The organism is Methylophilus sp. E2MeOHC9, from assembly GCF_058744375.1.
Genome location: NZ_CP196024.1, coordinates 2,989,872 through 3,047,542 on the forward strand (window position 1 = coordinate 2,989,872; position 57,671 = coordinate 3,047,542).

General features: G+C 52.6%; 47 protein-coding genes (2 of these 47 cut by a window edge). 6 read left to right on the forward strand and 41 right to left on the reverse strand.

The window, feature by feature from the left end; translation table 11 throughout:
• The 15 genes from ACSSVF_RS14245 to ACSSVF_RS14315 all read right to left on the reverse strand — a co-directional run.
• On the reverse strand, nt 1-873 hold the 5' end (the start) of the coding sequence (locus ACSSVF_RS14245) for a TonB-dependent siderophore receptor (RefSeq protein WP_492404348.1). Its footprint begins 1,617 nt before the window's first position; only the first 873 of its 2,490 coding nucleotides appear in the window; the start codon lies at nt 871-873; its stop codon lies off the left edge, out of view.
• A gap of 90 nt (nt 874-963) precedes the next feature.
• The gene (locus tag ACSSVF_RS14250; RefSeq protein ID WP_492404350.1) at nt 964-1,932 is read right to left on the reverse strand and encodes a FecR family protein; all 969 of its coding nucleotides are present in this window, start codon (nt 1,930-1,932) and stop codon (nt 964-966) included.
• On the reverse strand, nt 1,929-2,456 hold the full coding sequence (locus ACSSVF_RS14255) for a sigma-70 family RNA polymerase sigma factor (RefSeq protein WP_492404352.1): 528 nt from the start codon (nt 2,454-2,456) through the stop codon (nt 1,929-1,931). The genes ACSSVF_RS14250 and ACSSVF_RS14255 overlap by 4 nt, the downstream gene beginning before the upstream one ends.
• Nucleotides 2,457-2,611: 155 nt before the next feature.
• Nucleotides 2,612-4,006 (reverse strand): efflux transporter outer membrane subunit, encoded by a 1,395-nt coding sequence (locus ACSSVF_RS14260; protein WP_492404354.1) that lies wholly within the window; start codon nt 4,004-4,006, stop codon nt 2,612-2,614.
• Nucleotides 3,999-5,960: a MacB family efflux pump subunit gene (locus ACSSVF_RS14265; protein WP_492404355.1), complete on the reverse strand. Its 1,962-nt coding sequence runs from the start codon at nt 5,958-5,960 to the stop codon at nt 3,999-4,001. Before ACSSVF_RS14265 ends, ACSSVF_RS14260 begins: the two co-directional genes overlap by 8 nt.
• A complete protein-coding gene (locus ACSSVF_RS14270; RefSeq protein WP_492404357.1) occupies nt 5,957-7,123 on the reverse strand; it encodes an efflux RND transporter periplasmic adaptor subunit in 1,167 nt (388 codons plus the stop codon). The genes ACSSVF_RS14265 and ACSSVF_RS14270 overlap by 4 nt, the downstream gene beginning before the upstream one ends.
• On the reverse strand, nt 7,124-7,741 hold the full coding sequence (locus tag ACSSVF_RS14275; protein ID WP_492404358.1) for a hypothetical protein: 618 nt from the start codon (nt 7,739-7,741) through the stop codon (nt 7,124-7,126).
• A 240-nt stretch (nt 7,742-7,981) separates the two neighbouring features.
• Nucleotides 7,982-10,438, reverse strand: coding sequence for a TonB-dependent siderophore receptor (locus ACSSVF_RS14280; protein ID WP_492404360.1), 2,457 nt, complete (start codon nt 10,436-10,438; stop codon nt 7,982-7,984).
• Nucleotides 10,439-10,538: 100 nt separating this feature from the next.
• A complete protein-coding gene (locus ACSSVF_RS14285; protein WP_492404361.1) occupies nt 10,539-11,519 on the reverse strand; it encodes a FecR domain-containing protein in 981 nt (326 codons plus the stop codon).
• On the reverse strand, nt 11,516-12,067 hold the full coding sequence (locus ACSSVF_RS14290) for a sigma-70 family RNA polymerase sigma factor (RefSeq protein ID WP_492404363.1): 552 nt from the start codon (nt 12,065-12,067) through the stop codon (nt 11,516-11,518). The genes ACSSVF_RS14285 and ACSSVF_RS14290 overlap by 4 nt, the downstream gene beginning before the upstream one ends.
• 37 nt (nt 12,068-12,104) lie before the next feature.
• Nucleotides 12,105-12,260 carry a hypothetical protein gene (locus tag ACSSVF_RS14295; RefSeq protein WP_492404364.1) on the reverse strand — a complete coding sequence of 52 codons (156 nt, stop codon included), beginning with the start codon at nt 12,258-12,260 and terminating at the stop codon, nt 12,105-12,107.
• Nucleotides 12,261-12,281: 21 nt separating this feature from the next.
• Nucleotides 12,282-13,418, reverse strand: a complete 1,137-nt coding sequence (locus ACSSVF_RS14300) for a TonB-dependent siderophore receptor (protein ID WP_492406362.1) — start codon at nt 13,416-13,418, stop codon at nt 12,282-12,284.
• Nucleotides 13,307-14,680 (reverse strand): TonB-dependent siderophore receptor, encoded by a 1,374-nt coding sequence (locus ACSSVF_RS14305; RefSeq protein WP_492404365.1) that lies wholly within the window; start codon nt 14,678-14,680, stop codon nt 13,307-13,309. The genes ACSSVF_RS14300 and ACSSVF_RS14305 overlap by 112 nt, the downstream gene beginning before the upstream one ends.
• Nucleotides 14,681-14,779: 99 nt before the next feature.
• Complete coding sequence (locus ACSSVF_RS14310) at nt 14,780-15,748, reverse strand: FecR family protein (protein WP_492404366.1); 969 nt, start codon at nt 15,746-15,748, stop codon at nt 14,780-14,782.
• Between the two features lie 4 nt (nt 15,749-15,752).
• Nucleotides 15,753-16,280 (reverse strand): sigma-70 family RNA polymerase sigma factor, encoded by a 528-nt coding sequence (locus ACSSVF_RS14315; RefSeq protein WP_492404367.1) that lies wholly within the window; start codon nt 16,278-16,280, stop codon nt 15,753-15,755.
• A gap of 92 nt (nt 16,281-16,372) precedes the next feature.
• Here ACSSVF_RS14315 and ACSSVF_RS14320 point away from each other — a divergent pair, with 92 nt between their 5' ends.
• Both ACSSVF_RS14320 and ACSSVF_RS14325 read left to right on the forward strand, forming a co-directional pair.
• Nucleotides 16,373-16,999: a pyridoxamine 5'-phosphate oxidase family protein gene (locus ACSSVF_RS14320; protein ID WP_492404369.1), complete on the forward strand. Its 627-nt coding sequence runs from the start codon at nt 16,373-16,375 to the stop codon at nt 16,997-16,999.
• 126 nt (nt 17,000-17,125) lie between these two features.
• Nucleotides 17,126-18,385, forward strand: coding sequence for an OmpP1/FadL family transporter (locus ACSSVF_RS14325; protein WP_492404370.1), 1,260 nt, complete (start codon nt 17,126-17,128; stop codon nt 18,383-18,385).
• Nucleotides 18,386-18,507: 122 nt separating this feature from the next.
• On the opposite strand, the gene ACSSVF_RS14330 is transcribed toward ACSSVF_RS14325, so the two are convergent.
• The 6 genes from ACSSVF_RS14330 to ACSSVF_RS14355 all read right to left on the reverse strand — a co-directional run bounded on the left by ACSSVF_RS14330 (nt 18,508) and on the right by ACSSVF_RS14355 (nt 27,468).
• Nucleotides 18,508-19,767, reverse strand: a complete 1,260-nt coding sequence (locus tag ACSSVF_RS14330) for a PepSY-associated TM helix domain-containing protein (RefSeq protein ID WP_492404372.1) — start codon at nt 19,765-19,767, stop codon at nt 18,508-18,510.
• Between the two features lie 9 nt (nt 19,768-19,776).
• Nucleotides 19,777-22,227: a TonB-dependent siderophore receptor gene (locus ACSSVF_RS14335; protein ID WP_492404374.1), complete on the reverse strand. Its 2,451-nt coding sequence runs from the start codon at nt 22,225-22,227 to the stop codon at nt 19,777-19,779.
• Nucleotides 22,228-22,324: 97 nt separating this feature from the next.
• Entirely contained in the window at nt 22,325-23,299 is a 975-nt protein-coding gene (locus ACSSVF_RS14340) for a FecR domain-containing protein (RefSeq protein WP_492404376.1), read from the reverse strand.
• Nucleotides 23,296-23,823, reverse strand: a complete 528-nt coding sequence (locus tag ACSSVF_RS14345) for a sigma-70 family RNA polymerase sigma factor (RefSeq protein WP_492404377.1) — start codon at nt 23,821-23,823, stop codon at nt 23,296-23,298. Before ACSSVF_RS14345 ends, ACSSVF_RS14340 begins: the two co-directional genes overlap by 4 nt.
• Before the next feature lie 138 nt (nt 23,824-23,961).
• Nucleotides 23,962-25,182, reverse strand: a complete 1,221-nt coding sequence (locus ACSSVF_RS14350) for a PepSY-associated TM helix domain-containing protein (RefSeq protein ID WP_492404379.1) — start codon at nt 25,180-25,182, stop codon at nt 23,962-23,964.
• 51 nt (nt 25,183-25,233) lie between these two features.
• Nucleotides 25,234-27,468: a TonB-dependent receptor gene (locus tag ACSSVF_RS14355; protein WP_492404381.1), complete on the reverse strand. Its 2,235-nt coding sequence runs from the start codon at nt 27,466-27,468 to the stop codon at nt 25,234-25,236.
• Between the two features lie 230 nt (nt 27,469-27,698).
• Here ACSSVF_RS14355 and ACSSVF_RS14360 point away from each other — a divergent pair, with 230 nt between their 5' ends.
• From ACSSVF_RS14360 to ACSSVF_RS14370, 3 genes are all read left to right on the forward strand, one after another.
• The gene (locus ACSSVF_RS14360) at nt 27,699-28,205 is read left to right on the forward strand and encodes a sigma-70 family RNA polymerase sigma factor (protein ID WP_492404383.1); all 507 of its coding nucleotides are present in this window, start codon (nt 27,699-27,701) and stop codon (nt 28,203-28,205) included.
• Nucleotides 28,206-28,208: 3 nt separating this feature from the next.
• A complete protein-coding gene (locus ACSSVF_RS14365) occupies nt 28,209-29,162 on the forward strand; it encodes a FecR domain-containing protein (protein ID WP_492404385.1) in 954 nt (317 codons plus the stop codon).
• A gap of 102 nt (nt 29,163-29,264) precedes the next feature.
• Nucleotides 29,265-31,706 (forward strand): TonB-dependent siderophore receptor, encoded by a 2,442-nt coding sequence (locus ACSSVF_RS14370; protein ID WP_492404387.1) that lies wholly within the window; start codon nt 29,265-29,267, stop codon nt 31,704-31,706.
• A 66-nt stretch (nt 31,707-31,772) separates the two neighbouring features.
• Here ACSSVF_RS14370 and ACSSVF_RS14375 read toward each other — a convergent pair whose 3' ends face one another.
• The 3 genes from ACSSVF_RS14375 to metE all read right to left on the reverse strand — a co-directional run bounded on the left by ACSSVF_RS14375 (nt 31,773) and on the right by metE (nt 35,615).
• On the reverse strand, nt 31,773-32,618 hold the full coding sequence (locus ACSSVF_RS14375) for a FecR family protein (RefSeq protein WP_492404388.1): 846 nt from the start codon (nt 32,616-32,618) through the stop codon (nt 31,773-31,775).
• Nucleotides 32,615-33,127, reverse strand: coding sequence for an RNA polymerase sigma factor (locus tag ACSSVF_RS14380; RefSeq protein ID WP_492404389.1), 513 nt, complete (start codon nt 33,125-33,127; stop codon nt 32,615-32,617). The genes ACSSVF_RS14375 and ACSSVF_RS14380 overlap by 4 nt, the downstream gene beginning before the upstream one ends.
• 196 nt (nt 33,128-33,323) lie before the next feature.
• Complete coding sequence (gene metE, locus ACSSVF_RS14385; RefSeq protein ID WP_492404390.1) at nt 33,324-35,615, reverse strand: 5-methyltetrahydropteroyltriglutamate--homocysteine S-methyltransferase; 2,292 nt, start codon at nt 35,613-35,615, stop codon at nt 33,324-33,326.
• 107 nt (nt 35,616-35,722) lie between these two features.
• Here metE and ACSSVF_RS14390 point away from each other — a divergent pair, with 107 nt between their 5' ends.
• A complete protein-coding gene (locus ACSSVF_RS14390; protein WP_492404392.1) occupies nt 35,723-36,619 on the forward strand; it encodes a LysR family transcriptional regulator in 897 nt (298 codons plus the stop codon).
• 40 nt (nt 36,620-36,659) lie between these two features.
• Here the strand turns inward: ACSSVF_RS14390 and ACSSVF_RS14395 are convergent, their stop codons facing one another.
• From ACSSVF_RS14395 to ACSSVF_RS14475, 17 genes are all read right to left on the reverse strand, one after another.
• Entirely contained in the window at nt 36,660-36,992 is a 333-nt protein-coding gene (locus ACSSVF_RS14395) for a hypothetical protein (protein WP_492404394.1), read from the reverse strand.
• 1 nt (nt 36,993) lies between these two features.
• Nucleotides 36,994-37,797 (reverse strand): DUF3325 domain-containing protein, encoded by an 804-nt coding sequence (locus tag ACSSVF_RS14400; RefSeq protein WP_492404396.1) that lies wholly within the window; start codon nt 37,795-37,797, stop codon nt 36,994-36,996.
• Nucleotides 37,794-38,108, reverse strand: coding sequence for a DUF3649 domain-containing protein (locus ACSSVF_RS14405; RefSeq protein ID WP_492404398.1), 315 nt, complete (start codon nt 38,106-38,108; stop codon nt 37,794-37,796). The genes ACSSVF_RS14400 and ACSSVF_RS14405 overlap by 4 nt, the downstream gene beginning before the upstream one ends.
• Entirely contained in the window at nt 38,105-39,724 is a 1,620-nt protein-coding gene (locus ACSSVF_RS14410) for a PepSY-associated TM helix domain-containing protein (protein WP_492404399.1), read from the reverse strand. The genes ACSSVF_RS14405 and ACSSVF_RS14410 overlap by 4 nt, the downstream gene beginning before the upstream one ends.
• A 292-nt stretch (nt 39,725-40,016) precedes the next feature.
• On the reverse strand, nt 40,017-42,431 hold the full coding sequence (locus tag ACSSVF_RS14415) for a TonB-dependent siderophore receptor (protein WP_492404401.1): 2,415 nt from the start codon (nt 42,429-42,431) through the stop codon (nt 40,017-40,019).
• Nucleotides 42,432-42,533: 102 nt separating this feature from the next.
• A complete protein-coding gene (locus ACSSVF_RS14420) occupies nt 42,534-43,397 on the reverse strand; it encodes a FecR family protein (protein WP_492404403.1) in 864 nt (287 codons plus the stop codon).
• Nucleotides 43,394-43,957 (reverse strand): RNA polymerase sigma factor, encoded by a 564-nt coding sequence (locus ACSSVF_RS14425; protein ID WP_492404405.1) that lies wholly within the window; start codon nt 43,955-43,957, stop codon nt 43,394-43,396. The genes ACSSVF_RS14420 and ACSSVF_RS14425 overlap by 4 nt, the downstream gene beginning before the upstream one ends.
• Nucleotides 43,958-44,186: 229 nt before the next feature.
• On the reverse strand, nt 44,187-45,530 hold the full coding sequence (gene hflX / locus ACSSVF_RS14430; RefSeq protein WP_492404406.1) for a GTPase HflX: 1,344 nt from the start codon (nt 45,528-45,530) through the stop codon (nt 44,187-44,189).
• Between the two features lie 225 nt (nt 45,531-45,755).
• Complete coding sequence (locus ACSSVF_RS14435) at nt 45,756-45,932, reverse strand: hypothetical protein (protein WP_492404408.1); 177 nt, start codon at nt 45,930-45,932, stop codon at nt 45,756-45,758.
• On the reverse strand, nt 45,932-47,074 hold the full coding sequence (locus ACSSVF_RS14440; protein WP_492404409.1) for a PepSY-associated TM helix domain-containing protein: 1,143 nt from the start codon (nt 47,072-47,074) through the stop codon (nt 45,932-45,934). The genes ACSSVF_RS14435 and ACSSVF_RS14440 overlap by 1 nt, the downstream gene beginning before the upstream one ends.
• Nucleotides 47,075-47,110: 36 nt before the next feature.
• Nucleotides 47,111-49,552 carry a TonB-dependent siderophore receptor gene (locus ACSSVF_RS14445; RefSeq protein ID WP_492404411.1) on the reverse strand — a complete coding sequence of 814 codons (2,442 nt, stop codon included), beginning with the start codon at nt 49,550-49,552 and terminating at the stop codon, nt 47,111-47,113.
• A 97-nt stretch (nt 49,553-49,649) separates the two neighbouring features.
• A complete protein-coding gene (locus tag ACSSVF_RS14450; RefSeq protein WP_492404413.1) occupies nt 49,650-50,612 on the reverse strand; it encodes a FecR domain-containing protein in 963 nt (320 codons plus the stop codon).
• The gene (locus ACSSVF_RS14455; RefSeq protein WP_492404415.1) at nt 50,609-51,106 is read right to left on the reverse strand and encodes a sigma-70 family RNA polymerase sigma factor; all 498 of its coding nucleotides are present in this window, start codon (nt 51,104-51,106) and stop codon (nt 50,609-50,611) included. The genes ACSSVF_RS14450 and ACSSVF_RS14455 overlap by 4 nt, the downstream gene beginning before the upstream one ends.
• A 219-nt stretch (nt 51,107-51,325) precedes the next feature.
• Nucleotides 51,326-52,852 carry a tetratricopeptide repeat protein gene (locus ACSSVF_RS14460; RefSeq protein ID WP_492404416.1) on the reverse strand — a complete coding sequence of 509 codons (1,527 nt, stop codon included), beginning with the start codon at nt 52,850-52,852 and terminating at the stop codon, nt 51,326-51,328.
• A gap of 151 nt (nt 52,853-53,003) precedes the next feature.
• Nucleotides 53,004-54,386, reverse strand: a complete 1,383-nt coding sequence (locus ACSSVF_RS14465; RefSeq protein WP_492404418.1) for an efflux transporter outer membrane subunit — start codon at nt 54,384-54,386, stop codon at nt 53,004-53,006.
• Nucleotides 54,383-57,484, reverse strand: coding sequence for a multidrug efflux RND transporter permease subunit (locus ACSSVF_RS14470; protein WP_492404420.1), 3,102 nt, complete (start codon nt 57,482-57,484; stop codon nt 54,383-54,385). The genes ACSSVF_RS14465 and ACSSVF_RS14470 overlap by 4 nt, the downstream gene beginning before the upstream one ends.
• Before the next feature lie 25 nt (nt 57,485-57,509).
• A protein-coding gene (locus ACSSVF_RS14475; RefSeq protein ID WP_492404421.1) for an efflux RND transporter periplasmic adaptor subunit crosses the window boundary here: on the reverse strand, nt 57,510-57,671 show its end. Its footprint extends 1,008 nt past the window's final position; 162 of the gene's 1,170 nt are visible here — the last part of the coding sequence; its start codon lies off the right edge, out of view; it ends in the stop codon at nt 57,510-57,512.

A 57,671-nucleotide genomic window follows, 5' to 3' on the forward strand; every position in this document is an offset into this window, starting at 1 on the left:
CCAGCTGCCTGCACGCCCGGTCACCTGTAACTTGTGTTCAGCCAGAGGCCGCTTGCGCACCATGTTCACCGTGCCACCCGGATCACCATTGCCGATCAACAAACCAGGTGCGCCACGCAAGACTTCGATGCGGTCAAAGATCGCAGTATCCGGCGCAATGCCAATGCCACCGTAATAGCCGACCGGCACGCCATCGATCATGAAATTATCCAGCGCAAAGCCGCGCGAATAATAGACCGTGTGGCCATAGTTGCGGAACTCTTTGGTCACGCCGGTGACCTGGCTGAGTACGTTATCCAGCGTGGTCAGGTTCTGGTCATCCATACGCTGCCGCGTCATCACGCTGACAGATTGCGGTAGCTCTTTCAATGACTGCACGCCCTTGCCTATCGTCACTGCGCGGGCCGCATAAGATTTGGTGCCTTCACTGGCAGCTGCGACTTCGCGGATCTTATCAGCTGTCACCTTGACCTCAGGCAAAGTAGACTGGCTGGCATCCTCACGGGGAGCAGGCGCCTTGCGTAAGGCATAACCAGCCGCTGTTTTGTCGGCGCTGTAGCCAGTATCCGCCAGCAGTTTGGCAAAGCCTTCATCGATGCCATAACTCCCTTTAAGACCGGCACTGCGCAGATGCTGGATATCGCTGGCATCCAGTGAGATGGACACCCCGGATTGCTGCGCGAACCGGGTGAGTGTTGTGGCCAGGGGACCGGCAGGAATATCGTAGCTTTTGCCAGCGGCAGCAGGCTCTGCATAAGCAGTCATGGGGCTGGTTGCCAGAATGGGCAGGCAGACCAGCTGCAAGGCAAGTACGACAGGGGCCAGCTTGAAGCCGGGCAGGCATCCCTGGCGTTTTTGGTTCAACGATTGCATATTATTTTTACTCCCTTAGTGAACAGTTACTATCACCAAGACAACCGGCAAGCAAAAACCGGAACCGGAAAGTAAACATTTAATGCATTTTTATGGTTTTAGATTGACGGACACCATCCACGGCGTGAACCGTTGCAGCTCGATCGGGAAACTCTCAGCCAATAATGCCAATGCCCGCTCGGGTTCATCCAGCGGCAAAACGGCACTGACCTGATATTGAGACAACGCCGTGGCGTCATAGCGCAGATAACCTTTATGGTGGCGTGCCAGCGTTGCCAGCACATCGGGTAATGGCTGGTTTTGCACCACCAGCTGATGCAGTTTCCAGGCATCATCAATACTGCCAGGATCGATCGCATGCAAAGTGCCGACCTTATGCGCAGTAAAGCTGAGCCCTTCACCTTGTGTGACCACGGGTTGCGCGGCACCTTGTGCTGCTGCCTTGACCTTGACCCTGGATTCAAGCATCAGGACTTCGGTTGACTGTGCATGACGACTCACCACAAAGCGGGTGCCCAGGGCAGTGATGCTGCCATGTTCGGTTTTTACGGTAAATGGACGGCTGGCGTCTTTCGCCACGTCTACCAGTATCTCACCCTGGATGAGGGTTATTGTGCGGCGATGGGCTGAAAAATCCACATCAACGGCAGTATGCCCGTTGAGTGTCAGCTGGCTGTGATCAGACAGCGTTGATGACTGCCATTCGGCAGTCGCAGTATGCATATCAGCCAACCAGTAAGCGAGTGGATACTGTGCAAGTATCAGCCTGGCTGGCAGTGCCAATACCAGCAAGAGTGCTACCACGCCGGCACCCCGTTTGAGCTGCTTGCGGCGTTTTTCCTGCTGGATACCAGCCTGTATCGCCTGGTGAGCTAAGCCGGATTGCGGACGCAATCCTTCCAGCCTGGCAATCATTTCCTGCATATGGCTGATAGTGATGCCATGGACAGGGTCAAGCGCCAGCCATTGCTGGAAAGCTGTTTCAACGGCCGGGTCCTGCGCATTTTCTTCCAGCCGCAACAACCACTCAGCGGCCTGCTCTGCAATCGGCGCCGTCATAAGGTACTCCCTGACTCACCAAGTACCGTGTGGCAATGCACCAACACACTGATCAGGTACTTCTGCACCATCCTGGTGGATACCTGCAAGCTCTCGGCAATCTCTGCGTGCGACATTCCATCCAGATAGCGCATGAGGAAAGCTTCACGCGGCTTGTGCGCCAGGCCTTGCAGCATAAGGCTGATATGTTCCAGCGCCTCGACAGCCGCCGCCACTTGCTCCGCAGAAGGCGCATAGGTTTCGCCCATCGCGATGACACCAGCAAGATAGCTTTCTTCAATCACGCGGCGCCTGGCCTGGTTCAACAGCAGATGTTTGGCTGTGGTCGTGAGATAGGCACGTGGCTCACGCATGGTGAGCAAAGCGTCCCTGGACACCAGGATACGGGTGAAAGTATCTTGCATGAGGTCAGCGGCGGCATGCGGGCAGCCTAGTTTTCTTCTTAACCAGGAAAGTAACCAGCCATGATGTTCGCTGTATAGATGATGCAGGGTTTGTTGCAGTGCACGCTCGTTTGCCGGCATGTGGGGGCAGATTCCAGAAAGCTACAAATGATAATGATTCTCATTTTATCATAAGAAGCGTCTGGCATTGATGATGTGTCATCGCGTTTACCACGATAATTTTTGTTCAGCCCCCATCATAATCGTCTATCACGGACAGCCATCGCACTTACACTTCAGGAATCTGGACGTGCCCAGCCACCGCCGAGGGCACGATAGAGGTCAATCGAAGCCTGTAAGCGCTGTTGCCGGATCTGTACATTGACATCCTGCGCTGTGAATAACGTACGCTGGGTATCCAGCAAGGTCAGCATGGTTTCAGCCCCGGCCTGGTAGCGGGACTGGGCGAAGCTGAATGCGCGTTCAGCATTTTCCAGTGCTTCGGCCTGGGCCACCGCCTGTTGCTCCAGGCCACGGATACGGTTCAGCGCCGCCTCTACATCGGCAAACGCAGCGATAATCGTCTGCCGATAATTGGCCAGCAGCTCTTCCCTGCGCGCCATGGCCACGTCCCGCTGGGCAGCCAGCCTTCCCGCATTAAAAATAGGTGCGGCCAACCCGGCAGCCAGGCTGTAAAGCGGGTTATCCAGCACATTGCTTAAATGATCACCGCGGCTCAACACACCACCACTCAGGGTAATGCTGGGCAGCATGACCGCACGTGCCACCTGGATATCTGCCTGTGCAGCCAGCAATGCTGCCTCGGCACTGGCGATATCCGGCCTGCGCACCAGCAGACCGGCGGGCAAACTGGCATTGGCCGGCGGCACCTTCACTTCTGCCAGCAAGCTATTGCCAAACTGCACCTCAGCCAGTGGCTGGGAGAGCAAAGCGGCAAGGATCGCTTCGGTATTTCCTTGCTGTTGTTTGAGCAATGCTAGGGTACGGCGTTGAGAAGCCACCAGCCCTTGCTGCTGTGCCAGCGCCAGCTGATTGACCGCACCCGCACGATAGCGCGATTGCACCAAACCAAGCACTTTTTCGGCATTTTCAAGATTTTGTTGCGCGATCAATACCCGCTCACGCAGGCCGGTCAGCTCCATCCAGGTATTGGCCACACTGGCGCTGATAGATAAACGGATGCTGTCACGGTCAAACACGGTCGCATCGACCCTGGCCAGCGCACCCTGGTAGGCCGAACGGTTCTTGCCCCAGAAATCGATCTCGTAACTCGCCACCAGGGCAGCAGAGTAGTTGCTTAAAGCAGACGCATCGCTACTGCCTCCCAGCCTGCGCTGACGCCCGGCACTGGCGGTAGCTGCCACTTCAGGCAACAATGGCGCGCCTGCCACTACGGCCAGCTTCTGCGCTTGTGACACGCGCGCGACTGCTGCGGCAATATCGTAATTGGCCGTTTGCGCGCGTTGTACCAGAGCATCCAGCGCTGTATTTCCAAATGCCTGCCACCAGTCCCGTTCTATCTTTGCATCAGCGGCATCCGCCTGGTGCCGCCACTGTACAGGCACCACGGCCAGGCCATCATCCGCATTCAGTTGCAAAGGCTTTAACTGGCTACATGCCGCGAGCAGCACCGCCAGGGGAATCAATACAGTCAGTTTCATATCACTCATTGGCAAGCGCCACCACAGGGTCCAGGCTAGCAGCCTTGCGGGCCGGCATAAAACCGAATACCAGGCCGGTCACGACTGAACAGAAAAAAGCACCCAATATGGCAGTCAGTGAAAAAATCACTGGCATGCCGAACAACACCAATGTGATGCCTATGGATAAACCGATGACGACGCCTGTGACACCGCCCACCGTGGTCACCAGCACCGCCTCGGTCAAAAATTGTTGCAGGATGTCACGCTGGCGTGCGCCAGTCGCCATGCGGATGCCGATCTCACGCGTGCGCTCACGCACCGTCATCAGCATGACATTCATCACCCCTATGCCACCGACTACCAGTGACACAACTGCGATCAGGGCGAGCATAAAGCCCATACTGTCCTGTGTTTTGGCTTGTGCCGCGATCCAGGCAGCCGCGTTCTCGATTTGAAAATCACGCACGCCATGACGGCTGAAAAGCAAGCTTTCCACACGCTCTGCCACTGCATCTATCACCGCCATATCTTTGACTTCCAGCGTAACATAGCTAGGCTCACGTTCACCAAACACGCGCAGGCTCGCCGTTGAATAGGGGATAATGACCAGATCGTCATCGCTTTGATCACCAGTCACCGCGCCTTTGGAAGCCAGCACGCCTATCACCTGAAACGGCACATTGCCTATCAGTATGGTTTCACCGATCGGGTTTTCGATATCCGGCATCAGGTTCTGTACCAGACGCTGCCCCATCACCGCGACCGTGGCCATGCGTGCATCATCTTCTTCCGTGAAAAAAGAGCCTTTGATCACCGGCCATGACAACATGCGCGACATGGCAGCACGTGATCCTTTAATGCGCGTTTGTGCATCTTCATTGCCAAACCGCACCACTTTACTGCCGGAAAAATTCGGTAGCACATAACTGATCTGCGGCATATCACCCAATGCCTCAATATCGGTCGCACTGATGCCGCGCCCCGGAATCCGTGAGCTTTCGCGTTTGGGATAGACATAGATGTGGTTGGTGCCAAACGCGCCCAACTCAGCGACTACACGCTCTTTGGTGCCCATGCCTACGGCCAGCATGACGATCACCGAAGCGACACCGATAATAATGCCTAGCAGCGTCAGCCCGGTACGGAAGCGATTGACCCACATCACGCGCCAGGCCGCGCGACAGGCTTCCAATATGTCGCCGCGCCACTGAATGCCGCTATCCCCGGCGGCAAAGGTCAGTGCAGGAATTTTCTTGGTTTCAGTCGTATCTTCTGCCGTTGTGCTGGCAAAACCTGTATCACTGATGACATGCCCATCACGGATCTCAATCACACGCCGGGCGCGTGCAGCCACATCGCGGTCATGCGTGATCAGGATAATAGTATGCCCTGCATCTGCCAGCTCATTCAGCAGGCCCATGACCTCTTCACCACTGCGGGAATCCAGCGCGCCTGTAGGCTCATCGGCCAGAATAATATGCCCGCCATTCATCAGGGCACGGGCGATGGAGACACGTTGCTGCTGGCCGCCAGATAATTGCTGCGGCCGGTATTGCAAGCGTTCTTCCAGCCCTAGCCGGGTCAGCAAGGCCTTGGCACGCTCGGCACGTGCAGATTCGGTCATGCCGGCATACAGGGCAGGCATTTCCACATTTTCCTGCGCAGTCTCAGTGGTGATCAGGTGATACCCCTGGAACACAAAGCCAAAAGCCTCGCGTCGCAGCCAGGCCAGCTCATCCGAGTCCATCTGCGCAACATCGCGCCCGGAAAAACGGTAATGCCCGCTGCTGGGTTTATCCAGGCAACCGAGGATATTCATCAGCGTGGATTTACCGGAACCAGACGCACCGACGATGGCGACAAATTCACCGGCGTGGATATCCAGGGAAATACCGTGCAATATCTCTACGCGCGGCTGGTCTACACCGCCGTAATGCTTGCGGATATCACGCAAGGAGATCAGTGGCTGGGCGATATTCAAAACTTGAACTTCCAGGGGCTGGCTTGTGGTTGCTTGTCCGCAATGATCAACTGTTCGTCTTCTGCCAGGCCGGAAACGACCTCGGCACGCAAACGTGTCCGCACGCCAGTCTGCACTTCATGCCAGTCTACTTTGCCTGCTTTGTTCAGCACCCGTACTTTGAATTGCCCCGGCTTACCCTCTACTGCAGTCATGGCATTGGTAGGCGCAAGGATCACTTGTTTAGCCTGCGCCACCACAAATGAAACCTGCGCGGTCATCTGTGGCATCAGCTCGCCATCCGCGTTATCCACATCAAACAGTACAGTATACAAAACGACTTTGTTGCTGGCTGTCGCCTGACTGGTGGAACTGCTGCTAGTCTCGGGCTTGGGCGGCGCTGGCAACACCTGCCGCACCGTACCGTTCCAGCGGCGTACATCGCCGCCCAGGGTTTTAAAGTAGACCGCCATGCCAGGCTTCACATAACGCACATCAGCCTCGGAGACATCTGTCCACACTGTCATGGACGACAGATCAGCAATACGCAACAAGGTAGGCGTCTGGTAAGTCGCATTCAGCGTCTGGCCGGTTTTCGCCTCTATCGATACTACCGTTCCTGACATGGGCGCATAAATCCGCGTAAACCCTAGCAGCGCCTCGTTCCCTTGCAGGGTTGATTGTGTTTGCACAATCTGCGCCTTGAGGTTTTTGATACGCGCGGCAGCCGTCTTCATGGTCGCTTCCGCCTGCTGCACGTCCTCGGCACGCGTCGAGCCATCTACATGCATGCGTTGCTGCCTGGCCTCTTGTTGCAGGGCAAACGCATATTGCGCCTCTTGCTCTTCCAGTTGCGCTTGCAGCCCGGCCAGCGCCGCCCGCCCGGCATCCACTGTCGCCTGCGGCACGCGCGGGTCTATCTCTGCCAGCAGTTTGCCTTTTTCTACCGCATCCCCAGGCTGCACATGCAAGGCCAGTATCTGGCCCGATACCTGCGCGCCGACATCGACATAGCTGCGCGGTTGCAACGTGCCGATGGCGGTCACGTTATGCTCGATATCCCCGCGCTGGACCACTTCTGTTTCGAACGGCGACTCGGCCCTGGCCTGCCACCAGCGCCAGGTAAAGACCAGCAGGATGATCAACACCAGCAATGCTGGCCACTTGTAGCGACGGAATGTCATTTATGGCAAAACCTCAAAACTCAATGTGGCTGTATGGCGCACATCTTCATATTTCTTACCCTGATAAGTGGCACTGCCGTTCACGCGTGCAGTCACCTCCAGTACATACAAGCCGGGGAATAGTGGCTTTAAAGTCACCGCCCCGTCTTCGGCCGGTTTAAGCGAGCGTATCCAGCCTTCACTGGTACTCACATTGACTTGCGAGGCAGCCACGGCATTGCCTTTCCAGACCAGTTTAAATACGTTGCCATGCGGCTCCGTGGGCACCAGCTCAAGATCATTGACTGCCTTGGTCTCGCTGCGTCCCAGTTTGGCCTGGTAAAAATTCAATACATCCCCCTGGCTGACCACCTGTGCAGTGAACCTGACATCGCCTTCTGCCGGTGCGATCAAAAAATGATTTTTTTCTTTTTGCAATGGCAGCGCTTTTCCATCCGCCACAAACGCGCGGCTGCTACTGAGTGCGGCAACATCAGTCTGGATATTCGCTTCATGCATGCCAACAAAAGCATGCGTACCTTCCTGCCCTGGTTCCAGCCAGACATAATCAGCCTTGGTGACCAGGCTAGCCATCAGGCACATAGCCAGCACACTGGTTTTGAATATTGCGGTGTTCATCTGAAATATCTCCTTGCGATCTTATTATTATCAAAAAATTGACGCTCTTATTGGTAATGACACGCGAGAATGGAAAAGGGGCACCTCTCAGCGCAAAAAAATGATGCTTCAGTGCATGTTGACCCTGGCCATGACCCTGCTTGCCATCCAACGCAAAAAAACAGGGCGATGGCATCTATCACCATCGCCCGTGAATGCCCGCCTGAAAAAGCGAGTAAATATGCTTGTGCAGATGCCGGGTTAGAACTGGTACCTGACGTTAGCCATCATCTTGCGCGGCTCTGCAAAAGTGGTGTAATTGAGGCTATCGACCGTGGCATAGTAGCGGCGGTCAAACAGGTTGTTGACGATCAGGTTCAACTCTGTTTTCTTGTTGATCTGGTATTTGGCAGATAAACCGACCACTGTCAGCCCGCTACGCTTGATGTCATAGTCGGTGGCATCATGGTTGTAAATCTGGCTATAGGTGCGGATATTACCTCCCAGACTCCAGTCTGTGCTCGGGATGCGATAGTAACTGACCAGGCTCAGGCTGTGCTTGGGCAGCGTCGTCATGTAGCGGTTGCCTTTTTGCTCGCCGTTGGCAAACTCACTATAGACATAGGTATACCCGGCAGACATATTCCAGCCCTCGGCGACTTCACCATTCAGGCTGAGGTCAAGGCCTTCGCTCACGATCTTGTCTGCCGCCTTGTAACAGCTGCCCTGGCAAATATTGCTCGGGTCAAAAGGGACGGATGTATCCACCCTGGCAAGATTGGTTTGCTCCAGCCTGAACAGGGCAGCAGACACATTCAACCGCTTGTTCAGCAACTCGCCCTTGATGCCCGCTTCGTAATTTCTCCCGACGACAGGGTCTACCCGGCCACCACTCGCATTCCTAAAATCCTGCGGCTTGAAAATATCGGTATAACTGGTATAGAGCGAATATTGCTCATCAAGATCATAGACCAGCCCCGCATACGGTGTGACCACACCACTTTCGGTCTGTTTCGCAGTGCCTGCCAGATCGGTATAGCTATACCAGCTGACACGCGAGCCCAAAATCATTTTAAGTGAGTCGCTCAGATTAAACCGTCCAACAGCAAACATGCCGTGCTGACGCGTCACATCATCACTACCGTAGGTGCCACCAGGCGCAGGTGTCACTATGCTGGCTGGGTCAAACGTATAAGCATTGGGAATGGTGGCGGCCAGCATATAATCTGTGCCCTTGGTTTCAGAACGCAACTTGGAGCCATTCATGCCCACGGTAAGTTCGTGGGTGCGCCCGAACAATGTCGCAGGTCCGGAAGCGTACACATCCAGCGCATCAGATTGCAAATCGCGTGTCAGCCTGGTGTTTTGGAAAAGACTCAGTCCGACACCTGTCGCCGGGTCGAGCCGGCCACTCAGCCAGCTGTCTTTTGATTGGGAAACATCGGTCATGCCCCGCATATAGGTGGCTTTCAAGCGCCAGTCATCAAACAGCTTTTGCTCGATGCCCACCGTATAAAGTGTGTAGCCTTTATCGTTATGGCTATCAGGGTTACCAAAGAAGGATGAGCGATTAAGACCAGCATCCCTGCCATTTGCTGCATAAGGCACCCCCAGGTGGTTGCGTCCCAGGTCTTTCTGGTATTGCACACTGGCAGTCAGCAACGTTGTGGGTGTGATATCGGCTTCCAGCACGCCGTAGATGCCTTGCTTGTTATTAAAGGCATGATCAATAAAAGAATTACCGTCATCCACGACCGCGACCAGCCGTCCACGCAGATTGCCGGACTCAGTGAATGCCCCTGACACATCGCCCACCAGCCGGCGCTGATCCCATGAACCTAGCTGCACTTCGGCACGCGCCTGGAATTCATGCGTGGGACGTTTGCGGACCAGGTTGATAGTACCCCCGGGAGAGCCCGCGCCATTCAGTAAACCGGTGGCGCCTTGCAACACTTCCACCCTATCCAGAAATGCATTATCGATCAGCGGGTTACGGTTAGAGTCACTGATCCCGGTTGGGTTAAGCATGCCGTCATACTGTGATTGCATGACAAAGCCGCGGCTGTAATAGTCATTGCCGTTCGCGCCCCGTTCATAAACAAACACGCCGCTGGCTGTCTTCAGCGCATCATCCACGGATGTCATGCCGAAATCATCCATTTGCTTACGGGTGACTACCGCAACGGTCTGCGGTGTTTCTCGTGGCGACAATGCCAGTTTGGTTGCCGTGCTTGTGTATTTTGCCTGGTAGGACCTGCTACCTTCTGTAATGCCATCGCGTTCGACACGGTCAGCCACTTTTACTTCAGGCAAGGTATCCACTGAAGACTTCTGCCCTTGACCGGCAGGGGCAGCTTTGAGCGTAAAGCGCCCGGGCTGCACATCAATAGCCTGCAAGCCACTGCCTTGCAGCAATACGTCAAAACCTTGTTTTGTCGTGTAATGGCCTTTTAAGCCTTTGGTCGTGAGGTTTTTTGCCTGCTCGGCTTCAAATGACAACACCACACCAGCCTCACTGGCAAAGTGGCCCAATGCACTATCCAGTGGCCCAGCCGGGATATCATAACTACGCGTCGCTTCGTTTTCAGCAGCTACGGCAAATGACCATGTGGCCGATAACGGCAGCATAACCATGCCCACGCTGGTCGCCAGCAGTGCATGCAATACACGTTGCTGTATATAAGCACGCGGGCTGCGGGTTGATTTTTTGATACGCATTTCGTCTCCCTGTTGAATGAATGTTTTCATCACATAGGTCGGACGAGAAATAAAAAGGGACAATGCAAAAATGATTTTTTTACGGTTTTCGTAAAAAAACTTATACAGCTGGGCGCAAATTGACCCAGTAACGGGTGAAATACTCGACACGGACTTGCGGCAATGCGGTCTGAATGGCTGCTAGGGCCACCTCCGGGCGGTCCAGCGGAAAAACGCCTGAAATCCGCTGCTCAGCCAGTTGTGGATCACAACGTAAAACGCCAGGGCGGTAACGGCTTAGTTCAGTGACCAGATCAGCCAGGCGCCAATCGGTAATGATCAGCATACCCCGCAGCCAACTGGCTTCCTGCCCGTTCAATGCTTGTCGCGTCACATCCCCTTGTGCATGTAGTGTCACCTGTTGGCCGGCAACTACACGGAACACTGGATGCCCGGTAGCCTGAGTCACTTCGACAGCATGCTGCCTGACACCTAACCAGGTAGACGCTGTTTGTTGCCGCACCAGAAACTGGGTGCCCATGGGCTGCAGATCCGCCTGTGCCGTGCGTACGATCAATGGTCGCCCTTGCGGATCAGCATGTCCGGTTTCAATATAAATTTCACCTCTGACTAGATGCAGCATGCGAGCCTGTGCATCAAAAGAAACATTGACCACGCTATCGGTGTTAAGCACCAGCAGGGTGCCATCCTCCAGTAGCCATTCGCGTCGTTCACCTGTTGCGGTACTGTAATCGGCCAGCATGGGTTGCCATGGCTGCGTTTGCCAGCCTACCCAGGCCAGCGGAGTGACCAGGCCAAATGCGCCCAGGCTTTTCAGCAGGGTGCGCCTGCGCGCATGCATGGCCTCATTACCGGCCTGCAATACCTGGCGTGTCACAGGCGCAGGGGCCAGCTGCATCTGCTGTTGTAAATGTTCTATACGGGACCAGGCCCATTGCTGCTCCCAGCCTTGTGCCAGCCAGCGCTGCCAGGCGGCACTTTGCTCTGGCGGCACCTCGCCTGCACAAAGCTGGCTATACCAGCCAGCCGCTTCACGCAGTACCCGGCGGGCAATATCAGGATGGGGGACCGGGGGTGTCATACCAGGGAAAATAACAGGCAATGTTCAATGGCTTTTGCCATGTATTTTTTGACTGAACTGACAGATAGCTGCATCTGCGCGGCGATTTCCGCATAGGTCAGTCCATCCAGCTGCGATAGCAGGAAAATCTGGCGCGCTTTGGTGCCCAGGGCATCCAGCATGGCATCGATCTCGCACAGGGTTTCAATCAGGATAGTGCGCTGTTCAGGAGAGATATGTACCGATTCCGGCATGGCTGCCAGCGCTTCGAGATAAGCGCGTTCCAGTGCAGCGCGACGAAAATAATCCATCATTACCCGGCGGGCAACGGTGGTGAGATAGGCGCGAGGCTCCACGATATGACTGGCATTACGCGCAGCCAATACGCGCAAAAAAGTATCCTGCGCCAGGTCTGCTGCACTTTCAGTACAACTTAACTGCCGCCGCAACCAGCTTTTTAACCAGGACTGATGATTTAAATAGAGCGTTTCTATTGATTGCTGCAGGACAATCTCGCTTGCTGACATACCGACTAAACCGTTTAAACCATTAATGATAATGATTCTCATTTTATCACATGGATGACAAAATGATATTGATCAATCTTTAAAAACGCGCATGTGTCATGGCGACGCTAAACACAGGCCAGCCATCGTCAGGAATAGATTTGATATTAGAAAGCAGATCAGGCAACCTGCCGGATGCTTGTGGATCGAACACCTGCCATCTCCCGGCATAAATCAAACCGCCGGGAGATTTCATATTGGCAATGAAAACAGTGCGTTAAAAACTGCCGCGCAAGGTCAGCATGACGCTACGTGGTTCACCGAAATAAGTCTGGCGCGACCAGCCATCCAGGCGCGAGTAATATTTCTTATCGAACAGATTATTACCAGTAAGGCTCAGGTCCCATTTCGGGTCGATACGGTAGCTGACTTGTGCCGATGCCAGCGTATAGCTGCCCTGCTCCCATTTATTGGTGCCATCATAGGCATAGACGCCGCTGCTCATATCCAGCCCGCCGCCAATCGCCCACAGGTCAGACAGACGGTATTTGTTCCATAGTTTAAAACTATGCTTTGGCGTAGCGGTAGCGAACACCAGCCCCTGCAAGCCATCTTCTGCCTTCAGGTATTTGGTATCGAGATAAGCGTAACCGGCGAACAATTCCCACTGCTCAGTCAGGCGGCCGCTGATTTCAGCTTCGGCGCCCTGGCTGCGGACTTCTCCTACCGAAATTGAATACAGCGGGTTATTCGGGTCTGTCATGGCACGGTTCTCGTCATCAATACGGAACAAGGCGGCATGCATATTCAGTTTGCCCCCATCGAGCTCGCCCTTGACACCCACCTCATACTGTTTGCCGGTACGCGGTTTCAGCATTTTGTTATCTGCACCCAGGCTATATTGCTGGGGCTGGAAGATATCGCTGTAGCTGGCATACACTGCATAGGTTTGATTCAGGTTTTGTACCAAACCGACATACGGCGTGAACTGGTTAGTGAATTCATCGCTGCCATCCGGGTTGCCTTTGACGGTTGTTTTCCAGTTGCTGAGACGCCCGCCTAAGATCAAGCGGGTATTTTCCAGCAGTTGCAAGCGGGTCTGGCCGTACAAGCCGGTTTGCCGGGTTTGATACTCATCTGCCGGGTCATAAACAAAGTCTGGCTTGGCGATGTTGTGTGTTGGTGTAAAGATATTTTGTGTCGCGCCAAATACCTGAGCATAAGCGGTACTCGAGTTGAATACCCGCGTATTAAACCCCACCAGCACATGATGCTGTTTATCAAAGGCATTAAATGGCTGGCTCAGGTAAGCATCCAGGCCGTAATCGCTGGTTTTACCTTTGCTACCGAGCAGGATACGGTCAAAGTTGCCCGAGCCATCAATGTACGAATCGCCAAAAGCACTGGTCTCCAGGCCAAATCGACGTTCAATGGCACTGGCCCGCAGTTTAAACTCACCGCCCTATCAAGATGATGTTCCAGCTCGACAAAATACTGGTTGTTGTTTTCGTGCTTGTTATCCCAGCCTGAGCCAATAAAGGTCGCCCGATTGATGTCGGCTGTCCGACCATCGGCATAGGTAGGCAAACCGAAGGTGGGGCGCGAATCCATACTGGTAATGGTTGCGCCAACTGACAGGGTTGTTCTGGCAGTCAGGTCAACCTCCAGCGTGCCGTACAGCAGTGGCTTGCGCATGTAGTCAGAATCCACAAATGAATGTTTATCCTGGTACATCGCCACCACGCGGCCACGTACTTTACCTTCGCTATCCAGCGCGCCGGTGACATCCAGCTCGCCACGGTAATTATCCCAACAACCCGCTTGCATGCGCGTTTTCACCGCAGTGTCCGCCAGCGCACGTTTTCTCACCAGGTTGACTGTACCACCAGGCTCACCGGTACCTTGCAGCAAGGCCGCCGCACCACGCAACACTTCAATGCGATCATATGTGGTCAAGTCCTGCGAGCTGGTACCCCAGGCGCCCTGGCTGTCTTGTACCGGAATGCCATCAATCTGTATGGTATCCAGGCCGTAACCGCGCATGGAAATACCGGCCGTGTTACTGCCATAGTTCACCACAGTGATGCCGGTGGTCTGTTGCATGGCCTCGGCAACCGTGGTCAGGTTCTGGTCTTCGATCCGTTGCCGGGTGATCACAGAGATCGATTGCGGGATATCGCGCAGGCGTTGCTCACCTTTGCCTATGGTCACGACGTTAGAGGTATAAGACTGACTGCCTTCGGTCGTCGCGGTCTTCTCCTGCTTGTCTTTCACCAGCACCTCAGGCAACACATCGGTTTGCGAGGACAGATTGCCTACTGGCAATTTCTTGAGCGTGTAACCACCATCTGCTGCCAGCGTGGCTTGCAGGCTGGCAGGTTGTAGTAATGAGTCAAAGCCTTGCTTGAGTGTGTATTTGCCTTTGAGCCCTTCGCTCACCTTGCCAGCCGTGAGCGCCGGATCAAACGAGAGCACCACACCGGCAGTCTGCGCAAATTTGTTCAGCACCTGCGTGAGCGAGCCGGCCGCAATATCATAGGCCTGTGCACTGTCAGCCTGGCTGCCAGTGTCGGCATAGGCTGTTTGTGATGCATTTAGTAAAGTCAAAGAAGTACATGCCAGCAACAGCTGCAAGGCAACCACCACCGGCTTTTGTTTGAAATGAAACCACTGCATAGAAATAAAAACTCCCTGATGAATTGTTGTGTGTACTACTCATGACGCACAACACAGGGCGTGAGACAGTGGCAAGGCCATATTTTTTAATTTGCCCGCTTATGGCGCGGGTTTAATCAAGGTTAACCAGGGTGTGTACTGCGTGATCGCAATCGGTGTGGTATCGGCCAACAGATTGAGGGTGTGTGCCGTATCATCCAGCGCGAATACGCCAGAGACATGTACATGTGCTAACGCAGCGGACTCAAAATAAAGATGGCCTTGGTGATAGCGCTGTAACTCGCCCAGCAGGACCGGGACAGGCATATCATCTGCCACCAGTTTGGAATGCGTCCATGCCATTTCATTCTGTATATCAGCAACGCGTTTGCGCAACGGCATGCTGCGTTGCAATTGCACAGACTCGCCGGGCACTAGAGTCACACATGCAGACTGCACCGCACACGCCTCTACACTGGACTCGATCACCATCACGCGGGTGACTTGTTGCTGGCGCTGGACTGTATATTGCGTGCCCAATGCGCGCGCAGTGCCTTCCGCTGTTTCAACGATGAATGGATGCTGTTTATCCTTGGCCACCTGTACCATGATCTTGCCTTGCAGTAGCTCAATACGGCGCTGGCCATGGCTGAAATGGATATTCACCGCACTCTGGGTATCCAGTGTCAGCTGGCTATGATCCGGCAGCTCAATCGTGCGCTGTTCACCTGCGCCCATACGATAATCTGCCAGCATCACGCGCGCAGGCAAACTATTCGTCAGCATCCCGCCAACCGCAAGCACCGCTAATAAAGACAGTACCGTGGCAGCCGTTTTGATCCGCTTGCGTTTTGCTGGCTTGAGTACGGCAGTGAGTGCCTGTTTGCTAGCGCTTTCCTGCACCTCATCAAAATGGGTCCAGAGTTTTTCCATTTGCGCAAAAGCGGTGGCATGACGGCTATCTGATGCCATCCATTGTGCAAACGCGATACGATCAGCTTCACTGACATCCTCCGCATGTAACTGCGTGTGCCATTCCGCTGCCTGCATAATCATGTCGGAGTAAAAAGAAGGCGCCGTATGTTGCATCTGCTCAGGCATCCTCACCATAAAAAATATGATGGCAATGCACCATGGCCCTGGCGATATATTGTTTGACCATGCTCACGGAAACGCCAAGTATCTGGCTGATCTCAGGATAAGTGAGATGTTCAAGGCGGCTAAGCATAAAAGCCTGCCTGGGCTTATCCGGCATGCTTTCCAGCATGGCCGCGATCAAGGTCAGGGTTTCAATGACTTCAAGATGATCTTCGGGCGAAATCGCATAATTATCTACTTGCGTCAGAGCCAGCGCTTCAAGATACGCGCGCTCAATTTTTTGCCGGCGTGCTCTGTCTATCATCAGGCGTGTCGCGGTGGTCGTCAGGTAGGCGCGCGGTGTCTGCAATGCCGCCAGGTCAGTGCGCGAAAGCGATAGCAGGCGGAAAAAGGTATCCTGCACCAGATCGGCAGCCTGCTCGCCACAGCCCAGTTTTCTTCGCAGCCAGTGTTGCAGCCAGCTGCGATGATCGCTGTAAAGGCTATGTAGCGTTTGCTCCATGACACGCTCGTTTGTTGACATACTTAAAATCAGACTTTACGTCTCAGATGATAATAATTCTCATTTTAACATGTACAATTCATTTGCATAGCCTCCCCTTTTATGGACAACGCATGACGCTTTCATATACCGCAATCACCTCCATAGCAGCGCTACGCCAGATTTATGATGAGCCAGCAAAAGCGATTCGCGACAAGGCATTATCGACACTGGACAAACATAGCCGGCATTTTATTTCGCTGTCGCCTTTTTGCTGCATCAGTTCGCAAGGACAGGAAGGATTAGGCGATGTTTCACCGCGCGGCGGAGAACCCGGTTGGGTGCACGTACTGGATGAAACGCATATTGCCTTCCCGGACCGGCCCGGCAATAACCGCCTGGATACCCTGGTGAATATCCTGAACTCTCCTGGCATAGGCATGCTGTTCTTCCTGCCCGGCATTCACGAAATGCTGCGACTGAACGGCATTGCCAGCATCACGGTGGATGATGTTTTGATGCAGCGCTTTACATACGATGGCAAACCGCCGCGCGCAGTGATCGTCGTCGAAGTGAAAGAGGTTTACATGCACTGCTCCAAAGCGCTGCGTCGCTCAGACATGTGGAACCCTGAAAAGCAGCTCGGCAAAAAAGACTTTCCATCGCTGGGGCAAATCGCCAGGGATCAATACAAACTCTTGGTACCCGCCAAGCTGATTGATCTGGCATTGAACCAGGATGCCAAGAAAAACCTGTATTGACCAGGCATCTGTCAGAAAATCTTTATTGCTTTGGTATAAATACAGTGTAATCACCGCTCTGTTATCGCAACGCAGCGTTAAGCGACTGTGCGAAAATAATATTTATCGCAATAATTGAAGTTCGCAATGACTCCGCACGCCACTTTACGCCTGATAACGGGCCTGACCATGACTATCGTCAGTCATGCTGCATACGCTACCAACGGCATCAACCTGATCGGTTTTGGTGCCGAATCCAGCCTGATGGCCGGTGCCGACGTGGCGGTGGCGCGTGATACCAGCGCGCTGAACACCAATCCGGCCGGGCTGACGCAGATCAAGGCGCCGCTGCTGGACATGTTCGGCTCGATATTGCGCACGACTGACCTGGTGCACAAAGACGCCCTGAACGAAGAACATGCATCCAACCGTTACACGCCGCTTGGCGGTGGTGGCTATGCGCGGCCTTTGGAAAATTCATCCTGCACGGCAGGCATAGGCTTTTTCGCCCAAGGTGGCGCGGGTGGTGTGTTCGATAAGCTGCGTACGCCATTTGGCAATCGCGACGATCTTTCTTCACTGTTCGGTATCGCCAAGGTCATCCCCGGCATCGGCTGTGAGGTGAGCGACAAGCTTTCCCTGGGAGCCAGCCTGAACATCGTTTATGCCAGCATAGAGCAGGATTTTTTCGCCAATACTTCAGTCGGCAATGCCTTTGCCGGTTACAAGCTGGAGGACGCCTCAGCGCTTCGCACCGGTTTCAAACTTGGGATGCAATATCGCGTTACTCCCACAGTGACCTTGGCTGCGACCTATACCGAAAAGACCGAACTACCACTGACCGGCGGCACATTGGTGGCCGATTTCACAGGGGCAGGATTGGGTAAGGTGAAGTATTCGGATGCGTCCGTCAAAGGCTTCGCATTGCCACGTGAAGTCGCTGTGGGTTTGGCATTTAAGCCAGCGGATGCCTGGCTGCTTTCATTCAAACTAAACTGGCTGAACTGGGATGATGCGATCAATGACGTGAAGCTGCGCGCTACTAAGCCGAATAATCTGGCGGCGCCTGCGGTATATGGTGCTCCATCTGCTGCCGATTGGAAAAATCAATGGGTGATCGCCACTGGCGTTGCTTACAACTGGGATGACCGCACGACGATTTATGCTGGTCACAACTATGGTAAAAACCCGATTCCGCGTGAGAACTCCAGTCCTCTATTGGCAGGCATTCTGGAACATCATCTGACCTTTGGCGCCGCGCACAAAATCAACCAGCAATGGCTGGTGACTGGCGGCGTTGAATGGATGCTACCAGTAAAAGAAAAATACAACAGTGCATTGCTAGGCGACTCGGAAATCCGCAATGAGGCGATCGTGCTGCACTTTATGATGAGCCGCCGCTGGTAGTTTTAAACTACGTATGAAATGACAAAGCCACCCGAACTAGCTGTATCACTTCATTTGATTTTTGGATCAGTCCACCTCAACCTATTCCCCCTGACCATCAAGACAAATCACATGTGATTTGTTCACCGGGTGGACTTTAGAGAATCCTGCTCAAGCAATTTGCGTCGTGATTGAACAAAACTGCGTACCTGCTGTTTTTTCCACCATAGTACCGCGCCTGTGATGCTGAGTATTGCCACAACGATGCCGACAATCACAATGACCACGCGATAAGCCAGACCAAAAACCGCCCCGGTATGCAACACCCTTAGCCATTGGCTAATCATGTCTCCCGACAGGCCATGCCCTGGGTAATCTTCGCGCAAAACCTTGCCGGTCACACCATCAATCCAGAGATGAGTTGTAGCGCCATGATCGCCGTGATCAAGCGTAGTGCGCGTGCGATACAGGTAAGCCCCTACGACAGGGCGATACCATAAACTGTCTTCTGCCTGTATGGAAAACCCATGCTGCACCGAGGCAAGCTGTAACGCCTGCTTTGCTTGCCGATATGCCGCTCGCCACCCTAATTGCGGTTGATCAACCGGATTGGCAAGCGGATGCAGCAGTGGTGAGTTTCTAGGGCGTTCATCAAATACCAGCATAGTCGACATCACTGGTTTATATATTTGCTCGCCAAGGTTAAACATGACGCTAGACCAGGCAAATAACAGCAAGACCATCCAGCACCACAATCCCAGACTGCGATGAATATCGAAGTTGAGGCGATGAATAGAGGACGTGAATTTGACTAGCCAGGCGGTACGCCATCGCCACAACCATGGTCGTCGTGCAGGGAACGTCAATGCCAATCCGACAAAACAGTCCAGGGTCCAGATCAAGGCAATGATACCCATCAACACCTGTCCATATGGATGTGGCAAAGCAAATGCCATATGCAGCCGCAAAATAAAAGGCATGATGTTTTCACAATGAAACTGCCCTTTGCTGACCAGCACCCCCCACTCACGCGCACCCAGCAACGCGCCTGTATATGGGTTCATGAACACCTGGTTGACCTCCGGAGGAATCGGCTGGCCGGTCTTGGGATCAGTCCCTGGACTCAGGTAAAACATCTGTGATTTACCTGAGCGGGGAAAACTCATATGCTGCACCTTGGCTTGAGGATACAGGCTTTCTATTTTCTCTCTAATCAAGAATGGATCTATGAAAGGCTGGGCGGTATCACCTGCTGGCGGCAAAACGACAAACCATGCCGGATTAAGCAAGGCCTCCACCTCTTCGTGAAAGGCCAATATGGACCCGGTCAGCCCTGCCACCGCAAGAAACACTGCGGTGCCCAGCCCCGCCCATCGGTGAATGATCACCAGCAGATGACGCATGACTGCGCTTTACCAGCGGTAAGATGCAGATACGTTGATGGTACGGCCAGCTGCATAATTACAGCCGGTGACACCTGTCAGGCATACAGAAGGAATATATTCCCGGTCTGCCAGATTAAAGGCGTTCATGGTATAGCGCCATGACCCGAGATCATAACTGACGCGGGCATCAAACAGCGTGTAGTCTGGGACAGCAAGAATGCTGTTGGCTGCATTACCGGGCTTTTCTGCCACATACCGCACCCCGCCGCCAACCAGCAAACCGGGTAATCCCCAGCCATCCAGTTTGTAATCCAGCCAGGCCGATGCCGCGTGGTAGGGAATGCCGGATAAACGGCTATCGACTTCTGCGGCAATATTGCTTTTGGTGATACGCGCATCGGTATAGTTATAGGCAGCAATCAGGTTAACACTCTCGCCTATCCTGGTTTTGGCTTCCAGTTCCAGGCCACGTGAACGCGCCTCACCGGTCTGGATCGAAAAGGTACTGTCTGTGGGATCAGGGGTGAGCACGTTTTTCCTGGTCAACTCGTATACAGCCGCCGTTAGCATGGTATTGCTTCCGGGTGGCTGGTAGCGCACGCCAACCTCATACTGCTTACCTTCGGTCGGCTTGAAACGTGCTTCAAGACGGTCGCGCCCGCTGGTTGGCTCGAACGATTCGCTATAGCTGAAATAAGGAGCTAAACCATTGTCCGCCAGGTATACCAGCCCGGCGCGTGCCGTAAACGCCCGTTCCTTCTCATTTGTATTATCTGCCGGAGAATGCAGGCTTAATGACTCCAGGCGCACCTCATCCTGCCGCCCTCCTAACAACACCACCCATTTGTCAGCAATTTTCATCTGATCCTGCAGATAGAACCCTGTGCGCTCCTGATTGGTACGAAACTGCCTCCAGCGTTGCGTATCAAATGCCGCGCCATAAACCGGGTTATAGACATCAATGGCAGCCAGGTTGCCCCGCTCACGGTCACTGGCATGTTTAGACTTGGTGTAATCCACCCCGCCCAATAGCGTGTGCTCTATAAAACCTGTTTGCAGTTTGTATTCCAGATTGGTATCGGTGGTGAAGATAGAGGTATCGTCTTCAAAAAAGCGTGCCTGTCGATTCAGGCGGCGCTGGGCAGCATCTGCCCAACCGCCCATCAGGAAATACTCGAAATCGAGCTCGGAATGATAAGAGCGTACACCGTGACGCACTTTTAACCGGTCAGAGAAGGCATGCTCAAACAAATAACCAATCGTAGTCGTGGTGTTGTCGTAGGTATCATGATCCGGCTCACCCAGATAACGGCCACGAGAAATCTTGCCATTGGGATTCGTCTGCAAAGTACCCGCTACCGGTAAAGTACCAGGGTCACTGTTACGCATGCGCTGATAGCTGGCAAGCAGTGTCAATGAGGTATGATCGGTTGGGCGCCAGGTCAATGCCGGGGCAATGTAAATCCTGTCATCCTGGCCATGATCGATATAAGTATCACTTTTGCGTACCAATGAAGTCAGGCGATATAACAAGGTCTCGTCATCATTCAGACTACCAGTGAAATCAGCAGACAACTGTTTACGGTCGAAACTGCCGACCTCTGCATTGACCTCCCGCAAAGGGGTCGCCTGGGGACGCTTGGATACTGTATTGATAATGCCGCCCGGGGCAGCCGCCCCATACAACACAGAAGATGGCCCCTTGAGGACTTCTATACGCTCAAGACCATAAGGCTCCTGCTTACCGTTATAGATGTTGCTCATAAACCGCATGCCATCACGATAATAGCTGCCGAATTCAGAATCTGCCTGAAATCCCCGCAAGTAAAAAGAATCTGCAATGGCCGGGTTCATGGCGACAGTCCCCGATGCCAATCCAGAGGTATACCCCAGTGCATCCTGCAATGACTGGGCATTTAAATTTCGCATCTGGTCGGCAGTGACCACTGAAATAGACTGCGGCGTCTCGATGATAGGCGTATCTGTCTTGGTCGCAGTGGCACTGCGTTTGGCAACATAGCCTTTGACCGGACTAGTAGCCGTCTCTGCCTCTGATTCGCTATGGCCCACCACAGCGACTTCTTTCATGGTTTGCACATCAGCGTGGCCTTTAGTGACCGGAAGGGCTTTCTGCAAGGAGAACACCCCTTTGCTGGTCTCAACCGCCTGCAAACCAGTCCCAGTCAGCAACACTTCAAAACCTTGCTGTATCGTGTAATCACCGTTTAACGGGCTACTTTTTTTGCCATCCACCAAGGCGGGCGGCAATGTAATACTAATGCCAGACAGGCTGGCAAACTCGCTTAAAGCCTGCTCGAGAGGGCCAGATTTGATCTGGTAACTGGCGGTAGCAGGCTTGGCCTGGTCTGCAGCCAGTGCCGTGGGCATAAGTGTTATTGATGTACTGCCAAGTGCCATTAACAGTAATGCGGTGTGTACTGCTTTGCGCAGATGGTCACCATGAGTGTGTTGCTGCATGAGTTTCCCTTTTATTGGTATGTAAGCGATGAGAAATACATCTCCCTTAACTCACTTCACACGCCAGTTTTAAAAAAGGGACAAAAAAGAATTATTTTTATGAGTATCTATTCGCGGCAGCCTCAGGCACATCTAAGACTACCCAGTAACTGGTACGATACCTTACACTCACCGGCAGGATAGTAGGCAGGCTGGCAAGTAAATCATCAGTATTCGCCAGTTGAAAAACACCTGATACTTTCAGGCCAGCCACTTCAGGCGCGCAGCGTATGAAGCCGTGCCGATAACGCGCCAGCTCGGTGGCAAATTCCGCCAGCGGCATTTCGCGTACATGCAGCATGCCACGAGTCCAGCTATCCAGGCTGGGGTTAGCTACAACAGGCGCCGCAATGTCATCATCATCAAAATGCGTTTTCCAGCCTGCGTCCACTACACGTCGGCGCCCATTCCCGGTGATGATCTCCACTGCACCTTCCAGCACGGTCAGCCGGATATGCTCTGCCGTTTGCCTGACCGCAAAACGTGTTCCCAGTGGCCGTAATAGCCCAAAGCGCGTGGCTATGATCAACGGTCTTTTCAATGGGTCTGCATGACCGGTTTGTACCATGATCTCACCTGCCTCAAGGATAATCAGCCGTTGTTCTGTATTAGAAGAGGTATTTACACCGCTGGCGGTATTCAGAATGATGACTGTACCGTCTGCGAGTTGCACTTTCTGCTGCTCGCCGGTTCGCGTACTGTACTCTGCGCGCCATACCCGGGCGGCTTCACTCTCCCAACCTTGCCATGCGACGGAACCGGCAACACCGGTGGAGACCAATGCAGCAAGAGCTTTGATGGCACGACGTCGGCCCATTTGCTGACTGCGTTGCAGCGTGGCATAGGCCAGATTAGCGGGCAGGCCACCCATTTTCTGGCTTACCTCGACCGCACGCTGCCAGGCGACCTCATGTACCTGATCTGCTTCGCGCCATGTATTGCAGGCCAATTGATCGGCATAAGTCACAGCCGGGTCTTGCAGGCGAAAAAACCACTCTGCCGCCTGTAATGCGGTTTTTTCAGGGATGCTCATGGCATCACCATGATGCATCGCGCCAATGCTTGCACCATATACCGTTTGACGGAACGCTCACTGACATTGAGTTGGGTGGCGATCTCCATATAAGTCATGCCCTCAAGCTGCGCCAGCAAAAAGGCGGAGCGCACTTTGGATGGCAAGCCATCCAGCATCATGTCAATCTGTTGCAGTGTTTCCAGAATCACCAGCCGGTGTTCGGTGGATGGAGTATAAGCTTCAGGCATCAGCAGCAGCGAATCAAGGTAAGCCTGTTCGAGGGCACGCCGACGGTAAAGATTAGCCATCAGGCGTTTGGCAATGACGGTGAGATAGGCACGCGGCTCCTGTAGTTGCCAGCCGCTATTTTTTTCAGCGATATGTTCAGGGGCATGCAGAATGCGAATGAAAGTGTCTTGCGCGATATCGGCAGCATCGGCGGCATGGCCCAGCTTTCTCAACAGCCAGTTCTGCAACCAATGGTTGTGATGTCGGTAAAGTTGCTCTACGGCTTGTTGTGATGCGTACTCGTTTGCTGACATGCTGGCTAAACTTGCAAATGATAATAGTTCTCATTTTATCATGTACGGTCAGTTTACATAAGCCATTACATCCATCACCTATCAAGCCGCCGAGAAATCCTGCATAGCCTAGCAAAAAAGAGGCCGTCTCTGAGATGATTACCTGTTTTTAAGCTGGCGAACCAGCCTGCGCGAGCGGCGTTTTTTCAGCCAGACAAGCACGCCGGTAACCGTTAAATCCACCACACCTAAGCCCATGGCGCTGACAAATAGCTGCATAGGCAGTCCCCAGACTTTAGCGGTATGTAACGCGAGCAACCATTGCGTGATGGTATCGCCTGCCGCCTCACCAGTGGGCAAATACACAGCTAACTGTTGCCCGTTATTAGCATTAAACATCACGGCAGTATTAGACGACTGTTCAGACACATCGCGGCTGGAATTCACGATATACGTATAAGTGCCTTTACCGGCGTCATAGTAAATCTTGGCTTCATGATAGATGCTGAATGCATGTACAACACTGATGTTCTGCATAAGCGCTCGACCTGTCATGAGTGCAACGTTTGTATCCAGCGTGGGCTTGATTAAAGGCTTGGGCAACCTGGGGATGTCTTCTCCAAAATGTTGTTTATCGAACACAGCACCCATGATCGGATAGTAGACATCACGCAGGTTAAAAGCCACGCTGGACCAGGCAAACACCAGCAGCATGGCCCACAGCCACAAGCCACCAGCGCGGTGCAAGTCAAAATTCACTTTGGCTGGCCCGCCCTGCCAGCGGACTTTCCAGGCTTTCCACCAACGTGTTAACCAGAAATGACTTTTTGATTGCGGTCGGACGTTCCTTCTGCGCGGGCTGGAAGGGAAAGTTAAACAGGCGCCGATAAAACAATCCAGTGTCCAGATCAATGCCACTATCCCTAGTATCCATCGGCCGGTTTTGTCTAATGCCAGCGAGAAATGCAAGCGGTATAAAAAGGGCAATAAATTAATACTGCCTTGTGAAATATCGCCCCATTTACGTTCGGCCAGCACTTGCCCGGTATACGGATCGACAAAAATCTCATCATTCAACAATCCGTTTTTGTTACCGGGTCGCGGTTGCAAATAGAATGAAACGGACTCTCCAACTTCGTGGTGCAGGTTGATACGGTTAAACATCGCATCCGGATATTTTGGCTGCAGGATGTGAGCCAGTTCGACTGCGCTGATTGCTGCCTGATGCGGATGTGGCTGAACCAGCCGGAATTCAGGATGCATCGCTTTTTCAAGTTCATCATAAAAAGCGATGCACGTGCCTGTCACGCCCGCCAGTATCAGAAACAGGGCCAGGACAAGCCCTGTATACCGATGGATCAGCACAAAAAATTGACGCATTAAATCACTGCATTCAATACCGGGTTTGCTGCTACTTTTTTACAGTATCGATTAAAACGTCGCGGCGACACTGAACAGCACACTGCGTCCAGGTTGGAACAACGGTGTCACGGTGTTAAAGCCCTGGTAGGTCGCGCGGTCTGCGTAGGTGTCATCAAACAAATTGCGTACATCTATGCGCCATTTGGTTTTGACTGCCCAGCCTGGCTGGTATTCGGCATAAATGTTAAATACTTCATACGATGGGAAATCCAGGGTGCCATTGCTGACTTTCTTGTATTTCTGGGCAAACTCCGCATCGCCACCCAACGTGAGATTCAGAGATGGGAAATGATGCCCAACCGTCAGGTATAGAATCTCACCGACGGGTGTGGCCAGGTAATTACCCGCATCGCTATCGGTATTGGCACCGTCTATGGTGACATCGATATCCGCCAGGCGCGCACGCGCAAAGCTTTGTTCCCATTGATAAGCCAGGCCGAGTTCATAGCCGCGTGTGCGCACATCGCGCGCCAAGTTAGCGCTACCGGGAGCAAATCTGGCGACACGGGCGTCGTCTATATTTGTTTCAAAGACTTTGGCATCGGCAGTAAAGCCGTAAAAGCGGCTTTGCAAACCCACAAAATAGTTATCTGCTTTCGTGGCTGTTGGACCGCGCCCGTAGTTCCACAACGGGTTCATGATAAAGTTTTCCGCCATCTGGCTACCGCTAAACACTTCTGAATAGCCCGCCTTCAACGTTAACAGCTCAGGGATGACGGATAACTCACCGGAAGCGTTGGAGCTAAAACCGGAGTGTTCCCAGCTTTCACCTGTGGTCCCTGTCAACTCATGACGGTCATTACGGGTACCAAAAGAGAGCTGCAAAGGCTGCCACGGGTTGATTCGCGCCTGCACATAAACGCCGTTATTGCTGGCCTTTTCCTCTGGTCGCAATGTCGGATCCCTGTACTTTGCCTGGTCGCGGTAGAAATCTACACCCGCAACGATATTGCCGATATCCAGGGGGAATTTGTTCTCAAACTTGCCATTAAAGCTGGCGGTTTCACCGGTGCCATCGTAAAGCTCTTCGCCAAAACGCGTGATGATAGGCACGGTGATTTCAGTTTTGCTGTAGGCGAGCACGGCAGTCGGGTTCCACCAGTGATCGGGATTCACCTGTGTATATCGCAATACCGTATTGTCGCGGATCATTTCATAATCACGCACACGCGGTTCTGTGGCTGGCCTGTCTGAAATAAAGCCGATATTGCCACGGAATGGCCGTACCGCATTGTCACGCACACGCTCATGGCTTAACTGCAAGCGATGGCCACCTTCGGCTTCCGCACCGATCTTGAAGAAGCCGCTGACCAGATCGGTCGCAGTGCCATCAACCCTGTCACCATTGCCCGCTTCAAAGCGGTTACCGTTGGCAACGGTTAAATAGGCCAAGCCATCCAGTTGCTCTGTAGCACCATAGCCTGCCAGTGTTTGGCTGAACACATCGCCATTGGTGTTGTAACTGGAGCGGATATAAGCGCCCATGCCAGGAGAGGTGAGGAAGTCACGCGCATTTTTGGTTTCATAGGCGATCGAACCCGCAATCGCCCCTGCGCCGGCATCCGCAGGTGCAACACCCGCGTTCACGCTCACGGCTTTCATGAATAATGGATCGATCAAGGTCGTGCCGTTATGGTGGAAAACCTTATTGTTCTGGCGACTGCCATCAATCGTCACCGCCAGATTGGTTTCCTCGATACCATTCACGTAGACTTTTTGCGACATGGGCGTTGCCCCGCCGACTTTCACCGAAGGCTGGCCATTGAAGATGCCACGCACATCACTCGGGTTATTCCGTGCCAGCGCAGCTTCATCAATAATCAAGGTGCCAGCTTCTTTGACTGGCAACGCTTTTTCACCTTTGGCAGTGACTGCCACTTCCGGCAATGTGTCTGCATGGCTTTGTGACTGCATGGATGACTTTTTAACCACGGTATAGCCTTGCGCGGTATCACCTTGCAACACCAGGCCGCTGTTCTTCAACAGCGCATTTAATGCTTCACGGGTATTTAAATTACCTTTTACCGCAGGGGCAGCGATGTTTTCAGTCAGGTCGGTGGAGAATAAAATGCGCTCGCCGGATTGCTTGGCCAGGCTGTTTAACGCTTTGTCCAAAGGTTGCGCGGGAATATCAAAGTCTGCCGCCTGCACTAGCCATGCCTGGCTGAGCATGACTGCCAGCAGGCTGGTGCGCTTGAGGGTTGCTGAGAAATTGTGCTTAGTCTGCTTAGTGCGAAATTGCATTAAAACTCCCATATTTAAGATATTGAAATCAGTCTGATATGGGTATGTCGTTTGAGCAGTAAGAAATGTTGAGGTACCCTTTGATATTTTTTACATCAAACACCGGAAAGTCAAAAATCCATGTTGAGAGCCCAGTATTTTCAATGCTTTTCTGCAATTGAATCGCTCAATATACAAAACTGCAGACAGCCTTTATAATTGATAATGATTATTATTCATAAATTATAACTATGTCTGCTTCACCTGCCGCTAATCATGTATTTCACAAGCTTTACAGTGACCACCATCGCTGGTTGCTAGGCTGGTTAAGGGGAAGAGTCAAGGAAAGCGAACAAGCGGCAGATCTGGCGCAAGATACTTTTTTAAATATCCTGCATGCCGATAACGTGAAGGAAATTCGTCAGCCCAGACCTTTTCTTGCCACAATTGCGCGACGCCTGGTTTCAAACTATCACAGAAGAAAGCTGATTGAAGTAGCCTATCTGGGGGTATTGGCCGGCTTACCAGAAAGCGTCGCCCCTTCGCTGGAAGAGCATGCAATGGCGTTAGAACTGTTACAGCAAATCGACCATGCATTGAGTGGATTACCGTACCGTGTCAAACAAGCGTTCTTGCTCGCACATCTTGAAGAACTCTCTTATGCAGAAATCGCCGGCATATTGAAAGTCTCCACCAGTTCAGTCAAACAATATATCAGCCGGGCTAACCAGCAATGCTTTTTTTCCATGGCTGAATAACGTATGCCTACCCCTCCATTTTCTGAAGATGTGGCGAAAGCGGCTTCCGAATGGCTGACACGCTGTATGGATGAAAAATTCGCGGCCACCGATGCAGATCGCTTACAGCAATGGTTGAGCGAAAACCCGGAGCATGCCCGCGCCTGGCAACATATCCATCGCATAAGCGCCTCGTGGCATCGTCTGCATGGAAAAACGGCATATCAAACCTTATCAACGCTGCATAAGCCTTCCAGACGCACGGCATTAAAAGCATTGCTTGGTTTTGGTGTTGTAGCGGGGGGTGGTTTACTCGCCAGCGACACAGACGCATGGCGACTGCAAATGGCAGACTACACCACCGCCACCGGTGAAATGAAAGAAATGACGCTGGCAGATGGAACGCAGATTGCTTTGAATACCCGGACTGCAGTGGATGTGCACTTTACAGACCAGGCCCGGATTCTGCACCTGCATATCGGTGAAATCATGGTGACGACCGGACATCGCCCCAGCGAGCAGCGCCCACTTCATGTATACACAGCGCATGGCAGCATTTCCCCGATGGGCACCAGGTTTAATGTCTATCACACTGCCCACAAAACAGCAGTGAGCGTATTGGAAGGTGCAGTCAGGGTAGTGACCAAACAAGGTCATACCCGTGTTGTGCACGCTGGCGAACACACATCTTTCTCTACTGACCAGATACAAATGACTAGCCCGGTACCTGCCCAGGTTAGCGCCTGGCAAAAGGGGCTGTTATTTGCAAACAATATGCGGCTGGCTGACCTGGCCCAAGAACTGGCACGTTACCGGACAGGCTTTATTGATTGTGATGCAGCGGCATCTGAATTGCGAATCTCAGGTGTTTTCACGATTGCCGACACCTCACAGGCATTGGCTGCACTACCAAACTCCTTGCCCGTCAAACTTGTCTATTACACGCGCTACTGGGTGCGCATCATGGCTGCAAACTGAGCGATGAAAATAGTTACAAAAATTTACAATCTACAGACTGCCCGATGTTAATTTTCACGTGACCTCTACTGGTAATTCATTCAATCACCGTTAGGGATCATCATGTATCACCCCCAATATAAGCAAAAAACATTGCAGCTGGCTTTGATGCTGGCATTTAATACCGGACTGACTTTTTCAGCCTTTGCTGCAGACGCAACCCAGGCATCTCAGCCAGTGACCAGGCAGTATCATATTCCTGCAGGCGAGCTTGCCACTAGCTTGCAGATCGTAGCCAGCGAATCAGGGTTGACCTTGACTTTCACGCCTGAACAAACGGCGGGCAAGCAATCCCGGCCATTGCAGGGTAGCTACACTGCAGAACAGGCCTTTGAAATATTGCTTGAAGGCTCAGGACTGGCTGCCAAAAAGAACCAATCCCAGCAATACTCGTTAATCAAGGCGCCGGCACCAGCTGTAGCACCGGCCAATAACAGCCGCAATAGCCATGAACCGCAAACACTGCCTGATGTACAGGTATCGGATAAGACCGAAACATCAAGCACTGTTCAATTGCAACAAGAAGGCAAAGCAGCGAAGGGATACAAAGTGGATAGTATTTCTTCAGTGGGCGTGCTGGCTAAAATGAAACTACAAGACACGCCATTCGCCATCAGTGTGATGCCGCAGGAGTTAATTCAGAATATCCAGGCGCAATCGCCAGATGATATCTATAAACTCAATCCCTCGACACGAACGACTACACCTCAAATCACCGGGTTCAGTCCCAATGTCAATATTCGTGGCTTTAATGGTTACAATACCGCTGAAAATGGCCTGCGTCGCCCATACAACCACGCCGCGACCATGGAGGACAAAGAACGCGTAGAGATACTTAATGGCCTCTCCGGTTTTCTGTATGGTGCCGCCAGCCCCGGTGGCATGGTTAACTTTGTGTATAAACGGCCGACTATCGCGCGTTTAAACAATGTCAGTGTGGGTAATTATGGCGGTGACCAGTATTACGTGCATGGTGATTTTGGCGGGCGTATTGATGAAGAGGGTAACGCAGGTTATCGCCTTAACATCGTCAAACAGAATGGCGGCACCGCCATTGATCATCAAGGCATACAACGCGAACTGGTCAGTGGCGCGATTGACTGGCAGGTGACTGACAAACTGCTGCTTGAACTGAATGCCATCTACAACCATTATCAGACAGAAGCGCCTTCTGCGTACTGGTTTGTCGCGCCGGGGGTCTCCCGCCCGTCAGCGCCAGATGCCGATAGACTATGGGCGCAAAAATGGGGAAGTGATGAGTTTCACAATATCAAACTGTTGAGCAAGATTCACTATCAGCTAAACGATAATGTCAGTTTGCGTGGCGCTTACATGCGGGATTATATTGACCGTAAAGGATCTGCCGGCGTTTATAACTACCCGTCCTCAGCAACGGCTTATACTCAACTGGCACTCGCTGGTGATGATTCTAGTGATGTGTTCAACGCCGGCCAGCTATTCGCCGATATTCACTTTGACACCTGGAATGTCGCGCACAAGGTAACCACCGGCTACTACATGAATTCAGATCTGTTTCGCGGATCTAATTACGACAGCGGATCCTTCAATTTTGGCCCATTCTCGTTTGACCGCCCAAGCTATGTGGCCAAGCCGGCATTCGCAGCAGATACCTCAGGCAACTTTACCAAAGGCCGGGATATCAACGAGAACTTTGTCATTGGTGACTTGATCACCTTTAACGATCAATGGTCTGTACTTGCAGGCGTCAATCGCAGCCGCCTGTTATCCTATAGCTATAGTGACCCGGGTGTGCAATCTTCGTCTTACGACCAGAGCCGCACCTCCCCAGTCACCTCGCTGCTATACAAGCCAGCACCATGGCTGACATCCTATTTGAGCTACATCGAAGGCCTGGAGTCTGGTGGTCGTGCGCCCAATGACGTGAGCTATATAAACCGTAACCAAACGATGTCACCTATGGTCAGCCGCCAGCAGGAGTTTGGCATTAAAGCCAGCGTTGGCAATCTGCTACTTACTTCAGCCATTTTTGAAATTGAGAAAGCATATCAATATACAGAGATTACCGGGGCAGGTAATCTGTATCGTCAAGATGGCCGGCAAAATCATAAAGGCATTGAATTTGGCGCGACAGGAAAACTGACAGATCAATGGACCATCATCACCGGGTTGACCTTGCTAGACCCAACCATCAAAAAATCAGCGTTAGATGGCAAAGAACCTATCAATGTCGCAAAACAGCTGGCCAAGATATATAGCGAATATACCTTAGATGAGATGCCTGACCTGACCCTGACAGCGGGTGTGTATTTCACTGGCAAGCAATATGCCGATGATGCCAACACCGACCGCCTGCCCTCAGTAGTGACGGCCGATATAGGCGCGCGCTACAAAACCATGCTATCTAACCACCCACTCACATTACGCCTGAATATCAACAATATGTTTGATAAAAGCTACTGGTTGAATTCGTACTACATAGGCGCTCCACGAACCGTTGCCTTCTCGGCAAACCTGCAATTCTAAAAGCTGGTTGCTGATCAGATTTCATCCGTCCATCATGCGCTTTCGACGGATGAAATCCTCAAGTTTTTAGTGGTGTCGAATCACAATGGTGTCGTCACTTTGCCTTGCGACGCGCAGCGGCATGATCTCTGGCAAGGTATCAATCAATGCATCAATGGCATTGATATCGTATTCACCAGACAAGCGGTATTGCGCCACGCGAGCATCGGCGATCTTTATTTGCCCGCGGTGATAACGTTGTAACTCTTGGACAACATCGGCCAACGGGGTGCCATCAAACACCAGGCGCCCCTGTTGCCAGGCAATATTGGCCGAGGTACAACGGCTTTCAGAAATCGTCCCGGCTTGTGTAGTCACCGAAATATCTTTGGTCAGGATGCGCTGTGCATGGGTAGTGCGCACTTCTACACTGCCTTCCACCACAGTCACCACCGCGCCTTGTGCCGTGTTGCGCACATTAAAGATCGTGCCGATATCCCTGATCTGGGTCTGGTTGGCATATACGGTAAACGGCCGCCAGCCATGATCTACCGTGAACAAGGCTTCACCCTGTTTTAAATACAGGCGCCGCGAATACAGGTGTTGCTCGACCACCAGCACACTATTGGTATTCAACGCGACATGACTACCGTCTTTCAGGGTATAGCGCGCTTGCTGGCCAACCAGCGTACGCATCTCTTCACTCTGCCAGACCGGATCTATCAGCCAGCTGAGCGCTAATGTGAGTGACAAGGCCATGCCGGTGCCGACTTTTTTCAGCAGACGTTGCCGTTTAGTTTGCTGTTTGGCTTCCTGCAACAATGCTTCGCGGGAGGGAAAGTGTTCGCGCAATGCTTCTTTATATGGATTCAACGCATCTTGCGCAGCAGAAGCGTTGGGCAATGCGGCCAATTCACGCGCAGTAGCTTTCATGCGGCTTGTCCCCAGCTCAGATTGATAGCCGCCATGGCCTTGCTGAAATGCTGCGTCACCATATTGCGCGAAATACCGAGTTCATCGGCGATTTCCTGCTGCGGCATATCATGCAGTTTATGTAACAGAAACACTTGCCTTTGCCGTGATGGCAAGGCCTCAATCATGCGTTTCAGCGCTTCCAGCCGCTGCACAAAATGCAGTACCCGTTCGCCATCGATATGATGTGCATCCACGGCTGTTTCCTGCAGGGTGTTCAGGTGTGCCTGCTGGGTCTGGTACTGGCGGTAGCGGTCAATCGCGCGGTTTCGTGAAAGCTTGCGCAAAAACGCCATCGGCGTATGTACCTGGCTCACTGGCGGGCGCTCCATCAATTCTATGCAGACATCATGCACCACATCCTGCGCGAAATGATGGTCGCCAAAGCGGCGTTTCACATAGCTCACCAGTTCGTCATAGTGATAAACCAGGGTGACTACGAGTTTGGAATGTTCAGGATGAAGCAACACGGTAAATAGGCAGGGATGAAATAAACGGCTATCTTAGCGCCCTCATCACAAAATTACAAATGAAAATCATTCTCAAATAGGTGAGGAACGAAAATTTCATAGGGTGTGAGTTTTAAGCGAAAAAACGCTGGCACCCCTTTTCAGGATGCCAGCGCAATCGCACTTGCAGCTGCTTTTTAAGTAAACAATGCAGGATTTATGCTGTTGCCCGCAATGTTTTCGCTGCCGCCACCATATTGGTTAGCGCTGGCAACACTTCTGCCCACTGGCGGGTTTTCAGGCCGCAATCCGGGTTCACCCACAAACGCTCAGCCGGCACGCGCTCAGCCGCCAGTTGCATCAACTTGACCATATAGGCCTGGTTGGGGATATTCGGCGAGTGAATGTCATACACACCCGGGCCGATCTCGTTTGGATACTTGAAAGTCTTGAACGCATCCAGCAACTCCATATCCGAACGGGATGTTTCAATGGTGATCACATCGGCATCCATGGCGGCAATCGACTGGATGATATCGTTGAATTCCGAATAGCACATATGGGTGTGGATCTGTGTTTCATCAGCCACGCCATTGGCGGTGATACGGAACGATTCCACCGCCCAGTCCAGATACGCCTGCCATTGCGTTTTGCGCAGCGGAAGGCCTTCGCGCAGTGCTGCTTCGTCGATCTGGATGACGCTGATGCCGGCTTTTTCCAGGTCCAGCACTTCCTGGCGTATCGCCAGCGCTAACTGGTAGCATGAAACAGAGCGCGGCTGGTCATCACGTACAAATGACCAGTTCAGTATCGTCACCGGGCCGGTCAACATGCCTTTCATCGGCTTGCTGGTCAGGGATTGCGCATATTTGCTCCATTGCACAGTCATGGCTTTGGGGCGGCTGATATCGCCAAACAAGATCGGCGGTTTCACGCAACGCGAACCATAAGACTGCACCCAGCCAAACTGGCTGAACGCATAGCCATCCAGCTGCTCGCCAAAATACTCCACCATGTCATTACGCTCGGCTTCACCATGCACCAGCACATCCAGACCCAGCGCTTCCTGCTCTTTCACGCTACGCGCGATTTCGGCTTCCATGGCTGTTTTATAGCCAGCCGCATCCAGGCGGCCCGCCTTGAATTCACTGCGGGCATGACGGATATCAGCGGTCTGCGGGAAAGAGCCTATGGTGGTGGTCGGGTATTTAGGCAGCTTGAGCAATGCTGCCTGTTTGCTCGCACGCACACCATAGGCATGCTGGCGCTGGCCCAATTGCGGTGTCAGTGTTTCTAGCGCGGCTTTTACCTGCGGATTATTCACGCGTTGTGAAGTACGGCGTGCTTCGATCGCTGCATGGTTACTTGCCAACTGCTCTTTTACAGCGTCACGGCCTTGATTGAGGGCGATAGCCAGAATACGTAATTCTTCCAGTTTCTGGGTGGCGAATGCCAGCCAGGATTTAATCTCGCCATCCAGCGTTTGCTCACTATCCAAATCCACTGGCACATGCAGCAACGAGCAGGATGGCGCGATCCATAAACGATCGCCCAGGCGCTCTGCGATCGGTTCCAGCCAGTCTAAAGTAGCGTTTAAATCCGTTTTCCAGATATTGCGGCCATTGATCACCCCCACAGAAAGCACTTTGTGCGCAGGCAGCATGCCTATCAGCGGCACGATCTCACTACGGGCGTTAATGGCATCCACATGCAAACCAGCCACTGGAAGATTGGCGGCCAGGTACTGGTTATCCGCCAGTTGTCCAAAGTAAGTGGCGACCAGCAGTTTCACGCGGCTGCTCTTCAATTGATGATAGGCCAGGTTAAACGCATGCTGCCATTCGGCATCCAGTTCTGTCACTAAAATAGGTTCGTCGATCTGCACCCATTCCACGCCTTGTGTGGCCAAGGTTTCCAGTAACTCTGTATAAACCTGCAACAGTTGCGGCAATAAGGCTAACTGATTCGAATCATCTTTGGTTTTACCAATTGCGAGGTAAGTCACCGGCCCGACAATGACAGGTTTGGCCTTGACGTTTTGCTCTTTGGCTTCAGCCAGTTGTTCCAGCAGGCGGGTCGCATCCAGTGTGAATCGTGTTTCAGCGGTGAACTCAGGCACGATGTAGTGATAGTTGGTATCAAACCATTTGGTCATTTCACCGGCGGCCACACCACCGCAACACTGGGCGTGGTCTTCGCCAGACTGAACAGAACGGCCACGCGCGACACGGAAATAGTTATCCAGCACATCGCCATGAAAATCCTGCACCCGCGTTGGCAAATTGCCCAGGGTAAAGCTCATGTCCAGCACCTGGTCATAAAACGCAAAGTCTGCCACCGGCGTTAAATCAAGGCCAGCTTGTAAAGCCCAGTTGCCCTGGCGTAAATGTTTACCGGTCTGCTTTAACGCTTCTAATGAAGACTGTCCTTTCCAGTAAGCCTCTAAAGCAAATTTCAATTCGCGTTTTGCGCCTATGCGCGGAAATCCAAGATTGTGTGTGGTGACCATGCTTGCCTCGTCATTAATCGTTTCAGAACACGCATTCTAGAAAACACCAAACATGAAGTATAATGGTATTATTTCAACTATCGATTAATTTTATTCATATACAAGCTATGATAGAACGTATTCATTTAGCGATTATCCGAGAGGTTGAACGGCAAGGCTCACTCACTGCCGCCGCAGAGAAATTGTTCCTGACGCAGTCAGCATTGAGTCATTCCATGAAAAAGCTTGAGCAGCAACTGGGCACGGATATCTGGCTACGTGAGGGCCGCAGTTTGCGCCTGACCCAGGCCGGGCAATATATGCTGGCCGTCGCCAACCGGCTGTTGCCACAGTTATCACTGGCGGAAGAGCGCTTGCGCCAGTTTGCCCAGGGCGAGCGTGGTACCTTGCGTATAGGCATGGAGTGCCACCCCTGCTACCAGTGGCTACTGAAAGTAGTCTCACCTTACCTGGCAGACTGGCCGGATGTGGATGTAGACGTGAAACAGAAGTTCCAGTTTGGCGGCATAGGGGCATTGTTTGGCTACGAAATTGATATGCTGGTCACGCCTGACCCGCTGTATAAACCCGGGCTGGTGTTTCAACCGGTGTTTGATTATGAGCAAGTACTGGTGGTGAATAATCAGCACGCATTAGCAAAATCGGCCTATGTCGTGCCAGAACAGTTAAGCAACGAAACGCTGATCACTTACCCGGTCGAGATAGACCGGCTGGATATTTACAACCAGTTTCTGCAACCGGCCGGCATTAGCCCGCACGTGCACAAACCGATAGAAACCACTGACATCATGCTGCAAATGGTCGCCAGTGGTCGTGGTGTCGCGGCTTTACCGCGCTGGCTGGTTGAGGAATATCAAAGCCGGTTTGATGTGACGCCGGTACAACTGGGCAAACAAGGTATTGCCAAACAGATTTACCTGGGCATACGCGAAACAGATGTGCAGATTGATTATGTGCAGGCGTTTATTCAGCTGGCGAAGACGAATGCCACACACTCAGCATGACTGACGTGCATTCGCTGCCATATCCAAAAAGGAAAAGATATTAAATCCCTTTGATATCTTTCCAGTCCAGCTCGATCACCTGGCCGGGGCCGGCATCGATCAGGATATAAAACGGACCCGGCGGACGTGGAAAGCGGATACGGGAATGGTCATCCAGTTTGCCGGAAAACAATGTTTTTTCATCATAACTGATGGCCTCCACCAGGGCATCCAGCAGCGGATGGCCATCCGATTCGCCGCCTTCGCAGACGATACTCTTGGCCTCGACCCAGCATTTGCCAATCGGGATATGGACGCCATGTGCCTGCACGGGCAAGCACACCATCAGCGCGGATAACAGTCCTATACCGGCATACAGCGAAACAGGCCGCATATTATTTTTTCTCCTGAATAAACTTCGCCGTGGCGGGAGACAAGCGCTCAATCGCAAACGCCTGCTGGTAAACCTCGCCCGCCTTGCTCTCTACGGTGAGCCAGAACTGGTCTTCCAGCGTGGCTGCCGGAGGAATGTAAATGGCCACTTCACGCGTCCATCTTGCACCATGGAAGGCAAGCCCTGCCGCACGCAGCGAGCGCGGCTTGCGGATCTTGAGATAAGCAGCACGGATCTCGCTGTCGCACGCTTCGCAAAAGCGCAGGTGAAACTCCTTGACCGGTGTATTGCCAGCAAAAAACTCGGGGCCTTCCTGATTTTCTTCGGCAATCACAAAGGTCCAGGGGCCGATCTGTCCATGCATGGCATCCGCACGCAACACCGCCTGTTCGGACATTTTCCAGGCATTGAACACCACCCAGGCTGGCAGACCGATCAATGCCAGAATCAATAAACCGCGTGTGACTGTGGACAACGGCCGATCAGGGAATGGCGGTAACGGTTTTTCTTTGCGGACAGCGTGCTTGGGCTGTAACGGCCACCACGGCAGCAGAAACACCAGCAACATGCCGGTGGCAGTCAACGAACCTAACAGCAATACCGGGCCGATATTCCAGTGCCAGCCTGCCACGCCGAACCCCAGCGCGATCGCCAGCAACACCCAGCCGAGGCAATAGAGCGTCTTTCGCTGAGTAACATTGAGCATGCGTCCGGTCAGTTCGCGGCTATGTTTTTCCATACTCATCGCCAGCGCGGCAAACCCGGCCAGGGCAAACAGGAACACACTTGCATAATGCATCATCATAACGCGGCTCCCGGCATCAGCCACCAGCATAACAACCACAATGGCAGCGCAGTCACCAAGAGTCCCAGCCAGGCCCGGGTAGCCGTGCTGGTCGCAAATACCCAGAACACCACTGCCGCATAAAGGGCAAAACTCAGCATGGTGGCCGCCAGTGTCGCTTCTGAGCGGGATACGGGCAACAGCAAGGCCAGCAGTACTGAAAGTGCGGAGGTCAGCGCATAACCACCTATGATGGCGGCCAGGATACGAGAGGCCACCATCAGGCGATAGCGCATCATTTTGCTCATCTTCAATGCAGTGATTTTTTTCATGATCTGGCTTCCTGCTGCAACCAGCGCTTGTTCAGCTTATAGGCGATATAGGCAAAAGCCGCGGCAAATCCCAGCATGGTCAGGTCAAACCCTGCCAGCACCCAGTCTCCGTGTGGCAGGGAAACACCCAGGTGTTTGTCGGTGGTCAAAAAATTCAGCACAGGAATCAATCCGAACGCCGCGACGGCAATCAGCAGGCTTTCCAGCCAGGCGCGCTTGAGTGGGCGCAAACCCGCGTAGATAAACATCCAGCCCCAGGCAGCAAACAGGCAATGAATCTCCCAGTTAGCGCGGTCTGCCATTTCTACCGGCAACAAACGATTCGCCCAGAAATACATGGCTACGGCTACGGGCAGGCCGACGATGGTGCCTACGTTCAGCCCTTCTACCAGGCGGTGACCAAAACCTGGCCTGCCTGCCTGTTTTCCGGAATCAGCCGCTTTGCCCATATATTGATTACGCCGCTTGACTGTCCACAGCACCAGGCCGGTGCCTATCATCGCGCAACCCAGTACACCAGACAGGAAATACAGCCAGCGCAGCCACCAGCCGGCAAAGTGCCCTTCGTGTAAAGCCAGCATCACATTGCGTGTCAGCATGGTGGCATTCGTCGCATGATCGAATGTGACCGGCGCACCGGTCAACGCATCAAAGCGCAGCTTGGGCGGGAAACCACGATTCAGCATAGACGAATACCCGGCCATGACTTCCACATAAGGGCCTTCATTGACCGGATGTCGTAATGTCACTGTTGCTACGGGCATTTCCGGCCCCCAGGCGGCCTGGGCAGTCGCGATCATTTTATCCACGTCAGCCACAGGGCGTTTGACCGGTGTAAATACCTTATCCACTGAATCGCGTTTGAATAACTCGTCGTACAACTGCCGCAATTGCTTTTCAGAACTACCATACATGACATCTTTCACCGTAGGCATGTACTGAAAGGTATAAAACACCAGTCCACTGTAAGTGATCATGATAAAGAACGGCAGCGTCATCACGCTGATGACATTATGCGCATCCAGCCAGCTGCGTTGCCCCTTGCCAGGGCGAAACGTAAAGAAATCCTTGAAGATTTTTTTGTGGGTAATGATGCCGCTGATCATCGCCAGGAACATGAACATGGTACATACGCCGACAATACGGAACGCGATCTCGTAATCGATGTAATGCAGCGCATAGTGCATCTCGTACAATTCCCAACCGCCACCGGTTTCCCTGCCTTCGACCGGCTTTTCATGCGCGCCGGTGACCGGGTCAAAACTTTCATTGCCATTACGCCCGCGCTCCTGGCCAGGGCGTGGCATGTCCTCCCAACCGATCGCGGCTTCCCTGTCGGTACGCTCGGCGACAGCAGGATGTGGCAATGTGACATTCCACATCCTGGCACTGGGTGCCACCTGCTCCAGCCGGTCAAACGCCAGCTTTAACACCTGTGCGGACGGCACTTCTACCACCGGTTTGGCTAATGGCAGCTCTGGTTGCATCCAGCGCGTGATCTCGGCGTTCATGTAGCCGGTGGAACCGGTCACGAACATAAAAAACAATACCCAGCCAACCAGCAATCCTACCCAGGTATGTAGCCAGGCCATGCTCTGGCGAAAACCATCTTTCACAACAAATCCTTGTTCTTTTCAATCAAAAAGCGGATAGAAATACTATCCGCCCGGAATCTCACTGCTGCCTGCGATTTCAGCCAGGACATCAAGTTAAATTTAGCCTTCTTACATGTAATGACACGCGAGAATGAAAAAAGGACACCCGATCACGCAAAAAAAATGACTTTTTACTCAGTTTGCTGATATTCATGGTCTTTTGATCATTAAAACCAACACCCGCGATGGCTAGCCTTCAATAAAAATGCCTCCCTGATTTCAGCCAGGAAGGCACTTTTACACACATGCGCGACTAGAACGTATATCGGGCGGTGATTCTGGCGCTTCTGGGTTCACCATAGCTTTCCCAGGCCCAGTTGGCAGAGGAAACGCCACGGTAATAGGTTTTATCCAGCAGGTTGTTGATATTGAGCTGGAAATCGAGCGCCTTGCTGGCTTTGTAACCGACGATCAGGTCTACCAGCGTATAAGCCTTCTGTTCAACATCATCAGTGGTACCAGCTTCTGAAGCGATGGTGTAAATGCGGCTTTGGCGATAAACGTTAGCCCCCACTCGCCAATCTGACCAGTCACCCAGCAAGCGATACATGGTGGTTAATTTGAACATATGCTCAGGTGATAAGGTATTGAAGCGATCACCTTTATCATAGCTGTCATCCTTGATGTACTCGGTATTGGTATAAGTATAACCAGCGCCAACCTGCCAGTTAGGCTGCAATGCGCCCTGCACTTCCATGTCGACGCCGCGGCTGCGTACTTGGCCACTGGCTTCGGCACAGCTGGTGCCTACCGTACACTGGCTGACATCCCTGACCGCACGTGAGCGATTGTTCTGGTTGATTTGGAACACGGCAACGCTGGTGTTCAGGGCGCCATTCAGATACTCACCTTTGAGCCCCAGTTCGTGGTTCTCGCCATCGATAGGGCGGATCACATTACCATCGCGCCCGAGACTGCTTTGCGGACTGAAAATATCGGTAAAGCTGGCATACAGTGAGTGCTGCTCATTGATATCGTAAATCAGCCCGGCATAACGGGTGACATTGCGCACCACTTCATAATCCGAGTTGTTACGGTAGTTATCGAAGTCATACCAGTCCAGCCGACCACCCAATATCAATTTCCATTGATCAGCCAGATTGAGGCGGGAGGTCACATATACTCCGTCTTGCTGTATGCGTGTATGCCCGGTGTTCGCATAAGGCAGCGCTGGTTTGGCCAGGGCGCTGCCACTCCAGTTATAGATATCGGTATTGCTGCCGAAGTAGGTGGTCCGGTAATTGTTGGGGCTGGCGTCAAACTGGTTACGATTGCCGCCAAACGCCACTTCATGCTGGCGCCCGAACAAATCATATTTGCCGTTCACCACCAGGTCATAGCTGGAAGCCTTGTTTTCCTGGTCTCCGCGCCAGGCCATCAGATCACGGCTGACCGTGCCGCCAGTGTTGGTAGTGCGCATAAAAGTACCAACACCATCGGTGTGGTTCCACATATAAGTGGTGCTGAATCTCAACTTCCAGTCCTGATTGAAACTGTGTTCAAGAATGGCAAAAAGACTCCTGTTTTCCTGGTCCAGGTATTCCCAGTTATTCGCCAGGCTGACAGAACGGTTCAGTTTGACATGGCTGCCATCCGGATTGACTGGCAAGCCGCCCCACCATGATCCGTTGGTCCTGTCTTTCTGGGTAAAACCACCCACTGTCAGTTTGGTTTTATCAGAAAGGTCGATCTCGCTGATGCCATACAGCAGATGGTTTTCATAGCCCTGCCCATCACGGAAACTGCCCGAGTCTTGCACCGAAGCCACCACACGCCCACGTACCGAGGCTGCTTCGTTCATCGCGCCGCCCAGGTCGAGGATGCTGCCATAATTATCCCAGCTGCCGGCGTAAGCCGTCACAGAGCCTTTGAATTCGCTGGTCGGCCGTTTGCGTATCAGGTTAATGGCTGCCGAAGGATTACCTGCGCCCTGCATCAAACCAGTCGCGCCACGCACGACTTCTACCCTGTCATACATGGCCAGGTTAGCCTGCGCACTGGGGATGTAAGAGGACCATGGCGCCAGCGAACCGTCGTACATGATATTGCTGACACCAAATCCGCGCGCCTCGAAATTGGGACGTCCAGTGCCATCAGCATTACTGAGAAAAACACCCGGCGTGCTTTTCACTACATCCGTGATATTGAGCATGCCCTGGTCATCCATACGCTGACGCGTGATCACGGTCACCGCCTGTGGTGTCTCACGGATAGACAGCGGCAGGCGAGTCGCCGTACTCATGGATTGAGTGGTGTAGGAAGTCGTCCCTTCGGTCAGTGATTCATCCTGCGTTTTATCTGCCACCAGGACTTCCGGCAAGGTACTGACTTGCTGGTCCGCCGCCCTGACGACAGTAAAGCTGTTGTTACCGGTGTCTTTGAGCATCAGGCCAGAACCTTGCAGCAGTTTTTCCAGCGCCCGGCGCAATTCATATTTACCCTTGAGCGCAGGCGCAGTGTGCTTTTCAGTCAGGTCAGTAGAAAAAGAAATCCTTTCGCCTGATTTCAACGCCAGTGCATTCAGGGCCTGGTCCAGTGACTGGCTTGGGATATCCAGCTCCAGCGAGGCCGCCTGGCTGTGCATGGCGGCTGATAGCAGCAGGCCTGCCAAGGTTAATTTGAAGCCGGCCAGATGGTGTTGCCGGGCATGTTGATGCATAGAAAACATGAAACTCCCCTATTGGTTCACCTTCTAAATGAAGGTTTCATTAGGGTTGGCACTTGAAACAGAAAAATGTGTAGGTGGTGGCAGAATTTTTTTATTCAGCGCTCAGGAGGGCTGCTTGTGGGTTTTCCTGATCAGCACTTCGCCATCGGCTGTGCGTGCGATTTCAACCGGCAGGCTCTGCGCCAGATCCTGGATCAAGGTTTCCAATGCCGCGGCATCATAGACGCCAGAGACCCGCATGCCTGCGACCGCCTGATCGACATGTATGGTCATGGCACTGTAGCGCTGAACTTCATTGACCACCTGGCGCAATGGCGTTCCATTAAACACCAGCTTGCCTTGCTGCCAGGCCGCTTCATGATCCAGGTTGATAGTGTTTACATGGCTCAGGGTGCCCAGTTGTGACTCTATGGCCTGCCCTGTGGTGAGTATCTGGTACTGGTCTCCGGCATTCACTTCAACCGCCCCCTCCAGTACGGCCACGCGCACACTGTCGGCTTTTAAACGGACGTTAAAGCGGGTGCCTATATCTTTCACGCGCACATCCTGCGCCACCACGCTGAAAGGACGCCAGCCATGGCTGACGGTAAAAGCCGCTTCACCCTGCACCAGCTGTAGTTGCCTTGTGCGCAGGTGGCGCTCGACCTTGAGGACACTATTGGTATTCAGCACCACGTTGCTGCCATCCGGCAGCACATGGCTGGCCTGTTTGCCTATAGGGGTGGACAGGGTTTCTATCCGCCAGGCCGGATCTATCACCACCGTCGCGATGGCCAGTAATAAAACTGCCGTGCTGATGCTGCGCTTTCTGGCCTGTTTACGACGCTGACTCAGCAGCTTCGCTTCTTGCAGGATAGCGTCGCTTGAAGGAAACAATGTCCGTAACTCATCTTCGTAGGCTGTAAAAACATCCTTGCGTAGGGCCGATGTTTGCGGAGATACCGCTTGATTTGCAGGTTTGCTCAAGATTGATCCCCCCAGCGCGATTGATAGTACAGTTGTAGTGGCGGCCATTTCTCCGCGATTTCGCGTATCGCCCGGCGATAGTGCTGGGTGACCATGGTTCTGGAAATATCCAGTTCTTTTGCGATCTCCTGCTGGCTGAAGTCATACAGCCGGTGCAGCAAAAACACCTGGCGGGCACGCGGTGGCAAGCCTTCAATCACGGCATGCAGGCTGATCACATTTTGCTTGAGGGCAAGCAGATACTCACCTGACTCTGCATGTGCATAATCAGGCAGTTCTTCGACAACATCAATATACTCGGCACGCAGGTTTTCGCTACGGATGCGATTGAGCGCACCATTGGCAGAGGCTTTGCGCAGATAGGCCAGCGGTTGCTGAATCTCTAACAAGACAGGGCGCTCAATCAGCTTGACGCACAGATCATGCACCACATCCTGTGCAAACTCGCGTCCGCCAAATTTGCGCCTGACATAATCGATCAGGTCATCGTAATGGATGGTTAAGGCATGGATCAAAGAAGGATACTTGGGCTGTTGCGACAACGGGAGATGGCCAATCATGGATGATCAAAACAGCCACAAATGATAACGATTATCGTTTAATATATCCAGCACTTCTTCAGAATCTTGCCAGCGCCATCAATATTGCGAGATGATTTTCAGCAAAATTGTCATCAATACCTCAGGTGAGCAATGCCTGCGCGGTGTCTATCCATGGGAATCAAAAATCAGGCAATGCAGGCATGCGTCCGCATATCCGGCCATCGTCACATGTGTGCAAAACCCCAGGTTATTGCTGTACCAGCAATAACTGTTCACGCAAGCTATCGATATCATTTTGCTCGCCACGCACAGTGAAAAAAGCACCCTCGTCTTCTGAGCGCTCATTCAATACCTGGCAAGTGGCATAAATTTTTCCGCGCAATTGCTGCGCTGTCCAGGGCAGGAATATCTCGGTTTCCACCAGGTCCTGCTGGAAAAAATCAACGATCTTCTGGCGCAGGCTAGCCACTTCATCAGGACGGCGTGCACTCATCACGATGCAATCCGGATATTTCAGGCACAATGCAGCTTCGCATTCAGCTTGCGCTGTAGCGTCACCAACAAAATCTATTTTGTTAAACACGCGGATACGCGGCACCTGATCGGCATCGATTTCTTCAAGCACTTTATCTGTCACTTCGAGCTGCCGCTCAAAACCGGGGTCGCTGGCATCGATCACATGCAGTAGCAGTGAAGCATCCAGCGCTTCATCCAGTGTCGATTTAAAAGAAGCCACCAGGCCATGCGGCAGGTTTTTGATAAAACCGACGGTATCGCTGACCAGCACGCGCGGCACACTTTCCGGGTACAAGGCGCGCACCGTGGTATCCAGCGTGGCAAACAGCTTGTTCGCTACCAGCACCTCGCTACCAGTCAGTGCGCGCATCAAGGTAGATTTTCCGGCATTGGTGTAACCAACCAGGGCGACACTCGCCATCGTCTGCCGCTCCTGACGGCGTGCACGTTGCGTTTTGCGTTCGCCGTCCATGACGATGATTTCCTGTTGCAGATCAGCAATGCGGTCACGAATCTTGCGTCTATCCAGCTCGGTATGCGACTCACCTGCCCCGCGGCCACCCGCCCCACTACGCTGACGCCCTTGTGGGCCCGCCAGTTTGGCTGCCTCACGCAAACGTGGCGCCATATAGCCAAGGCGGGCGATCTCCACCTGCGCACGTGCGGCGCGTGAGCGGGCATTGCGGTGAAAGATTTCCAGGATGACCATGGTACGGTCCATGACCTCGCAGCCGACTTCAATCTCAAGATTGCGCGCCTGGGCCGGTGAAATTTCGTGGTCGACAAGCACGGCTTCTATCTCGGGCAAGTATGCATCCGGCGACAGGGATGCTTCTTCTACGGATTCATTGCTGACGTAATCACGGATTTCTTCGCGCTTACCTATGCCAAGATAGCCCGTGGTATCAAAGCTAGTGCGCTTCTGCACAAATGTGTTGACGATTTTATAGCCCAGTGTTTTTGCAAGCTCGCGCAGTTCGTTCAGAGAGGCTTCAAACTCCATATCGCTGACATTTGGCAATTGGACAGCTGCAACCACTGCATGTCTGACGGGCTCTTTTACTTCATTTTGCATTAGGGAATAGCATCGCTTGAATGGGAGAGGCTAGATAGTACCCGTAAATGCGAGCGTCACCATCATGCGTGTTTAGATAAAATCGAAAAAATGACTGTTGCAAATGGCCTGGCAGACAAAAAGCGTGGCTTATTCTACTCAGTCAACTGAAAAAAGATGCACTTAACTAAGGATGGAAATAAAAAAAGACGCGTTGTTGCCGCGCCTTTTTTACCATTAGATTATTTATCTGCCTTTATTGATTAGCCAGTAATAGCCTATCATCAAGAGCGGGATAGCGATGGTGGCCCAGGACAGCCAGTGCCAGATGCCAGTGCCCAACAAGGCTGACAATAAACCAAACCCAGTCAGCAACGCGAGCACGATGGGCCAACCCCATATATGGATAAAGCGTTTATTCATCAAGTCCCCCTCACCAATTGCGCATGCTTTTGCTCCAGCTCGCTAATCCGTTGTTCGGTATGCTGCCGCCGCTTGATCCAGAGATACAGGCCGCTGACCAGCACCACAATCGTCACCAGGTCTAATAAAGTCCACAAGATTTTTAACGGCAAACCTCCATAATCACCAAAGTGCAGAGGTTGCGAAAGCAACAGGGTTTTTACGTACCAGGGCATTTCCCTGGTATCGGTCAATGTTGCCGTTTGGGCGTCAATCAACGCTGGACGTAACAAACGTGAAGTGACCGGCGTATTGCCTTTCATAAACACGGTGTAATGATGCGGGCTGGAAAACATGCTGCCCGGAAAAGCGACAAAGCTGACATGCATCTCGGGAACTGCTTTTTTGGCAGCCTCAATGGAATCTTGCAGAGAACCCAATTGTGTAGGTGGCGGCAAGCCTTTGTAAGGTGCGATCATTTCTGCCATCTGGTCATTTTGCCAGACAAATATCACGATCTGGCTCAGGGTATTGATCGCGCCTGTGATCCCCACCACCAATGCCCACACTAAGGTAGCCACCCCTAACAGATTATGGATATCCAGCCATTTCAGCCTGGCCTGTTTCTCCCGGCGGATAGTGCCAAACGCCAGGCGCCGCATAAACGGGTGATAAAGCACAACCCCTGACACGATGGCGGCCACAAACAGCAGCCCCATCAAGCCCAGGAACAGCATGCCGGGTATGCCGGCAAACATATCCACATGCAATTTAAGCATGACATACATAAACCCATGATCCGGCGGTGGTGCATCCAGAACCTTGGCGGTGCGGGTATCAATAAGCACGATATTCGAATCATCAGGAGAAGCATCCATGGTTTTTGCCATGGAAACCAGGGTCACATTGGGGTGCTCATCCTGCTCCCAGAACATAAATCGGATCACATCCTGAGGCCGCTGTTTCTTGGCAGCCTCCGCCACTTTGTCCAGGCTGATATTGGGCGTGCCTTCCGGCATGGCGGGCGCTTCCACCACACCAAGCAAGTGCTCGATTTCCTCATGAAAAATCAAGGGCAAGCCGGTGATGCACAGCATCAGTAGAAATGCTGTGCTGATCAGGCTGGTCCACTTGTGAATCAAATACCACTTACGGATACTCATGACATGACTTCTTTATTGATACCTGACACCATGTGATTAAAAATCTGCAGTTGCCGACAGCAGCAAGGTACGCGGCATGCCAAGGTAGATATAGCCTTCATTCGAAGTATTCCAGTAATCGCGGTTAAACAGGTTCTCGATATTGGCACGTATCGTTACAGGCGTGTCATGCAGTTTGGCTTTGTAACGGGCACCGATATCAAAGCGCGTAATGCTTGGGATAGACAGGTTATTCGCCTGATCCACATACTGCTTGCTGGTGTAAATAACCCTGGAAGTCAGTGTCAGGCCGCTGACAGGCAGCGGATCCCATTCGCCGCCCAGGCTGACTTGCCAGTCAGGCACACCGACCGCTGTATTGCCATCAAAAGCACCGCCCTGGGTTTTGACCAGCTTGCCTTGTGTATAGGCGCCGCCGCCAAGTAAACGTACACCTGGCACGACTTCACCAAACACGTTCACTTCTGCCCCGCGATTGCGCTGCTCGCCACTGACGCTGAATGTATTAGCGGTAGTCACGGCGCTTGGGCGTTCTATTTCAAACACGCTCACGGTAGTGGCCACTTTGCCCCAGTCCATTTTCACGCCCGCCTCTTTTTGCTTGGTTTTATAGGGTGAGAATGTTTGTCCGGCATTGGTGGTGCCTACTGGCGCGACCTGGCCCTGGCTCAAGCCTTCAATATAATTGGCATACAAAGACACGCGCTCCCACGGTTTGAACACTACGCCAGCCACTGGTGTGACTTCGCCCTGATCATATTTGGCACCTGATTTATCACCAGTCGGCAGGCTGTAAGCCTGTTGCTCTACATTCTGGTGTCTTGCGCCCAGGGTGACTTGCAGCGTTTCATCGAGGAAGGACAAGGTATCTGCCAGGGCATAACTGGTCAGCGTCGTTGCACCGAACCTGACCATATTGTCATTCAAGCCTGAAGTACTTGGCGTGCTGATATACACCGGTGAAAAAATATTGTTGTTGATATTGCCAGAGACCGGCACGAAATGAATATTGGTGTTTTGGCTGACCTTGGTGACACCAGCACTGACCTGATGTCCTACCGGACCGGTGCTGAATTTGAAGCGGCCACCGGCTTCAAATGATTCCGATTTCACCTCAAACAATTGCCACATGGCCGTAGAATTAAAGTTGCCATTTGCACTGGTCAGTACCGGGTTGCCGGCAACGGCGTCCATCTGGCTATTACGGCTGCCTATGCCTGCATAGATCATGATCGCATCAGTGATGTCATATTCACCACGCAACACCATGGAGCGGTCTTTCATTTGCGAATGACCATAACCCGGGTAGTTCAACTTATTGTCAGGCGCCCTTGGCATGCTGGCCAAAGCGGCATCTGCCGTAAACTGGCGTACAACGACGTTAATGGTTTCCTGCTGGTTGATAAAATCAGCAGTCACCCGTAGCTTTTCCCCGCGATAATCCAGCGCCAGGCTGCCCATGAATTCTTCCAGTTTTTGGCGATCGATAGCGGTATCGCCTTTGCGGTACATGCCGTTCAGGCGGACGCCGAATGCATTATTCTCTCCAAAGCGGCGACCTAGATCTGCAGTAGTCCCAAACACTGAATCATTCATGTAGGTGACACCAAAGCGGCTCAACGCCTCATCAGCGGCGCGTTTTGGCACAATATTGATACTGCCACCCACGTTGCCACTTGGCGGCATGCCGTTCAGCAACGAGCTAGGGCCTTTGAGTACCTCAATACGCTCTGCCATTTCAACCGGCACGCGGAAATAAGGCATCAGTCCATACATACCATTCAGGGCGATATCCTGGCTGGCAACTGTAAAACCGCGGATAGAAAAATCTTCATTGATATTGGTACGCGCACTAGTTTGTCTGACGGATGGATCATTTTGCAATACATCGCCGATACTGCGCGCCTGCTGGTCAGCGATGATGTCTGCCGTATAGTTGGTGACGTTAAACGGGACATCCAGAAAATCGCGCTGCCCCAATATGCCGGCCTTACCCTGGCGTGCGACCTGCGACCCGGCATACACTTTGTTTTCTTCTTTCACTTTTGCATCCGCCACCACCACTTCTGGGAGTGTATCAACGCTGCTAGCGGCAGGTAACGGTTGTGCTGCTTTCTGTAATTTATAACTGCCATTCTCCTGCGTGACTGCCTGCAGGCCACTGCCGCCCAGGATGGCATTCAAGCCAGGCAGTACTTCATATTGCCCGTGCAAGCCACGACTTTGCTTGCCTTGAGTTAACTTGGCATCGATTACCAGCAATATGCCTGTTTGCTTTGCATAGGCATTGAGCACCTGATCCAGCGATCCTGATGCAATATCGAATGCCTGAATGGATGCCTGCGCCTGTTGCGATGCTTCTGCATAAGCACGTGGCATATACGCCATAGAGACCAGGCCGGAAAGCAAGAGCAAACCAGCAAGCTGGCGGATACGAAACACAGGCAATGTCGCCTGGTGTTGAACTGAATGGGACATGGAAATTTCCTCGTTGAAAAAGTAGTCATCTCTCCTATCCCGAACGAGAAAATAAAAGTGCTACACCCGCAGCGAAATTTTTTGTATTAACGCAGACTTAAGCAGCGTGCACAGTCACCCAATAGCTGGAAAAATAGTCTATCCGTAGTGGCAAGGCCTGTAACAGCGATTGCAATACCCTATCGCTATCAAGCAAGGGGAAAACGCCTGAAACCACCATATTGGCCACGGTTTGATCATAGCGAATCACACCGGAACGATAGCGGCTCAACTCATCGAGGAAAGCACCCAGGCGCATTTGCTCTGCCACCAGCTTGCCATCTAGCCATGCACTTTCATTGGTATTCGGCGTTAAAGTTGAAACGGCGTCATTTGAAAATCCTGCCTGCTGGCCACTGGCAATGACCAGGCTATGTAACCCATCTTCCGGGCGCAGTTTTACTTGCCCTTGTTGTACAGACACCCGTGTTTCATGCGGTTTGAGGCGTACATTGAACTGTGTGCCTAATGCCTGGGCTGTGCCATGTCGCGTCTGCACCAGTAGCGGCCTGCTCTCATCAGCCGCGGTGCTAATAAATATCTCGCCTTGCCGCAAAATGAGCCGGCGCTCACGGTCGCTGTAGGCAATATCGACAGCGGTCGCGGTATTCATCATCAATTGGCTGCCATCCGCCAGGACGATTTTTTCTTGCTGCCCGGTATGTGTACGGTAATCAGCTGCCAGCGTTTGCCAGCTTTCACTATTGCGCACAATGGGCATGGTACCGGTGGTGACTACGGCCAGCCCCAGCATCTGCAACAATCGGCGTCTTTTGGCGGAATGTGTTTTGTCTTTGAGCAATACAACCGCGCGGTCGGGGACCAATTGCAGTTTTTGCTGCATCACCCCGATTTCACGCCAGGCCTGTTGATGCATATCACTCGCCGTCAGCCACTCCTCAAAAGATTGCTGCTCAGCGGCAGTGACTTCGCCAGACCACAACAATACCTGCCACTCCAGTGCCTGTTGTTGCGCACTTGCATAGTCGCCAGGGTGATTCAGGGCACGCTGTTGGTTCATAGTAACTCCATGCAGGCTTGTGTGGCTTTGAGCATATATTTACGGACGGCAGCGACAGAAATATCCAGCCGGTCGGCGATTTCACTATAAGTGAGGTGCTCGAAGCGAGATAGCACAAATGTCTCGCGGACTTTGACTGGCAGTTGCCCCATGACCTTGTCAAACTGGATCAGGGTTTGCAACACGATCACTTGTTGTTCGGGTGAAGGCGTGTCGACTAATGGTAGTTGCAACAGCCATTCCTGGTATGCCAATTCCAGGCGTTGACGCCGGTAAAGATCGATCATCAGGCCCTTGGCGATTTGTGTGAGGTAGGCGCGAGATTGCTCTGGCAAAGGTCTTTTTTCTGAAACGATCAGGCGTACAAAGGTATCTTGCGCCAAATCAGCCGCGGCATGCTGACAAGAGAGCTTCTTTCGCAACCAGGCTTTTAACCAACCATGATGATGACTGTACAAATGATGCAATTGCTGTTGTACAGTTGGGTCAGACATTGACATAACTAACTTTTAATAAGAATCATTATCAATGATACTGAACTTTAGCCAATCTAAGCAATAGTTACGCAAGCACCAGAACACCTGCTTACACTTTTGACCAACGAATTAACAACATGGCCTATTTATCAGCAGTGTGTTTAACTCGGGCCCATGGCTAATATAGAGAGGAAATAGAGGAGCAATACATGCTGGCAAGTGCTGCTTCTCGCTATCTCAAGACTCTGAGGCACTCTGTTGCGCTTCAGGGAAAAGCGCTTCTAAGTTTAAACACACTTCTTGCACCACTGATTGCCAGTCACCTACTTCTGTCTGGCGAAACAATCTGGCTTGCGGATACCAAGGTGTATCATGCCTGTGCAACATCCAGCGATAGTCTGGTACAAACGGCAGCAATATCCACACTGGCTTATCCATGGCCCCGGCAAGATGCGCGACTGAGGTATCCACACTGATGATGAGATCCATCGCATGCACCAGCGCTGCCGTGTCTGTAAAATCGCTGATCTGCTGTTGATGGACTGTCAGCCCCGGAATGTTTTCCAGCATGGCAGCATCGGCAGGGCGAATCTCTTTTTGCAAGCAATGAAATTCGTAGGGCAATTGCAGCAGTGGCATTAATTGTGCCAATGCCAGGCTACGCCTGTGATCATTATGATGCGTATTTGAACCAGACCACACCAGGCCTATGCGCGGGCGTTTTGCTTGGGATGCCATGACACTGGAAATCTGTGGCTGGTTGGCATACAGATAAGGCGTGTCTGCAGGGATACTGTCTACCGTGGTATTAAAAATCATAGGCAGGCTCATGAGCGGCGTATGCAGATCGTAATCAGCAAACCCCTCACCTTGCGCCACGATTTTGAATGGCAGGCCACCATGTTGAGACTGCAAAGTCTGTAACAAACTCACCAGTGCCGGTTGTACTTCAAGGATCACTTGCGCACCAAGCGCCGCGACCAGAGATGCATAGCGGCAAAATTGTATCGTGTCGCCGAGACCTTGCTCGGCATACAGCAAGACCCGCTGACCACTGACATCGGTTTGGCCTAACCATTCTGGCCTGGATGATTGTTTGCGCAGCCCTCTTGCAAACCCGGCGATGCCCAAGCCCGCCTCATATAAAGGCCAGCCTTGCGCATACTCCCCCAGGAGGATATGCATCAATGCCTGGTTCCAGCGAAATTTGCTGTATTCAGGCTCAATTGCAGCGGCAGACGCATAATCCTGCAACGCTTCTTTGATCAAGCCGCGATCCAGATATAAATTGCCGCGATTATTAAATGCCATGGCATAGTCGGGAGACAGCTCAAGCACATGATTATAGAATTCCAGCGCTTCCTGGAACTTGTCTTGCTCCGCCAGTGTATTAGCAAGATTCAGATAAGTGAAAACACTGTCGGGATCTAATAACAATGCCTGTTGGTGATCGAAGATGGCCTCATCGAAGCGTTTAACATCGTGATAGACCAATGCACGATAGTGATAGCCCACCATGGACTCAGGTTGCAATGCCACCGCATAATCAAAGTGCGCAAGTGCAAACGCATACTGTTTCAACGCTTTGAGCGCACGCCCACATCCGATCAGGGCATCGAAATGCTCAGGCATCTGAGCCAATACACGTGTGTAAAGTGCCAGAGCAGCATCAGGACTGTGTTGGTCCAATAAATGATCCGCCTCATCTAAACACTTGTTTAGTGCTGCATCTTCATTTTTTTCTGCGTTTGGTCTACTCATCATTCTCTAATTAATTCATGCACGCGAATATTGGCAAGCGCACTTAATTTAGCATAGACAAAGATTGCTAAAACGCCGAATAACCGCTGGTTACAGGTGCATATCATTAAAAAACATCGATGATACTCATACAAAAAACATACGCAAAAGCCCTTTAATTGCCCCCTAACACTTTGTACAAACTCACCTGGTTCTGTAATGCCAGTTGCTGTATCTGTAAGGCCTGCGATTGCGCATCCAGCACACTGCGTTGCGCGTCTAACAACTCCAGATATGTCACCAGACCCTGATCCAGCTTACGTTTAACCAGTTGCAGGCGGCTGCTTTCCAGGTCACTTAACCGCGTCCTGGAAGCTGATTCATCCGCAATGGCCGTGCGGGTAGACAATACATCCATCACCTCCCTGAATGCGGTTTGTATGGTTTTTTCGTAATTAGCCACTTCAATATGCTGGCGTGCTTCTGCCAGGCTGAGGTTGGCTTTGTTACGTCCATAGTTAAAGATAGGGATCACCAGTTGCGGACTGAATGCCCAGTAGTTGCTGCCGGTATCGGAGAACAGTTTTGAAAAATCCGAATTGACCAGGCCGACATTGGTAGTCAGTTGCAGACGCGGGTAAAACGCAGCTCTGGCGGCGCCAATATTGGCATTGGCGGATTTTAGCTGGTGCTCGGCAGCGCGGATATCGGCCCTTCTGGTGAGCAGGGTCGAAGGTAATCCGGCGGGCGCGGTGCCTAGTTTCAGGGCCTCCAAAGGCTTGACCGTTAACACTGTGCGCTGTGAAGGTTCGCCTAACAATAAATAGAGCGCATTTTTGGTGGTTTCCAGCTGGCGCTGCCATTGCGCGTATTGCGCCTGCACTTGCTCGACCTGGATCTGCGCGGCTTTCACATCCAGTATCTGGTCCAGGCCTGAGTCAAAACGGCGCTGCGTGCGCTGCAGGGTCTGTTTCCTATCGTCCAGCGTTTGCTGTGCCAGTTTGAGTTGCGCGTGTATGGTCAACAGATTGACGTATTGGGTGGCGATTTCGGTGATGAGTGTCGCCTGTATAGCCTGCCGGTTTTCCGCGACGGCCAGGTATTGTTCCAATGCAGCTTGCGACAGACTTTTAACGCGGCCAAAGAGATCGACTTCGTAATCGGAAATGCCTAGCCCTAACCTGAATAACTCTGCTTCAAATGCCTGGCTGGAGCTGAATACGGTTCTGCTACGGTCGTAAGCCAGATTGCCTTGTACTGTCGGCAAACGGTCGGCTTTCTGGATGCCGTAAGTAGCCTTGGCTTCATCCAAGCGCAACACAGCGGTTTTCAGGTCACGGTTGTGTTCCAGACCGACCTGTATCAGTTTCTGTAGATCCGCATCCGGGAAATAGCTTTGCCAGGTCAATGGCGGCGCTTCGGTGGCCGTATCACTGACGGCTTGTCCGGGGTAAGTTTCAGGCACTGGCGCTGCCGGCCTGAAATATTCGGGGATCATAGAGCAACTGCTGACCGCAAGCATTAACCCCAACCACAATGTGAGTCTACTTAACTTCATGCAACATCCTTGGTGGCCGCTGGCTTGTGCATCCAGCGTCCGACCACAATAAAAAACAGCGGAACAAAAAAGATGGCCAGCAAGGTCGCTGCAATAATGCCGCCGAGCACGCTGGTACCGATCGCGATTTGCGCACCGGAGGCAGCGCCGGTTGAAAACGCCAGCGGCAATACACCCACACCGAATGCCAGTGAGGTCATCACAATCGGGCGTAACCGCTCTTTGGCAGCCAATAAACTCGCTTCAATCAGCGGCATGCCTTGCAACACATGTTCGCGGGCAAACTCCACGATCAGAATAGCGTTTTTGGCGGATAAACCTATGGTGGCGATCAGGCCTACCTTGAAGTAGATATCATTCGGCAAGCCACGGATGGTCACGCCTAACAATGCACCCAACACGCCCAGCGGTACCACCAGCATCACCGCAAACGGGATCGCCCAACTCTCATACAAGGCTGCCAGCACCAGGAATACTACCAAAATGGATAGTCCGAACAGCATTGCGGCCTGGCTACCGGATTGTTTCTCCTCCAGCGACTGCCCTGCCCATTCAAAGCCTATGCCTTTACCCAGGCCCTGCACTATTTTTTCTATGGTCTGCATGGCTTCGCCACTGCTGTAGCCTGGCCCGGCCCCGCCATTGATATTGTATGAGGGGAAGCCATTAAAGCGCGTGCGCTGCGGCGAACCCATGCCCCATTCCAGCGTCATGATGGAAGACAGTGGTACCAGGCTGCCATCGGCAGCTTTCAGGCGGATCTTCTTGATATCGTCCAGTGTCTGGCGCTGTTTGCCATCAGCTTGTATCAACACCCGGCGCACCTGGTTGCCATAGACAAAATCGCCCAGGTAATCAGAGCCGAGCAAGCTGGCCAATGTCGTATTGACCTCATCGAGGGAAATACCCAGGGCATTGGCCTTGCTGCGGTTCAGCTGCATATTCACCACCGGCGTATCGTACAAACCGGCAAATAATACATTGGCCAACTCAGGATGTTTTGCTGACTCGGCAATCAAGGTATCGCGCGCTTTCATCAGCGTTTCGTTACCTACATTGGCCCTGTCTACCAGTTTCAGGTCCAGCCCGCCCACACTGCCTAACTCAGGCAAGGGTGGCGCATTCATGGCAAAAATACTTAAATTGGGTCTGCCATAAAACTTCTGGTTCACCCTATCCACAATTGCCTGTACCTGCTGCTCGGCTTTGGGCCGCTCGGACCAGTCTTTCAGGGTAATAAACAGCATGCCGCTATTGGTGCTGGTGCCGTAAAAGCTAAAGCCACCGACCTCAAAGATAATATCCACCGGTTCATTTTTCTGGATATAACTGCTCATATCCGCCAGCACTTCTGCGGTTTCTGCCAGGGTCGAACCTTGTGGCAGCGACACCATGACCATAAAGTTACCCTGGTCTTCTTCCGGCAGGAAAGCGCCCGGCAAACGCATAAACAACCAGCCGACCAATCCCACGATCAGGGCGAAGATGGCCAACCAGCGCAATGGCTTGTTGAGCAGGCCACCGGTCAGTGAGGTATACCGTTCAGTCAGCCGCTGGAAGCTGCGGTTGAACCAGACGAAGAAACCCGCTTTGGCACCCGACTCATGACGTAACAGTGTCACACACAACGCAGGTGTCAGCGAAAGCGCCAGAAATGCGGAAAACGCGATCGATACCGATAATGACAGTGAGAACTGGCGGTAAATATTACCGACTGCGCCACTGAAAAAGGCCATCGGGATAAATACCGACACCAGCACCGCAGTGATGCCGACCACGGCACCGCTGATTTGCGACATGGCTTTCACGGTCGCATCATAGGCTGAGAGGCCCTCATCGACAATCAGGCGCTCGACGTTTTCCACCACCACGATGGCATCATCCACCAGGATACCAATCGCCAGCACCACGCCAAACATGGTGAGTACGTTGATGGAATAACCCAGCCAGTACATGACGGCGAACGTCCCCATCAGGGCAATCGGCACCACAATGGTCGGGATCAGCGTGGCGCGCAGGTTCTGCATAAACAGGTACATGACCAGGAACACCAGAATCACCGCTTCTACCAAGGTTTGAATGACTTTTTTGATCGAGATAGAGACGAAAGCAGATGAGTCATACGACAGCTGGAACACCACATTTGGCGGAAAGTACGGCTGCATCTGCTCCATGGCGACTTTGACGCGCTTGATGGTTTCTACCGCGTTGGAACCAGGCGCCAGCTTGATCGCCATCCCGGCAGCATTTTTGCCGTTCACTTTGGAGCTGAAGTTATAGTCACTACTGCCCAGTTCTACGCGGGCCACATCCTTGACCAATAATGCTGATCCGTCCGGCTGGGTGCGGATAGGCACACTTTCAAAATCTGCCACCGTTTTGAGTGTGGCTTCGGCTTCGAGTGACACACTCAACGGCGAGCCTTCCGGCACACCACTGGCACCGACCTGGCCTAAGGTCAGCCTGGCATTGTAGCTACGCAAGGCATTGGAGATTTCCGTCACGCTGACATTCAGGCCCGCCATTTTCTGTGGGTCCGGCCAGATGCGCATGGCATATTCCGGGCTGAAAGACTGCACCTTGCCCACACCCTGCACGCGCTTGAGGGTGGGCATGACAGTGGCAGACGACAGCTCGCCAAGGTCGATTTCACTATAGCGGTTATCTTCAGAAGTCAGCGAGACGATCAACTGGAAGCTGTCTGCCGATTTTTCAACCGAAATGCCGCTACGGCGCACGATCTCCGGCAAACGCACTTCTACACTTTTAAGCCGGTTTTGCACATCTACTGCGGCAAGGTCAGGGTTAGTGCCCTGGCGGAAAGTGACGCTGACAGACGCCGTGCCCAGGTTACTAGTGGCCGATACATACATCAGGCCTGGCATACCGTTCATTTCGCGTTCAATAATCGAAGTCACGGTTTCTTCTACCACCTTGGCAGACGCACCGGGATAACTCGCGGCAATATTCACCACCGGTGGTGCAATATCCGGATACTGTGCAATCGGTAATTGCTTGATGGCGATCAGGCCTGCCAGCACGATCAGGATGGCGATCACCCAGGCAAAAATCGGTCTATCAATAAAAAAACGACTCATGGATTAACTTTCTGCATATGACCGATCAAGGTGCAACAGCCCTGGTGATTTTGTCTGTCGCATTCACCTGTTTAGGCGATACTTTGATGCCCGCCGTTTGCGTGGCGGCATTGGTCACCACCACCTGCTCGCCTGGTTTTAAGCCCTGCTCAACCACCCATTGCTTGTTGACTACGCTACCGGTTTG

Excerpts from the sequence above, each read along its gene's own strand:
- ACSSVF_RS14250 (WP_492404350.1), bottom strand. The coding sequence starts at position 1,932 with ATGACGGCGCCGATTGCAGAGCAGGCCGCTGAGTGGTTGTTGCGGCTG.
- ACSSVF_RS14255 (WP_492404352.1), bottom strand. The coding sequence starts at position 2,456 with ATGCCGGCAAACGAGCGTGCACTGCAACAAACCCTGCATCATCTATAC.
- ACSSVF_RS14260 (WP_492404354.1), bottom strand. The coding sequence starts at position 4,006 with ATGAGTGATATGAAACTGACTGTATTGATTCCCCTGGCGGTGCTGCTC.
- ACSSVF_RS14270 (WP_492404357.1), bottom strand. The coding sequence starts at position 7,123 with ATGACATTCCGTCGCTACAAGTGGCCAGCATTGCTGGTGTTGATCATC.
- ACSSVF_RS14275 (WP_492404358.1), bottom strand. The coding sequence starts at position 7,741 with ATGAACACCGCAATATTCAAAACCAGTGTGCTGGCTATGTGCCTGATG.
- ACSSVF_RS14280 (WP_492404360.1), bottom strand. The coding sequence starts at position 10,438 with ATGCGTATCAAAAAATCAACCCGCAGCCCGCGTGCTTATATACAGCAA.
- ACSSVF_RS14285 (WP_492404361.1), bottom strand. The coding sequence starts at position 11,519 with ATGACACCCCCGGTCCCCCATCCTGATATTGCCCGCCGGGTACTGCGT.
- ACSSVF_RS14290 (WP_492404363.1), bottom strand. The coding sequence starts at position 12,067 with ATGAGAATCATTATCATTAATGGTTTAAACGGTTTAGTCGGTATGTCA.
- ACSSVF_RS14295 (WP_492404364.1), bottom strand. The coding sequence starts at position 12,260 with ATGAAATCTCCCGGCGGTTTGATTTATGCCGGGAGATGGCAGGTGTTC.
- ACSSVF_RS14305 (WP_492404365.1), bottom strand. The coding sequence starts at position 14,680 with ATGCAGTGGTTTCATTTCAAACAAAAGCCGGTGGTGGTTGCCTTGCAG.
- ACSSVF_RS14310 (WP_492404366.1), bottom strand. The coding sequence starts at position 15,748 with ATGCAACATACGGCGCCTTCTTTTTACTCCGACATGATTATGCAGGCA.
- ACSSVF_RS14315 (WP_492404367.1), bottom strand. The coding sequence starts at position 16,280 with ATGTCAACAAACGAGCGTGTCATGGAGCAAACGCTACATAGCCTTTAC.
- ACSSVF_RS14320 (WP_492404369.1), top strand. The coding sequence starts at position 16,373 with ATGACGCTTTCATATACCGCAATCACCTCCATAGCAGCGCTACGCCAG.
- ACSSVF_RS14325 (WP_492404370.1), top strand. The coding sequence starts at position 17,126 with ATGACTCCGCACGCCACTTTACGCCTGATAACGGGCCTGACCATGACT.
- ACSSVF_RS14330 (WP_492404372.1), bottom strand. The coding sequence starts at position 19,767 with ATGCGTCATCTGCTGGTGATCATTCACCGATGGGCGGGGCTGGGCACC.
- ACSSVF_RS14335 (WP_492404374.1), bottom strand. The coding sequence starts at position 22,227 with ATGCAGCAACACACTCATGGTGACCATCTGCGCAAAGCAGTACACACC.
- ACSSVF_RS14340 (WP_492404376.1), bottom strand. The coding sequence starts at position 23,299 with ATGAGCATCCCTGAAAAAACCGCATTACAGGCGGCAGAGTGGTTTTTT.
- ACSSVF_RS14345 (WP_492404377.1), bottom strand. The coding sequence starts at position 23,823 with ATGTCAGCAAACGAGTACGCATCACAACAAGCCGTAGAGCAACTTTAC.
- ACSSVF_RS14350 (WP_492404379.1), bottom strand. The coding sequence starts at position 25,182 with ATGCGTCAATTTTTTGTGCTGATCCATCGGTATACAGGGCTTGTCCTG.
- ACSSVF_RS14355 (WP_492404381.1), bottom strand. The coding sequence starts at position 27,468 with ATGCAATTTCGCACTAAGCAGACTAAGCACAATTTCTCAGCAACCCTC.
- ACSSVF_RS14360 (WP_492404383.1), top strand. The coding sequence starts at position 27,699 with ATGTCTGCTTCACCTGCCGCTAATCATGTATTTCACAAGCTTTACAGT.
- ACSSVF_RS14365 (WP_492404385.1), top strand. The coding sequence starts at position 28,209 with ATGCCTACCCCTCCATTTTCTGAAGATGTGGCGAAAGCGGCTTCCGAA.
- ACSSVF_RS14370 (WP_492404387.1), top strand. The coding sequence starts at position 29,265 with ATGTATCACCCCCAATATAAGCAAAAAACATTGCAGCTGGCTTTGATG.
- ACSSVF_RS14375 (WP_492404388.1), bottom strand. The coding sequence starts at position 32,618 with ATGAAAGCTACTGCGCGTGAATTGGCCGCATTGCCCAACGCTTCTGCT.
- metE (WP_492404390.1), bottom strand. The coding sequence starts at position 35,615 with ATGGTCACCACACACAATCTTGGATTTCCGCGCATAGGCGCAAAACGC.
- ACSSVF_RS14390 (WP_492404392.1), top strand. The coding sequence starts at position 35,723 with ATGATAGAACGTATTCATTTAGCGATTATCCGAGAGGTTGAACGGCAA.
- ACSSVF_RS14395 (WP_492404394.1), bottom strand. The coding sequence starts at position 36,992 with ATGCGGCCTGTTTCGCTGTATGCCGGTATAGGACTGTTATCCGCGCTG.
- ACSSVF_RS14400 (WP_492404396.1), bottom strand. The coding sequence starts at position 37,797 with ATGATGATGCATTATGCAAGTGTGTTCCTGTTTGCCCTGGCCGGGTTT.
- ACSSVF_RS14405 (WP_492404398.1), bottom strand. The coding sequence starts at position 38,108 with ATGAAAAAAATCACTGCATTGAAGATGAGCAAAATGATGCGCTATCGC.
- ACSSVF_RS14415 (WP_492404401.1), bottom strand. The coding sequence starts at position 42,431 with ATGTTTTCTATGCATCAACATGCCCGGCAACACCATCTGGCCGGCTTC.
- ACSSVF_RS14425 (WP_492404405.1), bottom strand. The coding sequence starts at position 43,957 with ATGATTGGCCATCTCCCGTTGTCGCAACAGCCCAAGTATCCTTCTTTG.
- hflX (WP_492404406.1), bottom strand. The coding sequence starts at position 45,530 with ATGCAAAATGAAGTAAAAGAGCCCGTCAGACATGCAGTGGTTGCAGCT.
- ACSSVF_RS14435 (WP_492404408.1), bottom strand. The coding sequence starts at position 45,932 with ATGAATAAACGCTTTATCCATATATGGGGTTGGCCCATCGTGCTCGCG.
- ACSSVF_RS14440 (WP_492404409.1), bottom strand. The coding sequence starts at position 47,074 with ATGAGTATCCGTAAGTGGTATTTGATTCACAAGTGGACCAGCCTGATC.
- ACSSVF_RS14445 (WP_492404411.1), bottom strand. The coding sequence starts at position 49,552 with ATGTCCCATTCAGTTCAACACCAGGCGACATTGCCTGTGTTTCGTATC.
- ACSSVF_RS14450 (WP_492404413.1), bottom strand. The coding sequence starts at position 50,612 with ATGAACCAACAGCGTGCCCTGAATCACCCTGGCGACTATGCAAGTGCG.
- ACSSVF_RS14455 (WP_492404415.1), bottom strand. The coding sequence starts at position 51,106 with ATGTCTGACCCAACTGTACAACAGCAATTGCATCATTTGTACAGTCAT.
- ACSSVF_RS14460 (WP_492404416.1), bottom strand. The coding sequence starts at position 52,852 with ATGATGAGTAGACCAAACGCAGAAAAAAATGAAGATGCAGCACTAAAC.
- ACSSVF_RS14465 (WP_492404418.1), bottom strand. The coding sequence starts at position 54,386 with ATGAAGTTAAGTAGACTCACATTGTGGTTGGGGTTAATGCTTGCGGTC.
- ACSSVF_RS14470 (WP_492404420.1), bottom strand. The coding sequence starts at position 57,484 with ATGAGTCGTTTTTTTATTGATAGACCGATTTTTGCCTGGGTGATCGCC.